General features: G+C 45.8%; 48 protein-coding genes and 1 tRNA gene (1 of these 49 running past the window's edge). 33 read left to right on the forward strand and 16 right to left on the reverse strand.

Annotated features, from left to right (window positions below; translation table 11 throughout):
- The 7 genes from ACPEPR_RS06820 to fahA form a co-directional block, all read right to left on the reverse strand.
- Nucleotides 1-104: the start of an OmpP1/FadL family transporter gene (locus ACPEPR_RS06820; RefSeq protein WP_423562198.1), read on the reverse strand. The gene continues 1,060 nt to the left of window position 1, outside the view; only the first 104 of its 1,164 coding nucleotides appear in the window; the start codon lies at nucleotides 102-104; its stop codon lies off the left edge, out of view.
- A gap of 310 nt (nucleotides 105-414) precedes the next feature.
- Nucleotides 415-1,653: an OmpP1/FadL family transporter gene (locus tag ACPEPR_RS06825; RefSeq protein ID WP_423562199.1), complete on the reverse strand. Its 1,239-nt coding sequence runs from the start codon at nucleotides 1,651-1,653 to the stop codon at nucleotides 415-417.
- A 451-nt stretch (nucleotides 1,654-2,104) separates the two neighbouring features.
- Nucleotides 2,105-2,752, reverse strand: coding sequence for a 3-oxoacid CoA-transferase subunit B (locus ACPEPR_RS06830; protein ID WP_368559555.1), 648 nt, complete (start codon nucleotides 2,750-2,752; stop codon nucleotides 2,105-2,107).
- A gap of 3 nt (nucleotides 2,753-2,755) precedes the next feature.
- Nucleotides 2,756-3,457 (reverse strand): CoA transferase subunit A, encoded by a 702-nt coding sequence (locus tag ACPEPR_RS06835; RefSeq protein WP_104489353.1) that lies wholly within the window; start codon nucleotides 3,455-3,457, stop codon nucleotides 2,756-2,758.
- 18 nt (nucleotides 3,458-3,475) lie between these two features.
- Nucleotides 3,476-4,051, reverse strand: coding sequence for a VOC family protein (locus ACPEPR_RS06840; protein WP_005179677.1), 576 nt, complete (start codon nucleotides 4,049-4,051; stop codon nucleotides 3,476-3,478).
- Between the two features lie 25 nt (nucleotides 4,052-4,076).
- The gene (gene maiA, locus ACPEPR_RS06845; protein WP_104472661.1) at nucleotides 4,077-4,715 is read right to left on the reverse strand and encodes a maleylacetoacetate isomerase; all 639 of its coding nucleotides are present in this window, start codon (nucleotides 4,713-4,715) and stop codon (nucleotides 4,077-4,079) included.
- A complete protein-coding gene (fahA, locus tag ACPEPR_RS06850) occupies nucleotides 4,702-6,012 on the reverse strand; it encodes a fumarylacetoacetase (protein ID WP_104511580.1) in 1,311 nt (436 codons plus the stop codon). The genes maiA and fahA overlap by 14 nt, the downstream gene beginning before the upstream one ends.
- A 234-nt stretch (nucleotides 6,013-6,246) precedes the next feature.
- Between fahA and ACPEPR_RS06855 the strand changes: the two genes are divergently transcribed.
- The gene (locus ACPEPR_RS06855) at nucleotides 6,247-7,023 is read left to right on the forward strand and encodes an IclR family transcriptional regulator (protein WP_163145531.1); all 777 of its coding nucleotides are present in this window, start codon (nucleotides 6,247-6,249) and stop codon (nucleotides 7,021-7,023) included.
- 105 nt (nucleotides 7,024-7,128) lie between these two features.
- Here the strand turns inward: ACPEPR_RS06855 and ACPEPR_RS06860 are convergent.
- Nucleotides 7,129-7,204: transfer RNA gene (locus tag ACPEPR_RS06860), tRNA-Arg, on the reverse strand.
- A gap of 85 nt (nucleotides 7,205-7,289) precedes the next feature.
- Complete coding sequence (locus ACPEPR_RS06865) at nucleotides 7,290-8,645, reverse strand: amino acid permease (RefSeq protein ID WP_034597873.1); 1,356 nt, start codon at nucleotides 8,643-8,645, stop codon at nucleotides 7,290-7,292.
- Nucleotides 8,646-8,973: 328 nt separating this feature from the next.
- Here ACPEPR_RS06865 and prpF point away from each other — a divergent pair, with 328 nt between their 5' ends.
- Together prpF and ACPEPR_RS06875 are read left to right on the forward strand one after the other, a co-directional pair.
- A complete protein-coding gene (gene prpF, locus ACPEPR_RS06870) occupies nucleotides 8,974-10,164 on the forward strand; it encodes a 2-methylaconitate cis-trans isomerase PrpF (RefSeq protein WP_423562200.1) in 1,191 nt (396 codons plus the stop codon).
- A 207-nt stretch (nucleotides 10,165-10,371) separates the two neighbouring features.
- A complete protein-coding gene (locus tag ACPEPR_RS06875) occupies nucleotides 10,372-11,280 on the forward strand; it encodes a farnesyl diphosphate synthase (RefSeq protein ID WP_005179661.1) in 909 nt (302 codons plus the stop codon).
- A 36-nt stretch (nucleotides 11,281-11,316) separates the two neighbouring features.
- Here the strand turns inward: ACPEPR_RS06875 and ACPEPR_RS06880 are convergent, their stop codons facing one another.
- On the reverse strand, nucleotides 11,317-11,673 hold the full coding sequence (locus tag ACPEPR_RS06880; RefSeq protein ID WP_005179658.1) for a hypothetical protein: 357 nt from the start codon (nucleotides 11,671-11,673) through the stop codon (nucleotides 11,317-11,319).
- Nucleotides 11,674-12,143: 470 nt separating this feature from the next.
- Between ACPEPR_RS06880 and ndhC the strand changes: the two genes are divergently transcribed.
- The 16 genes from ndhC (at nucleotide 12,144) to ACPEPR_RS06960 (ending at nucleotide 29,138) form a co-directional block, all read left to right on the forward strand.
- Complete coding sequence (ndhC, locus tag ACPEPR_RS06885; protein WP_005179655.1) at nucleotides 12,144-12,689, forward strand: NADH-quinone oxidoreductase subunit A; 546 nt, start codon at nucleotides 12,144-12,146, stop codon at nucleotides 12,687-12,689.
- Between the two features lie 6 nt (nucleotides 12,690-12,695).
- The gene (locus ACPEPR_RS06890) at nucleotides 12,696-13,373 is read left to right on the forward strand and encodes a NuoB/complex I 20 kDa subunit family protein (RefSeq protein WP_005179652.1); all 678 of its coding nucleotides are present in this window, start codon (nucleotides 12,696-12,698) and stop codon (nucleotides 13,371-13,373) included.
- 87 nt (nucleotides 13,374-13,460) lie between these two features.
- Nucleotides 13,461-15,248 carry an NADH-quinone oxidoreductase subunit C/D gene (gene nuoC, locus ACPEPR_RS06895; protein ID WP_005179647.1) on the forward strand — a complete coding sequence of 596 codons (1,788 nt, stop codon included), beginning with the start codon at nucleotides 13,461-13,463 and terminating at the stop codon, nucleotides 15,246-15,248.
- A 14-nt stretch (nucleotides 15,249-15,262) separates the two neighbouring features.
- On the forward strand, nucleotides 15,263-15,772 hold the full coding sequence (gene nuoE, locus ACPEPR_RS06900) for an NADH-quinone oxidoreductase subunit NuoE (protein ID WP_005179645.1): 510 nt from the start codon (nucleotides 15,263-15,265) through the stop codon (nucleotides 15,770-15,772).
- Complete coding sequence (gene nuoF / locus ACPEPR_RS06905) at nucleotides 15,769-17,100, forward strand: NADH-quinone oxidoreductase subunit NuoF (protein ID WP_005179643.1); 1,332 nt, start codon at nucleotides 15,769-15,771, stop codon at nucleotides 17,098-17,100. The genes nuoE and nuoF overlap by 4 nt, the downstream gene beginning before the upstream one ends.
- 11 nt (nucleotides 17,101-17,111) lie before the next feature.
- Nucleotides 17,112-19,790, forward strand: a complete 2,679-nt coding sequence (nuoG, locus tag ACPEPR_RS06910) for an NADH-quinone oxidoreductase subunit NuoG (RefSeq protein WP_005179641.1) — start codon at nucleotides 17,112-17,114, stop codon at nucleotides 19,788-19,790.
- Between the two features lie 3 nt (nucleotides 19,791-19,793).
- On the forward strand, nucleotides 19,794-20,795 hold the full coding sequence (gene nuoH, locus ACPEPR_RS06915; RefSeq protein ID WP_005179637.1) for an NADH-quinone oxidoreductase subunit NuoH: 1,002 nt from the start codon (nucleotides 19,794-19,796) through the stop codon (nucleotides 20,793-20,795).
- A gap of 16 nt (nucleotides 20,796-20,811) precedes the next feature.
- Nucleotides 20,812-21,354, forward strand: coding sequence for an NADH-quinone oxidoreductase subunit NuoI (gene nuoI / locus ACPEPR_RS06920; RefSeq protein WP_005179629.1), 543 nt, complete (start codon nucleotides 20,812-20,814; stop codon nucleotides 21,352-21,354).
- Complete coding sequence (nuoJ, locus tag ACPEPR_RS06925; protein ID WP_171065113.1) at nucleotides 21,354-21,872, forward strand: NADH-quinone oxidoreductase subunit J; 519 nt, start codon at nucleotides 21,354-21,356, stop codon at nucleotides 21,870-21,872. Before nuoI ends, nuoJ begins: the two co-directional genes overlap by 1 nt.
- Complete coding sequence (gene nuoK, locus ACPEPR_RS06930; RefSeq protein ID WP_005179622.1) at nucleotides 21,872-22,180, forward strand: NADH-quinone oxidoreductase subunit NuoK; 309 nt, start codon at nucleotides 21,872-21,874, stop codon at nucleotides 22,178-22,180. The genes nuoJ and nuoK overlap by 1 nt, the downstream gene beginning before the upstream one ends.
- Nucleotides 22,177-24,072 (forward strand): NADH-quinone oxidoreductase subunit L, encoded by a 1,896-nt coding sequence (nuoL, locus tag ACPEPR_RS06935; protein WP_005179621.1) that lies wholly within the window; start codon nucleotides 22,177-22,179, stop codon nucleotides 24,070-24,072. Before nuoK ends, nuoL begins: the two co-directional genes overlap by 4 nt.
- A 1-nt stretch (nucleotide 24,073) precedes the next feature.
- Entirely contained in the window at nucleotides 24,074-25,687 is a 1,614-nt protein-coding gene (gene nuoM, locus ACPEPR_RS06940; RefSeq protein ID WP_104491474.1) for an NADH-quinone oxidoreductase subunit M, read from the forward strand.
- A gap of 3 nt (nucleotides 25,688-25,690) precedes the next feature.
- Nucleotides 25,691-27,184: an NADH-quinone oxidoreductase subunit NuoN gene (nuoN, locus tag ACPEPR_RS06945; RefSeq protein ID WP_005179615.1), complete on the forward strand. Its 1,494-nt coding sequence runs from the start codon at nucleotides 25,691-25,693 to the stop codon at nucleotides 27,182-27,184.
- A gap of 122 nt (nucleotides 27,185-27,306) precedes the next feature.
- The gene (gene upp, locus ACPEPR_RS06950) at nucleotides 27,307-27,942 is read left to right on the forward strand and encodes a uracil phosphoribosyltransferase (RefSeq protein ID WP_045796291.1); all 636 of its coding nucleotides are present in this window, start codon (nucleotides 27,307-27,309) and stop codon (nucleotides 27,940-27,942) included.
- A gap of 80 nt (nucleotides 27,943-28,022) precedes the next feature.
- Nucleotides 28,023-28,316, forward strand: coding sequence for a cold-shock protein (locus ACPEPR_RS06955; protein ID WP_005179613.1), 294 nt, complete (start codon nucleotides 28,023-28,025; stop codon nucleotides 28,314-28,316).
- A 120-nt stretch (nucleotides 28,317-28,436) separates the two neighbouring features.
- Nucleotides 28,437-29,138 (forward strand): cold shock domain-containing protein, encoded by a 702-nt coding sequence (locus tag ACPEPR_RS06960; RefSeq protein WP_423562202.1) that lies wholly within the window; start codon nucleotides 28,437-28,439, stop codon nucleotides 29,136-29,138.
- Nucleotides 29,139-29,187: 49 nt separating this feature from the next.
- On the opposite strand, the gene gigC is transcribed toward ACPEPR_RS06960, so the two are convergent.
- Nucleotides 29,188-30,069, reverse strand: coding sequence for a LysR family transcriptional regulator GigC (gigC, locus tag ACPEPR_RS06965; RefSeq protein WP_005179612.1), 882 nt, complete (start codon nucleotides 30,067-30,069; stop codon nucleotides 29,188-29,190).
- Nucleotides 30,070-30,154: 85 nt separating this feature from the next.
- On the opposite strand from gigC, the gene ACPEPR_RS06970 reads away from it, so the two are divergent.
- The 3 genes from ACPEPR_RS06970 (at nucleotide 30,155) to ACPEPR_RS06980 (ending at nucleotide 31,657) form a co-directional block, all read left to right on the forward strand.
- Nucleotides 30,155-30,916: a ferredoxin--NADP reductase gene (locus tag ACPEPR_RS06970; RefSeq protein WP_423562203.1), complete on the forward strand. Its 762-nt coding sequence runs from the start codon at nucleotides 30,155-30,157 to the stop codon at nucleotides 30,914-30,916.
- 78 nt (nucleotides 30,917-30,994) lie between these two features.
- The gene (locus ACPEPR_RS06975; protein ID WP_168408407.1) at nucleotides 30,995-31,378 is read left to right on the forward strand and encodes a hypothetical protein; all 384 of its coding nucleotides are present in this window, start codon (nucleotides 30,995-30,997) and stop codon (nucleotides 31,376-31,378) included.
- A gap of 3 nt (nucleotides 31,379-31,381) precedes the next feature.
- Nucleotides 31,382-31,657, forward strand: coding sequence for a hypothetical protein (locus ACPEPR_RS06980; protein WP_104505627.1), 276 nt, complete (start codon nucleotides 31,382-31,384; stop codon nucleotides 31,655-31,657).
- A 94-nt stretch (nucleotides 31,658-31,751) separates the two neighbouring features.
- Here the strand turns inward: ACPEPR_RS06980 and ACPEPR_RS06985 are convergent, their stop codons facing one another.
- Nucleotides 31,752-32,174 carry a hypothetical protein gene (locus ACPEPR_RS06985; protein ID WP_034598216.1) on the reverse strand — a complete coding sequence of 141 codons (423 nt, stop codon included), beginning with the start codon at nucleotides 32,172-32,174 and terminating at the stop codon, nucleotides 31,752-31,754.
- A 442-nt stretch (nucleotides 32,175-32,616) separates the two neighbouring features.
- On the opposite strand from ACPEPR_RS06985, the gene ACPEPR_RS06990 reads away from it, so the two are divergent.
- The 4 genes from ACPEPR_RS06990 (at nucleotide 32,617) to ACPEPR_RS07005 (ending at nucleotide 35,489) form a co-directional block, all read left to right on the forward strand.
- Nucleotides 32,617-32,949, forward strand: coding sequence for a hypothetical protein (locus tag ACPEPR_RS06990; protein WP_005179600.1), 333 nt, complete (start codon nucleotides 32,617-32,619; stop codon nucleotides 32,947-32,949).
- A 198-nt stretch (nucleotides 32,950-33,147) separates the two neighbouring features.
- A complete protein-coding gene (locus ACPEPR_RS06995; protein ID WP_423562204.1) occupies nucleotides 33,148-34,938 on the forward strand; it encodes a mechanosensitive ion channel in 1,791 nt (596 codons plus the stop codon).
- Between the two features lie 79 nt (nucleotides 34,939-35,017).
- Complete coding sequence (locus ACPEPR_RS07000) at nucleotides 35,018-35,209, forward strand: hypothetical protein (RefSeq protein WP_104470037.1); 192 nt, start codon at nucleotides 35,018-35,020, stop codon at nucleotides 35,207-35,209.
- A 133-nt stretch (nucleotides 35,210-35,342) separates the two neighbouring features.
- Nucleotides 35,343-35,489: a hypothetical protein gene (locus ACPEPR_RS07005; RefSeq protein WP_005179593.1), complete on the forward strand. Its 147-nt coding sequence runs from the start codon at nucleotides 35,343-35,345 to the stop codon at nucleotides 35,487-35,489.
- A 24-nt stretch (nucleotides 35,490-35,513) separates the two neighbouring features.
- Here the strand turns inward: ACPEPR_RS07005 and ACPEPR_RS07010 are convergent, their stop codons facing one another.
- A complete protein-coding gene (locus tag ACPEPR_RS07010) occupies nucleotides 35,514-36,716 on the reverse strand; it encodes an NAD(P)/FAD-dependent oxidoreductase (RefSeq protein ID WP_075167132.1) in 1,203 nt (400 codons plus the stop codon).
- A 330-nt stretch (nucleotides 36,717-37,046) separates the two neighbouring features.
- Between ACPEPR_RS07010 and ACPEPR_RS07015 the strand changes: the two genes are divergently transcribed.
- The 3 genes from ACPEPR_RS07015 to ACPEPR_RS07025 all read left to right on the forward strand — a co-directional run bounded on the left by ACPEPR_RS07015 (nucleotide 37,047) and on the right by ACPEPR_RS07025 (nucleotide 39,519).
- A complete protein-coding gene (locus ACPEPR_RS07015) occupies nucleotides 37,047-38,345 on the forward strand; it encodes a YncE family protein (RefSeq protein ID WP_423562205.1) in 1,299 nt (432 codons plus the stop codon).
- 10 nt (nucleotides 38,346-38,355) lie between these two features.
- Nucleotides 38,356-38,925, forward strand: coding sequence for a hypothetical protein (locus ACPEPR_RS07020; RefSeq protein WP_423562206.1), 570 nt, complete (start codon nucleotides 38,356-38,358; stop codon nucleotides 38,923-38,925).
- A gap of 264 nt (nucleotides 38,926-39,189) precedes the next feature.
- On the forward strand, nucleotides 39,190-39,519 hold the full coding sequence (locus tag ACPEPR_RS07025) for a DUF4870 family protein (protein ID WP_045796299.1): 330 nt from the start codon (nucleotides 39,190-39,192) through the stop codon (nucleotides 39,517-39,519).
- Nucleotides 39,520-39,544: 25 nt separating this feature from the next.
- Here the strand turns inward: ACPEPR_RS07025 and ACPEPR_RS07030 are convergent, their stop codons facing one another.
- Nucleotides 39,545-40,405, reverse strand: coding sequence for a 1-aminocyclopropane-1-carboxylate deaminase/D-cysteine desulfhydrase (locus ACPEPR_RS07030; protein ID WP_423562208.1), 861 nt, complete (start codon nucleotides 40,403-40,405; stop codon nucleotides 39,545-39,547).
- Between the two features lie 160 nt (nucleotides 40,406-40,565).
- Between ACPEPR_RS07030 and ACPEPR_RS07035 the strand changes: the two genes are divergently transcribed.
- Together ACPEPR_RS07035 and ACPEPR_RS07040 are read left to right on the forward strand one after the other, a co-directional pair.
- Complete coding sequence (locus ACPEPR_RS07035; protein ID WP_104470039.1) at nucleotides 40,566-40,772, forward strand: NF038215 family lipoprotein; 207 nt, start codon at nucleotides 40,566-40,568, stop codon at nucleotides 40,770-40,772.
- A 235-nt stretch (nucleotides 40,773-41,007) separates the two neighbouring features.
- On the forward strand, nucleotides 41,008-41,631 hold the full coding sequence (locus ACPEPR_RS07040; protein WP_168395409.1) for a LysE family translocator: 624 nt from the start codon (nucleotides 41,008-41,010) through the stop codon (nucleotides 41,629-41,631).
- Nucleotides 41,632-41,704: 73 nt separating this feature from the next.
- Here ACPEPR_RS07040 and ACPEPR_RS07045 read toward each other — a convergent pair whose 3' ends face one another.
- Together ACPEPR_RS07045 and ACPEPR_RS07050 are read right to left on the reverse strand one after the other, a co-directional pair.
- Nucleotides 41,705-42,892 carry an ammonium transporter gene (locus tag ACPEPR_RS07045; RefSeq protein WP_423562209.1) on the reverse strand — a complete coding sequence of 396 codons (1,188 nt, stop codon included), beginning with the start codon at nucleotides 42,890-42,892 and terminating at the stop codon, nucleotides 41,705-41,707.
- Between the two features lie 449 nt (nucleotides 42,893-43,341).
- On the reverse strand, nucleotides 43,342-44,313 hold the full coding sequence (locus ACPEPR_RS07050; RefSeq protein ID WP_317306319.1) for an MBL fold metallo-hydrolase: 972 nt from the start codon (nucleotides 44,311-44,313) through the stop codon (nucleotides 43,342-43,344).
- Between the two features lie 324 nt (nucleotides 44,314-44,637).
- Here ACPEPR_RS07050 and ACPEPR_RS07055 point away from each other — a divergent pair, with 324 nt between their 5' ends.
- Both ACPEPR_RS07055 and ACPEPR_RS07060 read left to right on the forward strand, forming a co-directional pair.
- Nucleotides 44,638-45,147 carry a DUF5677 domain-containing protein gene (locus tag ACPEPR_RS07055; protein WP_423562210.1) on the forward strand — a complete coding sequence of 170 codons (510 nt, stop codon included), beginning with the start codon at nucleotides 44,638-44,640 and terminating at the stop codon, nucleotides 45,145-45,147.
- A 74-nt stretch (nucleotides 45,148-45,221) separates the two neighbouring features.
- The coding region (locus ACPEPR_RS07060) for a hypothetical protein (RefSeq protein WP_423562211.1) at nucleotides 45,222-45,679 on the forward strand (458 nt) is incomplete at its 3' end.

Consider the following 45,679-nt stretch of genomic DNA (forward strand, 5'->3'; position numbering starts at 1 on the left):
AATGCAGCAATAGATTGACCAGAACGGTCTAAACCAGCAGCAAGCGCAGGTGTAAGTGGGAGAGTGCTAAGTAAAATAGCCGAATAAATTTTATTGAGCTTCATGGTCGTTCCCTGATGCTTTATGTAACAAAAAGTGCAGGAAAAGTAACATATTTGAAAAAAGAGTAAATGCTCAACTTCGCAGAATAAATGAACTGAATAAGTTATAAATAGCAGTTGATTAGAGTAAAAGTACTATTTTTAGATCTTAAGTAATTGAATTTTATTAAATAATTTTTTTAGGGTAATGTTTGGGTAAATACGAGTTTAATTGCTTTAAATTTAAACATTTGGTTAACACTTGTATAAAAACTAGAGGTTTTTAGTGCAAAAAAACCACCCCGAAGGGTGGCTCTATTGAAAAATATTGAAATTAGAAGCGGTAACCGATTTTTAAGCCGTAGCCCCAAGCATCGTTATCTTCAAACTCGCCTACATTCGGGTTAGCTACAGTGAGGGCTGTTGCATCACCTAACCAGAAGTATTTAACACCACCCGCAATGAAGTAGTTTGGAGCCGGTGAATATTGAACACCTAGACCTACGTTCCAGTAGCCTTCAGTTGGACCAAGAGTAGTTACAGGATTGTCTACACCAGAGTCCCAACCTACAGAGACATTGCCTGCCCACTTGTCGGTAAGTTTACGGCCTACACCAACCGTAGCTGACCATTGCTCTTCATTATATTCAACGAGGTTGCCACCTTTTAAACTTGCTAGTGCAGGTTGTAATGCAGGTGGAGCCATTGATGCATTATCAGCTAAACCATCTAGAGTTTTACCAAAAGCGGGTGGGCGAATACTGAAGTCAGACCAATCGACCCAACGGACATTTGCGAAAGCAACGGTATCTGCCATAATACCTGTTTGAAAATCTAAATTAACAGACTGTGGAGTTGTTACTTTGGTATTTCCTGTTGGTGTAAGTGGCATTGCAGGAGCAAGCACCGTTGTTGGATCAAGGCCAATTTGAGGTGTTGCTTCTGTAGTTGCTAACTCATGCTTAACTTCAGAGCGATAGGTCAAAGAGGCTTTAAGTGCAATTTCTGGAATTTGGAAAGCTAGACCTGCTAACCAACCAATTTCGCTGTCTTTTTTCATGGTTACATCGTAACCATGTAATAGACTATATGCTGCACCACGTAATGCAGCATTACCTTTAGCTGTTTGATAAACTGGACCCGCATAAATATTCCAGTTTTCAGTTGGTTGGAAACCAAATAAGAAGCTTAGATTTTCAGTCGTTACTTCCGCACGAGTACCGTCACTTCCTGTCGGATTAAATGCTGCTGATTGAGCGGTATATTCAGCTTCTGCACCGAATGGCTGGTCATAAATAACACCAAAAGAGAAGTTATCTGTGAGCTGAAGTTTTAATGCAGCTGATGGGAAATAATAGTCACTTGCCATATCACCAGTGGCTTGCCCACCTAATTCTGCAGAAGTGGTACCAGATACATCCGGATCTAATACAGATAGTCCTGCTTCAAAATAGTTGCCTGGTTGCAAAAAAGCTGCAATAGATTGGCCAGAACGATCCATTGCTGCGGCAAAAGCACCCGTCATTGGTACTGTCGCCAAAATCATTGCTGCGCTAAGCGTTTTTAATTTCATTCTTCATTTTCCCTTGATGCACAAAGTTTTAACAAAATTTTCTGATGCTTGTTTGTTTGTTGACTCTGGAGAGATCAGTGTTTTATCACTGAAATCCTTTGTTACTCCATGTGACAAAAATAGCACAATTAAAATAAGAGTAAATGCTCTACATGAACTATTGAGTATAAAATCCAACCTCATTAGAGCTTAAACTCTAAATTAATCTTATTTTTTTATTGTTATTTATTGATAAATAATAAAAAAATTATAAAAAGAGATGTTTTTTTAATATTTTCAACTGATTGAAATTTGATCAATTTTAATGGCTGAAAATTTGATGCTTATTTCTTTGAAACTATAATTTTTGAGATTTAATTCAAAATTTTAGAAACCGGCGTGCTCTTAAAAATCAGGTGATTAGTGGGTTAAAAACAGAAGCAGCTATGTGGCTGCTCCTGATCGGTGGAATTTAAGCTGCATCTAGTCCTGTTGTGATTAGCTTAGCCCCTGTAGCAGCCTGAATTTGTGCAACAGTCACATCTTTGGCCAGTTCTACGAGCTTTAAGCCCTGTTCAGTCACATCAATCACGCCGAGATCACTAATAATCCGGTTGACGACACCTTGACCGGTCAGAGGGAGGCTACATTCGGAAAGCAGTTTTGGACTGCCATCTTTGGCACAGTGTTCCATGAGCACCACGACTTTCTGTACCCCAACCACCAGATCCATGGCGCCGCCCATGCCTTTGACTTTTTTACCTGGAATCATCCAGTTAGCCAAATCGCCATGTTCCGACACTTCCATGGCACCTAAAATGGCAATGTTGACATGTCCGCCACGAATCATGGCGAAGGACTCTGCGCTCGAGAAAAATGATGCACCCGCTTGTGCGGTTACAGTCTGTTTCCCGGCATTAATTAGATCGGGATCAACCGTGTCCTGAGTCGGAAACTCACCAATGCCCAGCAGGCCATTTTCAGACTGTAGCCAGACGTTGATATGTTCTGGAATATAGTTAGCAACCAGGGTGGGCAGGCCAATCCCTAAATTAACATAAAAGCCATCTTGCAGCTCAAGCGCAGCACGCTGGGCCATTTCATTTCGCGTCCATGCCATGGTTTAAGCCTCCGCCTTTAAGGTCATCTGTTCAATCCGTTTTTCGGGTGTGCTGTTCAGTACCACACGGTTGATATAAATTCCAGGCAGATGGATCTCGTCCGGATCCAGCTCGCCGATTTCCACAATCTGCTCGACTTCCGCAATGGTAAATTTGCCGGCCATGGCACATTCAGGATTAAAGTTACGGGCAGTTTTGCGGAATATTAAATTTCCGGCTTTATCTGCCTTGTAAGCTTTAATTAATGCAACATCGGCAGTTAAGGCGTGTTCCAGAATATAGGATTTTCCTTCAAATTCACGAACTTCTTTGCCTTCGGCAATCAGTGTGCCGACCCCGGTTTGTGTATAAAATGCCGGAATCCCTGCGCCGCCAGCACGTAATTTTTCTGCCAGTGTGCCTTGAGGGGTTAGTTCCACTTCCAGTTCACCACTTAAATACTGGCGTTCAAATTCCTTATTTTCACCAACATAGGAGGAGACCATCTTTTTAATCTGTTTGGTCTGTAGCAGTTTGCCCAAACCAAAATCATCGACCCCAGCATTGTTGGAAATACAGGTCAGTCCAGTCACTCCGGTATTTTTTAGCGCTTCAATTAAGGCTTCAGGAATGCCACAGAGGCCAAAACCACCTACCGCGAGCGTTTGATGATCGGCCACCACATCGGCCAACGCCAGCTCAGCAGTTGCTACTACTTTATTCATCTGTTTTAACCTGCTTGTTTAGCTGTCGACTTTGGCACTGCCAGCGTTGTTGTCTAACTCGGAGGCATGCAGGAAATGGGTATGATGCGGCGCGCGTTTGGTTTTGCTCCATTGCTCCAGCATTTCATGCTTCATGTCTTCGGTAATCAGGGCGATTTTTTCTGGCGCAGCTTCATCATCGTAGGCCAGTTCCAGACGATGGCCATTCGGATCAAAAAAGTAAATTGAATGGAAAATGCCATGATTGGTCACGCCTAAAACCTCGACACCATTGGCTTCCAGATGCGCTTTGGCTTCGAGCAGTGCAGCGCGGTCTTTGACTTTCAGGGCAATATGCTGCACCCATTTCGGGGTGTTTTCATCACGGCCCATTTCTGGCTGGGTCGGCAGTTCAAAAAAGGCCAGTACATTGCCATTGCCGGCATCCAGGAATAAATGCATGTATGGGTCAAAGGCTTTGGTCGACGGTACATAGTCTTCGGCAAAAGCCAGAATAAAGTCCATATTCAGGTTTTTTTTGTACCACTCGACGGTTTCTTTGGCATCTTTACAGCGATAGGCAACGTGGTGAATTTTTTCAATTTGAATGGTCATGGTTCAATATCCTTATTGATGAATCTTAAGCGGCATCTGCCTGTGCTTCGGGTGCGGCCTGTTGAAATGAAGGCAGAGTGAAACAATGGCTATAAATCGCGGCAATTTTTGGAAAGTCGGTTAAATCGACATGAAAGCGCTGGGCGTTATAGACCTGTGGAATCAGGCAGCAGTCTGCAAAAGTGGGCTGATCGCCAAAACAGAAACGGCCATTGGAATCGGTCAATTGTGCTTCCAGACTCTGAAAGCCCAAAGTCACCCAATGCTGATACCATGCCGTTTTCTGTTCATCGCTGAGTTGTAGCGTTCCGCTTAAATATTGCAGCACGCGCAGGTTATTAATCGGATGAATATCGCAGGCAATGCTCTGGCAAAAGGCGCGGATTTTGGCGCGTTGCTGTAGATCGGCCGGTAACAGGGCTGGCTGCGGATATTTTTCTTGCAGATATTCCAGAATGCTCAGCGACTGGCTCAGCTGAAAATCATCCTCCACCCAGGCTGGAATCAGGCCGCTTGGGTTGATTTGACGATAGGCAGGCTGATGCTGTTCGCCGCCATTGTTTAGCAAATGTACCGGAATAATCTCAGCTTTTAAGCCCTTCAGGTTCAGCGCAATCCGCACCCGGTAAGCAGCTGAACTGCGAAAATAACTATACAGTTTCATGGGCAGCATCCTGCGCTTCATCTGTGGCAAAGTTAAATTGCACTGCAGGCAAGACGGTGCCGCTGACTTCACCAAAGCCAATGCGCAGGCCATCTTTTTCACAGTAGCCTTTCATGATTAGCGTGTCGCCATCTTCTAGGAAACCACGCTGTTGACCGTTGGCCAAAGTTAACGGTTTGCTGGTGTTCCAGGTCAGTTCCAGCAAGGAGCCATAAGAATCCGGCGTTGGACCAGAAATGGTGCCGGAACCCATTAAATCGCCAACCTGAACATTACAGCCTGAAACAGTGTGATGGGTCAGTTGCTGTGCCATCGACCAGTACATATATTTAAAGTTAGTCTGGCAGATCACATCGCTCTGTTCCGATTGTGCGGCTTTGAGCTCAACCGACAAATGGATGTCATAGCTGTTATCGACCTGTTCTTCACGTAAATAGGCCAGGGGACGTGGCTCTTGCACCGGGGTACGGGTTTTAAACGGTTCCAGCGCCTCCATGGTCACAATCCATGGTGAAATGGATGAAGCAAAGGTCTTGGCATTAAACGGCCCTAAAGGCACATATTCCCATTGCTGGATATCACGTGCTGACCAGTCATTGAACAGCACCATGCCAAAAATATGCTCCCAAGCATTCTCAATTGAGATTGGTTCACCCAGTTTGTTGGGTTTGCCAACAATAAAGCCGGTTTCCAGTTCAAAATCGAGTTTACGGCAAGCCGAGAAAATTGGACGTTCGGCATTTGGTAACTTGATCTGGCCAGATGGGCGTACCACCGGTGTACCACTCACCACCACAGAACTGGCGCGGCCATTATAACCGACCGGTAATTCTGACCAGTTCGGTAATAGCGCATTTTTTGGATCGCGGAACATGCAGCCGACATTGGTGGCATGTTCTTTAGATGAATAGAAATCGGTATAGCCCGGAATATGTACCGGCAGATGCATATGCACTTCTGCCTGAGCGAAGAAAGCCTGCGCACGTAAACTGTCATTGTCACGTAATGTCGGGTTGTCAGCAGACAACAGGCTTTGTAATTCCTGACGGATTTTGCGCCAGTTGTGTTGACCTGATTCAATAAATTTATTCAGGGTTGGCTGATTAAAATAACTTTCGCCGGCCTGAATGCTGAGAAAACCGTTCGCTTCCAGCACAGCCAAATCCACCACCCATTCACCTAAGGCCACCCCAATACGGCGATGGCCCGTTGGGCTTTCGCTAAATACGCCATACGGCAGGTTCTGAATCGGGAAATCTGAATGTGCTGCAACGTCTACAAATGCTTGCTGAGTCATATGGGGTTCCTGCATATCTCGATGAAAACGGTCCAGTGTTTTCGATCTGGGGGAGTGATCTGGATCACTTGATTTTTGTCATAAATCTCATCATACTCATTTTTATTAATTACGCAATAGTTAATTAAATTACGAATATCGTAAAAATGTAAATAAAAGAATTCTGCAGAGATGCATTTATAAATCAGAACAGCACGCTAAAATGCTCGGTGTTTACAGGAGAGTAAAATTCTTATGTCAGAAAAGAATCAGGTGGGCGTGCAATCTTTAGAGGTGGGTTTAACCGTGCTGGATGCGCTGATGACCTATCGTCATCCGGTCATGCTCAAAGATTTATCTGAAAAACTGGCCATGCATCCGGCCAAGGTGCACCGTTATATGGTCAGTCTGGTACGTATGAATTATGCCAAGCAGCTGGAAGATGGTCGTTATGCACTGGGCGATCAGGCTTATCGTTTTGGTCTGAGCTGTATCCAGCGCAGTGACAGTCTGCAGGCGGCACAGGCACAGATTAATGAACTGCACCGGCATTTGGATTGTGGATTGCAGATTAGCAAATGGACGACGCAAGGCCCACTGATTGTACAGTGGCTGGAGCCGAATCAGCCAGTTTCGGTAATTACCCGTGTCGGTTCGATCATGCCGATGCTGAACTCGGCCACCGGCCGGGCTTATGCTGCGTTTATGCCGGAAGCGCTGGTGCGACCTTTGCTGGAAAAAGAATGGCAACAGCATCAGGCACAGCAAAAACGGGTCTATCCACAGAACTGGGATGAATTTTTAACTTTAAAACAGCAGATTCTAAGTGAAGGTGTGGCCACGGTCGCAGGCGATTTGCTGGCCGGAATTCATGCGATTTGTGTGCCGGTATTAAATCAGCACCATGAAATTGAATATGCGATTTCGGTGTTGGGCACTGCTTCGGATTTGCCGCTGGATATGCAGCATCCAAAAATCCAGTATTTAAGAGAGATGGCAGCACGTTTAAGCGCACAGTTACAGCCGATTTAAAATGGTAGGGGAATTCGCCAAGGCAGCTACGCGAGTTGCTTCATCTCGGTGAAGTGCTGAAGATAAAAAAGGAAGGAGATGCGCCTTCCTTTTTTATAGAGACGATGGTGTGCCCTGCGGGACTCGAACCCACGCCGGTCGCTTAGGAGGCAACTGCTCTATCCAGTTAAGCTAAGGGCACAAAACGCCCTTAATTTAGCTGAAAAAAAGCTGAAAAAAAAGTTATTACCGAAGTAATAACTTTTTCTTTTGTCAGTAAAAATAACTTAGCTGTTTTTTTGTTTTAGCAATTTAAACAGACCCCACATCAGCACAATCCAGACCGGAATCATATACACCGATTCGCTAAAGCCTTGGGTCCACATAATGTACAGGATGGTGGCAATAAACAGCAGCACAATCACGTTACCCACAGGTGACCACAGTGCAGGGAAAGACGTGGTTTGACCTGAGTTTTTCATGGCCTGAATAAACTTCAGGTGAGTCAGGGTAATCATGGCCCAGTTCAGTACCAAGGCACCGACCACAATATAAATCAGGTGGCTTAAAGCATCTTCCGGTACAAAGTAGTTCAACAATACACAGCCAAAAATCAGCAGGGCAGAGAACAGCACCGCAGGAATTGGCACGCCTTGCTTGTTCACTTTCAGGAATACTTTTGGCGCATTGCCTTGTTGGGCCAGACCGAACAGCATCCGGCTATTGGCATACATACCACTGTTATAAACCGACAGCGCCGCCGTTAAAATAATAAAGTTCAGCAGATGTGCCGCCCAGCCAATGCCTAACTGGCTAAAGATCATCACGAATGGGCTTTTATCCAGACCGCCCAGTTCCAGCTGATTCCATGGCACTAACGACAGTAAAATCGTCAATGAACCAACATAGAAAATCAGGATACGGAACACCACCTGATTGATGGCTTTGGGAATAGTCTTTTTCGGATCCTGCGCTTCTGCTGCTGCCATACCAATTAGCTCGATCCCGCCAAAGGCAAACATCAGGAAGGCCAGCATGAAGAATAAGCCTTCAAAGCCGTGCGGGAAGAATCCGCCATGGCTCCAGAGGTTGCTAAATGAAGCAGTCGAGTTGGCATCTGCGGTCAACAGGAGGTACAGACCAAAAATGATCATCGATACTACTGCGGCCACTTTAATAATTGCCAGCCAGAATTCTGATTCCCCATAAAATTTTACATTGCCGAGGTTGATCAGGGTAATGACAATAAAGAAAAACAGGACCGAGGACCAGGCCGGAATATGCGGCCACCAGTAGTTAATATATTTGGCGACAGCGGTGAGTTCGGTCATGGCGACCAGAATATATAAAATCCAGTAATTCCAGCCGGCCAGGAAGCCAGGGAATTTCCCCCAATAGCGATAAGCAAAATGGCTGAAAGAACCTGCAACCGGTTCATGAACAATCATTTCGCCCAGTTGGCGCATAATTAAAAATGCAATCAAACCCCCAATCGCATAGCCTAAAATAATAGAGGGACCTGCGGATTGGATGACTTGAGCGGAACCTAAGAATAAGCCAGTACCAATCGCGCCGCCCATGGCGATGAGTTGGATATGACGGTTCTTTAAGCCACGCTGAAGTTGAGAAGACTCGTTGTTCAAAGTGTTCAGCCCGACAATGTATAATAAGTGGCTCGATTGTAATAGATAGTTGCAAATTAGCCTAGTAGATCACCAGTCGCTTCAGAACAGCTCATAAAATCGAAAAATGGTCATTTTGTTGAAACAATAATTGAATCAAGATATTAATTTTATTGGCTATATTTTTTTAGGCTTGAAAATTTCAAGTCTGCAGCCAAAGATTTGGGTAAATTTTATACTTAAGTCCAGTTCACCTGATTTTTTAAGCAAAAGACGTTATCATTTAAAGCAAGCAAAAACCTTGCTTTGGATTATGTAATACAACGAAAAATCAAAGGATTAGATAAGAATGCGCTGCGCTCCACAAATTAAAATTGCAGCCACCTATATGCGTGGCGGTACCAGTAAAGGTGTCTTTTTCAAATTGGATGACTTACCAGTCGAAGCGCAAGTGCCTGGAAAAATTCGTGATCAGCTACTGCTACGGGTCATTGGCAGCCCGGACCCTTATGGCAAGCAGATTGATGGCATGGGCGGCGCCACTTCCAGTACCAGTAAAACCGTGATTCTGGCCAAAAGCAGCCAGCCGGAGCATGATGTCGATTATCTATTTGGTCAGGTGGCAATTGATCAGCCTTTTGTGGACTGGAGCGGTAACTGTGGCAACCTGACTGCTGCGGTGGGTGCCTTTGCCATCAGTCAGGGCTTGGTGGATGCCGATAAAATTCCAGAAAACGGTCTGTGCACTGTGCGTATCTGGCAGAAAAATATTCAGAAAACCATTATCGCGCATGTGCCAATCACCAATGGTCAGGTGCAGGAAACCGGTGATTTTGAGCTGGATGGTGTGACTTTTCCGGCAGCAGAAGTACAAATTGAATTTTTAGATCCGGCCGATGATGGCGAAGAGGGCGGGGCCATGTTTCCGACCGGCAATGTGGTGGACACCTTTGTGGTGCCGGATGTTGGTACTTTTCAGGCGACCTTTATTAATGCTGGTATTCCGACCATCTTTTTAAATGCCGATGAAATTGGCTATAGCGGTACCGAATTGCAGGATGACATTAATAGTAATCCGGAGGTGCTGGCGCGTTTTGAAAAAATCCGGGCTTATGGTGCCAAGCAGATGGGGCTAATTGATGATGTAGCGGAAGCAGCAAAACGTCAGCATACTCCAAAAATTGCTTTTGTCGCGCGTCCACAGAACTATACTGCATCAAGTGGTAAAAATATTCAGGCTGAAGATGTCGATTTGCTGGTGCGTGCCTTGTCGATGGGTAAACTGCATCATGCCATGATGGGCACTGCTGCGGTGGCCATTGGGACAGCTGCTGCCGTGCCGGGGACCTTGGTGAATCTGGCTGCTGGTGGTGGCGAGCGTGAAGCGGTGCGTTTTGGCCATCCTTCCGGGACTTTACGCGTCGGCGCGCAAGCGGTACAGGAAAACGGTCAGTGGCAGGTGAAAAAAGCGGTGATGAGCCGTAGTGCGCGGGTGCTGATGGAAGGCTGGGTACGTGTACCGGCCGAGGTGCTGGAATAACGCTGACTTTATCTTGCCTGAATTAATGAATTCGCCTCTATGTTCAATAGGGGCGTTTTTTTATGGGTTGAGATTGAAAGCTGAAAAATTGAAATATCCGCTTGTCTGTAGTTAAGGCTTAAAAAAACTTAAATTAGAGGTACAATGCGGACAGGGGTTGGCCAGTGACGGCTAACAATCTTATAGAACAACCAATTCGAGGCAAATGTGTCATCTCTCACTGACGTCCCTGTAACAGTGTTGACTGAAGCGCAACAACGTATCCAACAAGATTTATTGACAGCCTTAGACGCTTTTGCCATTCCTGAGCCTTTAAAAGGGGCGGTCTATCACGCGGTGATGCTGGGTGGAAAACGCGTGCGTCCGGCCTTGTGTTATGCCACAGCAGCCTTAAAACCGAATACCAATATGGCGGCAGTGCGCCGTGCGGCGGTGGCGATTGAGCTGATTCACTGCTATTCGCTGGCGCATGATGATTTGCCTTGTATGGACAATGATTTGCTGCGCCGTGGCCAGCCGACCTGTCATGCCGCCTTTGGTGAAGATACTGCACTGTTGGCGGGTGATATTTTGCAGTCAATGGCCTTTGAGGTATTGGGCAGCCGTTTGTTTGATCAGGGTGCGGCAGTGGATGCGACAATTGTGCTAAAGCAGATGCAGATTCTGGCGACCGCGTCTTCCAAGATGGTATGCGGACAGGTGCTGGATTTACAGGCCGAAGGCAAGCAGGTCGATCAGGCTGCGTTAGAAACGATTCATCGCAATAAAACCGGTGCTTTAATTTCTGCGGCGATTATGATGGCTGCAGTAGCGATTTTTGAGGGTACCGATCGCGCGATTCCACAACTGCGTGAATATGGGCAGGTGATTGGTCTGGCCTTCCAGGTCCAGGACGATATTCTGGATATTATTTCTGATACTGAGGTGTTAGGAAAAACTGCCGGTAAGGATGAGCAGGTGGAGAAATCGACCTATCCGGCATTGATGGGGCTGGAGCAGGCACAGGCTTATGCCACAGATTTGCATGATCAGGCTTTGCAGGCGCTAGACTATTTTGCTGAAGATGCCGCCGCATTAAGAGCCATTTCACAATTTTTATGGCAACGTAAAAGTTAATTAAAAAAGCGTGTTGTCAAAACACGCTTTTTTGTTTTATTCCTGGATTTTGGCATCCGGAGCAATCAGGGCTTTGCCTTTCTTAAGGCCTTCCAGTGCAGCCTGATTAAAGTCAAACAGCAGCTTATTGTCTTTGGCATCAATACTGTAGCGGCTAATCAGTTTCTGGTCACCGTCCAGGGTATCCACCGTGTACTCATCAGCAATATTTAAAATACCATCGAGGTTAATACTGGCTGAGGCTTTGTCCTGACGGAACAGCTCGTAAATATCACGTAAATCGAAAATGGCATTGTTCGCGTCTGGATGTTTCTCAATATAATTTTCAATATGACGCATAATTAGCTGGGCAAAGAGAAAGTACTCAGGATGATGGGTAAATTTTAAGCTCATGTATGTACTCCTTATTATTGAAATTTATAGTTCTTCTTAGGAATACCATAAGCCTTCAGATTGATGAAGCCTTAAGCGCTTTAAATTGCAAAAATATACAAATCACGCCGGCATTCAGGCGCAGAATAAGATCATCATTTTAATTCGGTGTAAATGAAGCCGAATACGGCTGGCAGGATTGGCCATTGCAAATTTAGTGATCAATAGCAGCGACTCACGCAAAATTTTGGAAAAATTAATAAATAAACATATCTTGATTTAGTAAAGCGATTATGGCCTGTAGGGGCCAACAGAATGGTGCTCTGGCATTTGTTTCGCGGAAAAATCATCCGAAAGACTAAGGCTTATAAGCTAGCAAGTGAAATCATAAATCAGGTACAATTGGCGGGATTAATTTTGTGTTTGGTGTATTTGAAGGCCAATACATACATTCTTTGTTAATAAATAGGCCTGCCAGGAGTTATCCCCGCATGAGTGCCATTACTCCATACGAATGGGCAATTATTGCCTTCGTGATCGGCGTTACATTTTTATGCGTCTTTATGCTCACTGTCCCGTTACTCCTAGGGGGTAAATCATGGGGCCGTGCCAAGCAGGAGCAGTTTGAGTCAGGTGTTGTGAGTGCAGGTGGTGCACGCATTCGCTTGTCTGCCAAGTTCTATTTAGTTGCGATTTTCTTCGTTGTGTTCGACTTAGAAGCCCTCTATCTCTACGCATGGGCAGCTTCTGTTCGTGAAGTAGGCTGGGTTGGTTTTGCAACTGCTGCTGTATTTATTTTAGTTTTACTCGTTGGTTTGATTTACGAACTGTCAACCGGTGCACTGAACTGGGCTCCATCTGACAAACGTAAAGCTGCAGGGATTAAACCTAAAATCGGTTCACCAAATATGGATCTTGCAGAAATTACCCGCTTTAACTCAATTGAAGAGCTGGTAATCGACCCTACTGGTCAAATTCCTGCTCAATCTGCTGGTCATGTGAAAAAATCACAGGCTATATCATCTGATAAGGAGTAACTCGGGATGAAATATACCTTAACCCGTGCGAATCCGGATGCTGATCAATATCCACTTCAGGAGCGCCAGATCGTTACAGATCCGCTTGAAGAAGAAGTGAATAAAAATGTGTTCATGACTCGTTTAGAAGACTTGGCACATACAGCAGTAAACTGGGGGCGTAAGAACTCAGTTTGGCCGTTTAACTTTGGTACATCTTGCTGCTACGTAGAGTATGCAACGACTTTAACCGGCGTGCATGACTTGTCACGTTTTGGTGCCGAGGTTATTCGTGCTTCACCTCGTCAGGCCGACCTCATGATTGTCGCCGGTACCTGTTTCGTGAAAATGGCCCCAGTAATCCAGCGTTTGTACGAGCAAATGCTTGAGCCAAAATGGGTCATCTCAATGGGTGCATGTGCAAACTCAGGCGGTATGTACGATATTTATTCGGTTGTACAAGGTGTGGATAAAATCATTCCTGTCGATGTGTATATCCCAGGTTGCCCACCACGTCCTGAAGCCTTAATTCAGGCATTAATGTTGTTGCAAGACCAAATTCAATTAGAGCGCCGTCCGCTGTCTGCGGTGATTGGTGATGATCTTAAGCCAGTGTATAAGCCAAAGATGATGCCAGAACGTGACCGTAAGCAAGCACAGCGTATTGCGGTGAAAAACCTGCGCTCTATGGATGAAATTAAATAATTTAAGCGACAAAATCGTGGTGCACCCGTTATGGGTGTAGTTGTCGTTTAGGTTGACTGAATTTGTATTAAATAGGAAGCCAAGCCAATGGCTGAAACTGACATTGCTATGCCAGAATCAACAGCAGTTGATTCCCGCCCAGCATTTGCAATTGTAGAAGAGCTCAAAACCAAATTTGGTGAGAACTTCTATGTGCAAACGACTTTTGAAGATTTTCCAACGGTCTGGGTTGAGCGCGCACGCGTACAAGAAGTCTTGATGTTCTTGCGTACAGTGTCACGTCCATACGTGATGCTGTTTGACCTGTCTGCGGTAGATGAGCGTTTACGTACGCACCGCGACGGATTGCCTGCATCTGACTTTACCGTGTTCTATCACCTGTTGTCGTTAGAACGTAACAGCGATATCCGTGTCAAAGTTGCGCTAAATGAGAACGATCTGAATATTCCGACTGCGACCAATATCTGGCCAAATGCCAACTGGTACGAGCGTGAAGCTTACGATATGTTCGGCATTAACTTCGAAGGGCATCCAATGCTCCGTCGTATCTTGCTGCCAACCTATTGGGAAGGTCACCCGCTGCGCAAGGAATATTCTGCACGTGCCACTGAATATACCCCGTATATGCAGAACCAGGCCAAGCAGGATTTTGAACAGGAACACTTGCGTTTTGTACCGGAAGACTGGGGTCTGACCCGCGGTAACGAAGACGAAGACTTCATGTTCCTGAACTTGGGTCCTAACCACCCATCTGCGCACGGTGCGTTCCGTGTCATCTTGCAGCTGGATGGTGAAGAAGTAAAAGACTGTGTACCCGACATCGGCTATCACCACCGTGGTGTAGAGAAAATGGCTGAGCGTCAAACCTGGCATTCATTCATTCCGTATACCGACCGTGTCGACTACCTCGGTGGTTGTGCGCAAAACATGCCGTATGTGATGGGTGTGGAGCAGCTGGCCGGTATTCAGGTGCCAGAGCGTGCACAATGTATCCGTGTGATGATGTCGGAACTGTTCCGTATCAATAACCACTTGCTTTATATCGGTACAGCAATTCAGGATGCCGGCGGTATGACTCCAGTATTCTATATGTTCGCCGACCGTCAGAAGATTTATGATGCGATTGAAGCGATCACCGGTTACCGTATGCACCCAGCCTGGTTCCGTATTGGTGGTACCGCGCATGACCTTCCAAACAACTGGCAGCACCTGATCCGCGAGATTCTGGAGTGGATGCCAAAACGTCTGAAGGAATACCACACTGCAGCGCTGAAAAACTCGGTGTTTGAAGGCCGTACCCGCAATGTAGCGCAGTACGATGCAAAATCTGCATTGGCCTGGGGTGTGACAGGTACCGGTTTACGTGCAACAGGTATCGACTTTGACGTACGTAAATACCGTCCATACAGCGGCTATGAAAACTATGACTTCGAAGTGCCGGTGGAGTACGAAGGTGATGCCTATGCGCGTGTCATCGTTCACTACCGCGAAATCGAACAGTCTTTAAAAATCATCAAGCAGTGCTTGGATAACATGCCATCTGGTCCATATAAAGCGGATCATCCTCTGGCTGTTCCACCACCAAAAGACAAGACATTACAAGATATTGAAACCCTGATTACGCACTTCTTGAGCGTGTCTTGGGGTCCTGTCATGCCGGCAGGTGAAGCATCTGTAATGGCAGAAGTGGTGAAAGGGGCGTCGAACTACTACTTGACTTCAGACAAGTCAACCATGAGTTATCGTACCCGTATCCGTACACCAACCTTCACGCACTTACAGCAAATTCCTTCGGTGATTAACGGCAGTCTGGTCTCTGACTTGATCATTTATTTAGCGACAATTGATGTCGTAATGGCTGACGTGGATCGCTAAGGGGTAAACGCATTATGATGATTTTGACTGATAAAAAGCCACGTGTGAATGTTGAAGGGATTTTAACTGCAGATGAAATCCACGAAATCGAACATCACATTGGTCACTATCCGTACCCACGTGCGGCATCTCTAGATGCGCTGAAGTGTGTACAACGCCGTAATGGCTGGATTGATGACGCACAGCTCAATGCGATTGCTCAACTGCTTTCAATCAGTGTTGCTGATTTAGAAGGGGTAGCAACGTTCTATAACCGTATTTACCGTCAACCGGTAGGTCGTCACGTTATTCTTCTGTGTGACTCTATCGCGTGCTTCTTGATGGGGGCGGAAACTTTGGCAGAAGCGTTCCAGCGCGAGCTTGGCATTCAGTTTGGTCAAACGACTGCAGATGGTCGTTTCACTTTGCTGCCAATCTGCTGTCTGGGCAACTGTGACAAAGGTCCAACGTTAATGATTGATGAAGATACTCACGGTCTGGTTGAAGTGACATCAATTAAACAGTTATTGGAGAAGTATGTATGAATACCGAACCAAAACCAATTTATGGCGACGGTAACCCAGAAACTCATCCATTAACTTGGCGTTTGAGTAAACAAGAGCATGTTCGTAATGCAGATGATTACGAAGCGCTTGATGGTTATGCCGGCTTCAAAAAAGCCATTAGCATGACACCGGCTGAAGTGCTGGATGTGGTGAAAGCTGCAACCGTTAAAGGTCGTGGTGGTGCAGGCTTCCCGGCAGGCATCAAATGGTCGCTGATGGCGCCAAATGACAATTCAGGTCCACGTTACCTGATCTGTAATGCCGACGAAATGGAACCGGGTACCTTCAAAGACCGTTTGTTGATGGAAAAACTTCCACATCAATTGATTGAAGGCATGCTGATTGCAGCTTATACACTGGAAGCGACTCACGGCTATATCTTTATCCGTGGCGAGTACATCGAAGCTGCACAATACTTAAATGAAGCAATTGAGCAGATTCGTGCCAAAGGTTACTTGGGTGATAACATCCTGGGTTCTGGTTGGAACTTCGAGCTGTATGTGCACACCGGCGCGGGTCGTTATATCTGTGGTGAAGAAACCGCACTGATTAACTCGCTGGAAGGTCGCCGTGCCAATCCGCGTACCAAACCGCCATTTCCGCAAGTTGCAGGGGCGTGGGGTCGTCCTACGATTGTCAACAACGTAGAAACCTACAACAACTTGCCAGCTATTTTGTTACGTGGTCCTGAGTGGTACATCAACCTGTCTGCGGGTAAATCGAAAGATCCAGGTACGAAAATTTACGGTGCATCAGGTAAGGTGAAATTCCCGGGTCTTTGGGAACTGCCTTTTGGTACCACTGCACGTGAAGTGATTGAAGAACATGCCGGTGGTATGCGTGACGGCCTGAAGCTGAAAGCATGGTTACCAGGTGGTGCATCAACAGACTTCCTGGCTGCTGAGCACATTGACCTGCCGATGGATGCAGAAAGCATCATGAAAGCGGGTTCACGTTTAGGTACCTGTCTGCTGATGGTGGTCGATGAAACCCAATGTATGGTTTCAGCAACCCGTAACTTAGAAGAATTCTTTGCGCGTGAATCATGTGGCTGGTGTACACCTTGCCGTGATGGTTTACCGTGGGCGGTGAAGGCACTGAAAGCACTCGAAGATGGTACGGGTACGAAAGAAGACATCGATCACTTACAGGAACTGACCCGTAAGCTTTGGATTGGTAAAACTTTCTGTGCACACGCACCAGGTGCGATGGAACCGTTAATGGGCGCACTCAAATATTTCCGTGGCGAGTTTGAAGCGAAAGTGGTGAATGCCGCAGCTCAGACCAGCAACGTAGAACAAGCTTAAGGAATTCGACTATGGCTACAATTCATGTCGATGGAAAATCGTATGAAGTCAACGGCTCAGAAAACTTGCTGCAAGCTTGTTTAAGTCTTGGCATCGACATCCCATATTTTTGTTGGCATCCATCCTTAGGTTCTGTCGGTTCTTGCCGTCAATGTGCTGTGACGCAATACGCGAATCCTGAAGATACGCGTGGTCGTCTGGTCATGTCATGTATGACGCCTGCTGCTGACAATACCTACATCTCGATTGAAGACAAAGAAGCAAAAGATTTCCGAGCTTCTGTTGTTGAATTCTTGATGACCAACCACCCGCACGACTGTCCGGTCTGTGAAGAAGGTGGTCATTGTCATTTACAGGATATGACTGTAATGACGCAACACGACCGTCGTCGTTACCGTTTCACCAAGCGTACGCATTACAACCAGGAACTGGGTTCGTTTATTGCGCACGAGATGAACCGCTGTATCGCCTGTTACCGTTGTGTGCGTTACTACAAAGACTATGCTGGCGGTACCGACTTTGGCGTGTATGCCAACGCATCACGTGTGTACTTCGGTCGTCCAGAATCAGGGACTTTAGAATCTGAATTCTCGGGTAACCTGACTGAAGTCTGCCCAACAGGTGTATTCACCGACAAAACTCACTCTGCGCGCTACAACCGTAAGTGGGACATGCAGTATGCGCCTAGCGTATGCCAAGGCTGTTCTTCAGGCTGTAACATTTCTCCAGGTGAGCGTTATGGTGAACTGCGTCGTGTAGAAAACCGTTTCAACGGTGAAGTGAACCAGTACTTCCTGTGTGACAAAGGCCGTTTCGGTACCGGTTATGTGAACCGTGAAGATCGTCCGCGTCAGCCACAATTCCGTGATGGTCAAAATGTCACGACTGTGTCTGTCGATCAGGCATTAGACACCGTGATCGAGAATCTTCAAGGCAAAAAAGTGCTGGGTATTGGCTCACCACGTGCCTCGCTTGAATCGAACTTTGCACTGCGCGAACTGGTTGGTCAGGACAACTACTCAACCGGTATGTCGCAAAAAGAGCAAAGCCTAGTAGAACTGGCGGCATCAATCATGCAAACCGAAGGTGTTTACAACCCGGGCATGCGTGAAATTGAAAGCTATGACGCCGTGTTAATTCTGGGTGAAGATCTGACACAAACTGCACCACGTATGGCTTTATCTGTTCGTCAAGCAGCGAAAAACAAAGCCAAAGAAATGGCGGCAGAGCGTCGTACTCAAGAATGGCTGGCTGAACCGGTACAACGTATTGCGCAAGATGCAAAATCTCCGATTTACATTCTGGCTGCAACTCAAACCCGTCTTGCTGACGTGGCAACTGGTGAAGTGGTTGCATCTCCAAATGACATCGCGCGTTTAGGCTTTGCCATTGCCGCTGGCGTAAAAGGCGAAGTGATTACCGGTTTAGATGACGATGCCAAAGCATTTGCGCAAACCATCGCAGATACCTTAAAAGCGGCGAAGAAGCCTTTAATCATCTCTGGTACAAGCTTACAAGACGCTGCCATCATGGAAGCTGCTGCACAAGTGGCGCAGAATCTGGGTAATGCAGGCTTAACATTGACTGTTCCTGAAGTGAACTCAATGGGCTTGGCGATCTTTGGTGGTCAAAGCTTGGAGCAAGCCTTTGCACAAGACTATGACACTGTGATTGTGGTGGAAAATGACCTTTACCGTCGTTTACCAGCGGCTCAGGTCGATGCTGCACTTGCAGGTAAAGACATTATTGTGCTGGACCACTCTGAAACTGCGACTGTGGCGAAAGCAGACATCGTACTTTCAGCAGCAAGCTTCGCTGAAGGTGATGGTACTGTGGTATCGCAAGAAGGCCGTGCACAGCGTTTCTATCAAGTGTATGACCCAAGCTACTACAAGCCGGAACTGGCGATTAAAGAATCTTGGCGCTGGTTACATGCCCTTGAAACTGGCATGAAAGGTAAAGCGATTTCATGGACCTTGCTGGATGATGTGATCGAGTCTGTAGCGAAAAACGTACCGGCATTAGAAGGTATTTTAGACGTTGCACCAGATGCGGGCTTCCGTGTCCATGGTCTGAAAGTGGCACGTGAACCACGTCGTTACTCAGGCCGTACTGCCATTCGTGCACCGCTTTCGATTCACGAACCAAAACAGCCGACCGATGTCGATTCTGCATTAACTTTCTCGATGGAAGGTTATGTCGGTAATCAGACGCCATCTGCACTGGTGCCATTTGCGTGGTCTGCAGGCTGGAACTCGCCACAGGCCTGGAACAAATTCCAGGACAACGTGGGCGGTCACTTAAAAGGTGGTGATTCAGGCGTACGTTTATTCGACCGTTTACCAAAACGTCCAGCACGTAGCTTCGTAGCACCAAGCCCTGTATTGGCCAATCCGGACAGCTTCCGTTTGGTGCCAATGCATCATATTTTTGCGTCAGGTGAATTCACCATTAAAACACCAGCGATGGAATCACGTATTCCTGAAGCCATGTTTGCCGTGGGTGAACAGGATGCAAGCCGTTTGAACCTGAAAGATGGTCAGAAGATCACTGTGAAAGCAGGCGAGACTTCAATTGTTCTTCCAGTTCAAGTGATTGAATATTTACCTACAGGTTATATTGGTTACCCAATTGGTCTAGCACCGACGGTATCTCTTGCTGAGCCTGTGTCAGTCGCGGTAGGAGTATAATTCATGGAACAAGAATTAATGCGTCAAACACCGCTTTGGGCTGAGAACTGGCCAATTGCCTATTCAGTCATTCAAGCGATTGTGATCTTGCTGGTTGTGGTACTGGTTGCAGCATTAATGTCATTTATCGAGCGTCGTCTGCTCGGTTTATGGCAAGACCGTTATGGTCCGAACCGTGTAGGTCCGGGCGGTATGTTCCAGATTGTCGCCGACATGCTGAAAATCATGTTCAAAGAAGACTGGACACCAAAATTCGCTGACAAGCTGACTTTCCGTATGGCACCTGCAGTTGCAATGGCAACTGCGGTACTGTCGTTCATGGTTATTCCTGTATCACCGTATTTAGGTGTGGCGGACATGAGCATCGGCCTGCTGTTCTTTATGGCAATGGCGGGTATTGCAGTCTATGCGGTTCTGTTTGGTGGCTGGTCATCAAATAACAAATATGCATTGCTGGGTGGTCTACGTTCTGCAGCGCAAACCATTTCTTATGAAGTGTTCCTGGGTATTTCCCTGATGGGTGTGGTGGCAATTGCCGGCTCATTCAACATGCGTGAAATTGTAGAAGCACAGCAAGACGTCTGGTTTGTAATTCCGCAGTTCTTGGGCTTCCTGATTTTCGTGGTTGCAGGTGTTGCGGTAACGCACCGTCACCCGTTTGACCAACCAGAAGCAGAACAGGAATTGGCAGAAGGTTATCACGTCGAATACGGCGGTATGAAATGGGGGATGTTCTTCGTTGCGGAATACGTCAACGTGGTGCTGATCTCTGCGCTGATCGTGACGTTATTCTTCGGTGGCTGGTTAGCGCCATTCGGTCTTGATTTCTTACCTCCAGCATTCTGGTTCATTATCAAAACAGCATTCTTTGTAATGATGTTCGTTCTGGCACGTGGTTCTTTAATGCGTCCACGTTATGACCAGGTAATGAACTTTGGCTGGAAAATTTGCTTGCCATTAGCGTTGGTGAACCTGCTGGTTACTGGCGCGGTTATCTTGTGGTAAGGGCAGGGAGAACAAAATGTATAAGTTTCTAGCTGGATTTGGGTCAATCGTGCGCTCGTTGTGGATGGTGTTCAGCCACGCAACCCGCAAACGTGACACCATTTTATATCCGGAAGTGCCAGCCGAAGAAATCGTACCACCGCGTTTCCGTGGTCGTATCGTGCTTACACGTGACCCAGATGGCGAAGAGCGCTGCGTTGCCTGTAACCTGTGTGCCGTTGCATGTCCAGTGGGTTGTATTTCACTGCAAAAAGCAGAGCAGGAAGATGGTCGTTGGTATCCGGAATTTTTCCGTATCAACTTCTCTCGCTGTATCTTCTGCGGTATGTGTGAAGAAGCCTGCCCGACAACTGCAATTCAGCTGACACCAGACTTTGAATTGGGTGAATATGTTCGTCAGGACCTGGTCTATGAAAAAGAACACTTGCTGATTTCAGGTCCGGGTAAATATCCTGACTATAACTTCTACCGTGTAACCGGTATGGCAGTTACAGGTAAAGACAAAGGTCAAGCACAAAAAGAAAGTGCACCTGTTGATGTACGGAGTCTATTACCATGATGTGGCCGTTTTATTTGATGGCACTCGTGGCCATTATCTCTACTGTTCGTGTTGTCACCAACACGAACCCAGTACATGCGTTACTGAGCTTGATCGTGTCATTACTTGCTGTTGCAGGGATGTTCATGATTGTGGGTGCACCGTTTGCCGGTGCCCTGGAAATTATTGTGTATGCCGGCGCGATCATGGTGTTATTCGTGTTCGTGGTGATGATGTTGAACTTGGGTCAGCAAACTGTTGAACAAGAGAGCAAATGGCTCAACTCATCTGCATGGGCATATCCAGCATTAATGAGCTTCTTGATGGGTCTGGTTCTGGTATGGATGCTTGCATCTGATTACTCCAGCACGCCAGCTGTCATGGGAACCGAAATTGTTGGTCCTAAAGAAGTCGGTCAAGCACTCTTTACTCACTATTTATTATTGGTTGAAGTTGCCGCGATGTTATTGCTAGCAGCCCTGGTTGCAGCATTCCACTTAGGTAAACGTGAACCAGGTGCAGAAGAGGAAAAACAATAATGGGCAACATCCCTTTAGAACATGGTTTGATCGTTGCAACCATTCTTTTTGCACTGGGTTTTTACGGTGTAATGGTGCGACGCAACCTGTTATTCATTTTAATGAGCCTTGAAATCATGATGAACGCAGCAGCACTTGCGTTCGTTCTGGCGGGTAGTGCCTGGGTACAACCAGATGGCCAGATCATGTTCATCTTGATTCTGACGCTGGCTGCGGCAGAGGCGTGTATCGGTCTTGCGATCGTCCTTCAGTTCTATCATCGCTTCCATCACCTGGATGTGGATGCTGCTAGTGAGATGCGCGGATGAGTTATTTATATTTAACAATTTTGTTCCCGCTAATCGGTTTTATTTTATTAGCGGCAGGGCGTCACAATCTTCCTGAGAAAGTTGCGGCGATTATCGGGGTAGGGGCAGTTGGTCTATCGGCATTATTTGCCCTGATTGCTGGCCTTGACTTTGTCAATAACGGTAAAGAACTTTACGTTCAGCATTTGTGGACGTGGTTTAGCGTGGGTGATTTTGCCCCAGGCATCAGCTTGCAGCTTGACGGCTTATCGTTGCTGATGATGGGCATGATTACCGGTGTTGGTTTCCTGATTCACATCTTCGCATCTTGGTATATGCGTGGTGAGGAAGACTTTGCACGTTTCTTCTCTTACTTCAACCTGTTCGTAGCCAGCATGTTACTGCTGGTACTGGGCGATAACCTGGCGTTATTGTTCTTGGGTTGGGAAGGTGTAGGTCTGTGTTCTTACCTGTTAATCGGTTATTACTACCAGAACCCGGCCAACGGTTTTGCTGCCATTAAAGCATTTACCGTAACGCGTGTTGGTGATGTATTCCTGCTGATTGCACTGTTCTTACTGTACCAACAGTTCGGTACCCTGAATACACAGTACATCGTTGAGAATGCTGCTGCGGTTATGACCCAAAGCTCATCAATTACCATCTGGACAGCCTTAATGTTGTTCCTGGGTGCTGCCGGTAAATCTGCGCAAATCCCGTTACAAACCTGGTTGGCAGATGCGATGGCAGGTCCGACGCCAGTATCTGCGTTAATCCACGCGGCAACCATGGTGACTGCGGGTGTTTATCTATGCTGCCGTATGTTCAGCGTATTTGAACTTGCACCAGAAGTGATGATCTTCATTTCTATTACCGGTGCAGTAACCTTGCTGGTGGCTGGTTTTGCAGCGCTGGTTCAAACCGACATCAAACGTATTCTGGCTTACTCAACCATGAGTCAGCTCGGTTATATGTTTATGGCCGTGGGTGCTGAAGCGTACCAGGCAGGTCTGTTCCACATGCTGACTCACGCATTCTTCAAGGCATTATTATTCTTGTCTTCAGGTGCAGTGATTCTGGCTTACCATCACGAACAAAACATCTTCAAGATGGGCGGTCTGTTCTACAAGAACAAATTCCTGTTTGCATGTTTCGCGATTGGTGGCGGTGCCTTGGCAGCCATTCCATTCCTGACCATCGGCTTCTTCTCTAAAGATGCGATTCTGGCCGCGGTGTGGACACAAAGTCACTTAGCTGGCGTACCAGTCTTCAATACACTGTATTGGGTGGGTGTTGCAGGTGCGTTCTTAACGTCTATTTATACTTTCCGTTTAATCTGGGTAGTATTCTTCGGCAAAGAAAACACGCCTTATCATGAAATCAAAGGCATTACTTACTGGGCTCCACTGGCAATTCTGGCAGTGCTTTCAACGGGTCTGGCGATTGTGCTGAAAGCACCAGTGATGAGCATTCTGGATGCTGCACAAATTCCAGCCTTCATTATTCCTGAAGCGCTTGAAGCCGGTGCACATGGTGCTGAATACATCGCGATTGGGGTTGCTTTGGCAGGTCTTGCTGTTGGCGTGGTGCTGTTTGCGTTTGCTTACAATGCCGTAAAAGGCTTTGCTCAGACTTCTCTGGGTTCAGGTCTGGCCAATATCTGCCGTAATGCACTTGGTTTCGATGCGTTGTATGACATCGTATTCGTGAAGCCTTACCTGCTTATCGCTAAAATTTTAGGTCGCGATCCGATTGATGGCTTGTGGCTGGTGCTTCCTGCAATTGTTAAAGCAGGCAACAGCTTTACCAGTTCACGTCAAACCGGTTCATTGCGCGAATACGCCTCTAGTATGGCCCTCGGTGTTGTTGTTTTACTGCTGGTCGTGGTCGTGACTCAGGTCGTGGGGAAATAAGATGGAAGCTCCAAACAATATCATTTTACCCGCACTGATCCTCGTTCCGTTCATTGCAGGTTTTATTTGTTGGATCGTCGACAAGCTCGACGACAAACTGCCGCGCTATATTGCGCTGGTGGGTATGCTGGTAACGCTGGGTCTGACCCTGGCGTTATGGCAATCAGGTACGTATCAATATGAATTGGGTGCACAGGTTCCAAGCTGGGCTGCCCAATTCCAGTTGCCTTGGATTCAAACCCTGGGCATTAACATTCACCTGGCGGTAGATGGCTTATCATTACTCATGGTTGGCCTGACAGCGCTGCTGGGTATTTTGGCCGTCGGCTGTTCTTGGGGTGAAATCCAGAAGAACGTGGGCTTCTTCCACCTGAATCTGTTATGGTCTTTAGGTGGCGTAATTGGTGTATTCCTGGCGATTGACCTGTTCCTGTTCTTCTTCTTCTGGGAGATGATGCTGGTTCCAATCTACTTCCTGATTGCGCTTTGGGGACATAAAGGGGCAGATGGTAAATCGCGTGTTTACGCAGCAACCAAGTTCTTCATCTATACACAGGTTGCAGGTCTGATCATGCTGATCGGTATCCTGGGGCTGGTGATTTACGGTTACATGCTGTCAGGTACCATCTCGTTCAACTACCACTATCTGTTAGCGGTGGCGAATACGCTTGATGCACAGTTACCGGCAGTGGCTTATGCCTTCATGATCTGTATGTTCATCGGCTTTGCGGTAAAACTTCCAGTTTTCCCGTTACACGGCTGGTTACCAGATGCCCACGCACAGGCACCAACAGCAGGTTCTGTTGACCTTGCAGGTATCTTGATTAAGACTGCAGCGTACGGTTTACTCCGTTTTGTGATTCCATTCTTCCCGGCGGCTTCTGCACAGTTTGCAGACATCGCGATTATTTTCGGTTTAATTGGTATTTTCTACGGCGCTTGGTGTGCTTTCCAGCAAACCGATATGAAACGCCTGTTGGCTTATACCTCTATTTCGCACATGGGCTTTGTGTTACTGGCGATTTACGCAGGTAATATCCTGACTTACCAAGGCTTAATGATCATGATGCTGGCACATGGCTTGTCATCTGCTGCATTGTTCATTATGTGTGGTCAGGTCTATGAACGTGTGCATACCCGTGACATGCGTCTGATGGGTGGTATTCGTGGTCAATTCCCGTATCTGGCCTTCTTCCTGATGTTCTTCGTGGCAGCATTGGTCGGTATCCCGGGTCTGGGTAACTTTATTGGTGAATTCCTGATTCTGATGGGTTCATTCAACCAGTTCCCTGTATTTACAATCATTGCTGCAGTGAGTCTGGTGTTTGCAGGTCTTTATGGTCTGATCCTGATTCACAAAGCATTATTTGGTACACCAAACGAAGAGCAAAAACAGCATTACAGCAATCCGTTAAAAGATCTGGATGCGCGTGAAATTGTGATTCTGTTAATTTGTGCCGTTGGTCTGTTATGGCTTGGTCTGTATCCACAAAGCTTCCTTGATATTTCCAATTCAAGCATGGCGTGGTTAGCAAACAGCTACATTCCAGTTCAAGAGCTAGTTGAAGTGACCGAACAGGTAAGCACTCAACTCGAAAATGTGGAGATCCAATAAGTCATGAACTTCACAATGTCATTTTCCGAGCTTATGCCATTAGCTCCTGTGATGATCGTGGCTTTAACTGCGATCGTCGTGATGATTCTCACCGCAATCAAGCGTAACCATAACCTGATTGCGACAGCATCTGTAGTGGGCTTAAACCTTGCTGCAGCGTATATTCTGCTCTCATTATTCGGTGGTGCTTTTGCACCAGCGAATGTCATGGGCATGTTTATGATTGATCAGTTCACACTGGTTTATCAGTTACTGATCCTGGTTGCTGCACTGGCTTGCTGTACCTTGTCACATGCTTATATTGAAAGCTATAAAGACAATCGTGAAGAGCTGTACATCCTGATGTTGTCCTCAGTTGCAGGCGCAATGCTCATGGTGGCAAGCTCGCACTATGCTTCATTCTTCATCAGCCTGGAATTGATGTCGATTCCGGTATATGGCTTGTTGGCCTATACACATCAGCGTTCGAAGTCTTTAGAAGCAGGGGTGAAATACCTGGTACTTTCAGCAACCGCATCTGCGATGTTGCTGATGGGTATGGCGTATATTTATGCCTACACTGGTTCACTGTCATTCTATGACTCTGTACAGGCGCTTATGCAGAACCTGCACCAGCCACTGGTCATTTTAGGTATTGCCTTAATTATCTTTGCGGTTGCATTCAAACTGTCTTTGGCACCATTCCACAAATGGACACCAGACGTGTATGCGGGTGCACCAGCACCAATCGCGACCTTCCTGGCAACGGCTGCCAAAGTGGCGACCATTGGTCTGTTCGTACGTTACTTGCTGACTTCAGGTGCCATCCTGCAAGAATCAGTTATTACACTGCTGACCATTATTGCCGTACTGTCGATTGTGGTCGGTAACTTCCTGGCGGTACGCCAAGTGAACTTGAAGCGTGTCCTGGCATACTCTTCAATCGCACACTTCGGTTATCTGCTGATTGGTCTGATCAGTCTGACTTATGCCAGCTTGGGTAATGTGACTGTTTATGTGATTACCTATGTATTAACCACGATTGGTGCTTTCGGTGCCGTAGCGTTAATGTCGAGTCCATATAACAATACTTCAGAAGCAGAAAGTCTGGCTGAATACCGTGGTCTGTTCTGGCGTCGTCCAGTGCTGACTGCTGTATTAACCGTGATGATGCTGTCTCTGGCCGGTATTCCACTGACTGCAGGCTTTATTGGTAAGTTCCTGATTGTCATGGCTGCGGTAACAACCCAGCACTGGTTCCTGGCAGCGATGATTATTGTCGGTTCGGGTATTGGTCTGTATTACTATTTACGTGTGATGGTGGTGATGTATATGACTCCGCCAGAAACACCAAAAATGGATGCAGTCGATCACTGGGGTCAACGTGTTGGCGGGATCATGGTTCTGCTGGCTGCACTGGCGGTATTGGTGATTGGTGTTTATCCGGATCCAATTATCCAGATGGCGCTTGAAGCCGAGATTTTATCTCCAATTCACTTCATGCTGTCTCAGCAATAATCTTGAAAAAGAGAATTGTCTAGCAAAAAGCCCTCAATATTTGAGGGCTTTTTTGTTTTTATCAGGGTCAAAAAATGATTATAATAGACGGAATTTTATCTTAACCTTTTAGGTGTTCTCCCGTGGCTATCCATGAAATTCGTCATCCGCTCATTCGTCATAAACTCGGTTTACTGCGTCGTGCAGATATCAGCACTAAAAACTTCCGCGAGCTGGCGCAAGAAGTGACCATGCTGTTGACCTATGAGGCGACCAAAGATTTGCCAATGGTCGAGCATGAAATTGACGGCTGGAATGGTGCGGTCACGGTAGACCGTATTGCCGGTAAAAAAATTACGGTGGTACCAATTTTACGTGCCGGTATTGGCATGCTGGATGGTTTCCTGAACCTGATTCCAAGCGCCAAAGTGTCTGTACTGGGCTTAGAGCGTGATGAAGAAACGCTGGAAGCACGTACCTACTACAAAAAACTGGTACCGGATGTACAAAACCGTATTGCCATGATCATTGACCCAATGTTGGCCACCGGTTCATCTTTAGTGGCGGCGATTGATGTGTTAAAAGCCAGCGGCTGTAAAGATATTCGCGTGATGGTGCTGGTGGCTGCGCCAGAAGGCATTCAGCGTGTAGAAGCAGCGCATCCGGATGTGGTAATTTTCACTGCCTCTGTGGATCAGGGCCTGAATGAAAATGGCTATATCGTACCGGGCCTGGGTGATGCCGGTGACAAAATTTTCGGTTCCGTGCAAAAAGACTGATTTTGCTAGTGAACAGAGAAGGGGCTTTTATAGCCTCTTTTTTATATACTAAGCTTGAAGCGCAAAAGGGGGACAGGTCGATGAGCAACGAACAATATCAGGGTAAAGTTAAGCAATACAACGCAGACAAGGGTTACGGCTTTATTGCCTGTCCGGAAGGCGAAGTGTTTTTTCATATTTCCGATTTCCCGGCCGATGGGATAGAACCGAAGCGAAATGACCGGGTGAAATTTAATGTGGTCAAAAACGGCAACAAGTTTAAAGCAGTGAAAATTGAGAGGGTTGAAGACCAGTCGGCCAAAGCCAAAAAATCCAAAGTGGCCGCCCATAACCAGTCGATTACTTCTTCCCTGCTGTCCAATTTCCGACGTTAGTACTGAGGTAGTGAGGTAGAATTTATATATTCTGCTTAAGTCGAGTATAAGAATAGAAAAGAGGCTTTTTAGCTTCTTTTTTATTACAATTATTAAAAATATCAAAGATAAGAGCGCATTATGTTTCAAGAGGGGAAAATCAAAAGCTATCATGAAGATCGTGGTTTTGGTTTTATTCAGATAGAGAAAGAGTCAAAAGATTTATTTTTCCACATCAAAGATTTTCCCAATAAGAATGTTCCACCTAAAATCGGTGAAAATCTAAAATTTATAATTGTTGAAGGTGCAGGAAAATTTAAAGCCGCGAATATTGTGCGCTTAGACCTAAAAGTATCAGAGCCTGCTGAACAGAACAATCTACGATACAGAAATATCGAGGGTAAAGTTTCGTCAAGAGATAAAAAGAAGTCTTCATGGCTTAACTCAAAGATCATTACTGTATTAGGCTTAATCATTATTTTAGGATTAAGTATTTTTGTATATAAGAAATATCAAGAATATCAAGCTCAGAAACAGCAAAAACTTGAAGAACTGATGATTGCTCAGCAACAGATCGTAGCTAAGCAAAGAGCGGTACATGGCGAATTACCGGAACTTGGACTTAGTGAAAAAGGGAAAAAGAATTTAGAAAATGTCCAAGAGAATGTAGAGCAAGCGCTGCCGGTAAGTAGCAGCTCATCTGAACAATTTAAATGTGATGGCCGCGAGCATTGTAGTCAGATGAAGTCTTATGAGGAGGCTTTATTCTTTATTCGTAATTGTCCAAATACCAAAATGGATGGTGATGGCGACGGGATTCCATGTGAAAGCCAATTTCGATAAGGTATGAAAAAAGCGCCTGCAGGCGCTTTTTTATGGATTAAATACAGTCTTATTTGCTGTCACAGAACTTCATAAAGGCTTTCAGACCTGGACCCTGGTATTTCTGACGATGCACCAGCATAAATAAAGGCCGCGCCAGTTGCCAGAATGGAGTGTCTAAAATCACCAGCTGGCCTTTTTCACGTAAAGGCTCAATCGCCAGTTTTGAAATACAGGACATGCCTAAGCCGCCGGCCACAATTTTCAGAATGGCTTCATTATGACCCAGGGTTAAACGGATTTTGGCATCTGGCACATCTTTTAAAATGGCGTTATCAAATACTTCACGCGTGCCTGAACCTTCTTCACGTAAAATCCATTCCACCTGTTTAAAGTCTTCTGCGGTTAAGGCACGGTCTAGCTGCGCCAGCGGATGATTCGGTGAACAGCAGACCGCCAGTTCATCATCACGCCAGTGGATACATTGCAGCTGCGGTAAATGACAGGAACCTTCAATCAGGGCTAAATCGAGCTGGAACTGGTTGACTGCTTCAATCATTTGACGGGTATTACCGACTTGCAGCTGTAAATGCGCCTGTGGCTGAATTTGCAGGAAGTTGGCCATTAAATCCGGCATCAGATAATCGGAAATGGTCAGGGTCGCGCCCAGGCGCAAATCAATGCTTTGCAGCTCGCCTTTGGCGGCCTGTTCAAAGGCTTCACAGCGGCCTAGAATTTCAAGCGCCTGCGGGAGTAAAAAACGGCCCAGATCATTCAATTGCAGGCGTTTACCTAAACGGTCAAACAATGGTGCGCCTAAACCATCTTCCAGATCTGCTAAAGCCATACTCGCCGCACTTTGCGTCAGTTTGACGGCATCACTGGCCTTGGTTACTGTGCCTTCTTGAGCGACTGCTACAAAAACAGCCAATTGGCGTAAAGTCATGCGCATGAATATAGCCTTAACATTTAAAAAATATTAATAAATTATGCTGCCATGCTACCATGAGCGCAGTCTTTCATGCCACGTACAAATTATGTCAATTGAAAAATTTAGCCTAGAAACGGTGTTATCTGTACATCGCTGGACCGATACTTTGTTCAGCTTTACCATGACGCGTCCAGCCCACTTTAAATTTACTGCCGGGCAATTTGCGCGTATTGGCCTTAAAGTCGGCGATGAACTGGTGGTGCGGGCCTATTCAGTGGTGTCCTCACCTTTTGATGAAAACCTGGAATTCTTTTCAATTGTCGTACCCGATGGGGCCTTTACCTCCAATCTGCAACATCTACAGGTTGGCGATGAGCTGTATCTGGAAAAAGTCCCCTATGGCTTTTTAACCTTGGCGCGCTATCAGTTGCCTTTGCCACAAGACTTATGGCTTTTGGGTACCGGCACCGGACTGGCGCCATTCCTGTCGATGCTGCAAGATTTTGACACCTGGAATAAATACCAGCATATCCATCTGGTCTATAGTGTCCGGACTGCAGCGGAACTGGCCTATGTCGAGCGGATTGAAGAAATTGCAGCGACTTTTGGCGAAGGACATACAGGTTTTAAATTTGTGCCAATTATTACCCGTGATCCGAACGCACCTTTGCATGACCGTCTGCCGGTGTTAATCGCCAATGGCGAGCTGGAAAAAGCTGTGGGCCTGTCTTTTAATCCGGACAGCAGTCATGTGATGCTATGTGGTAACCCGCAAATGGTGGAAGATACCAAAGAAGCCCTAAAAGCGCGTGGCCTGAGCATGAATCGCCGTGGAGAAGGCAATATTGCAGTAGAGAATTACTGGTAAGCTTGAATTCTACAGGCTTACTTTGATGATTTGCTATTTTCAGCCCGGTTTATTGCTCTCTTGTTCTGTGAGGATGTGATGCAAGTGTTCCAATCCATGCTTATGGCCAGCGTCGCGCTGGTGGCGGCAACTACGCTACAGGCGAATACTACAGGCACGGAAACAGAAGTGATGGTACATGAAGATGTGCTGATCTATGCTGGCCCGCTCAGCCCAGATGCCAATACCCGTGCAGCTGCCTTGTTAAAGCAGTTCCCGCAAGTACAGACCCTGAAAATCACCAGTCAAGGGGGTGAAATTGGTCTGGGAATGGATTTGGGTGATCAGGTCTATGCGCATCAACTGAATGTAGAAGTCGGGCAATACTGTTTTTCCTCCTGCGCCAATTATGTGTTTCCGGCCGGAAAGGTCAAATATCTGAACTGGCGCAGTCAGCTGGGCTGGCATGGCGGCGCCATGTAACCAATGCAGTTTGATGATGCAGACATGGAGCAGGCCTATCAGCAGTATATTGGCCCGATGCGCGCCAGAGAAACCGCGTTTTTCCAGAAAATTCAGGTCCAGCAGGCATCGACTACAGCAGGGCAAGCGCCTGAATATGCGCGCTATCAAGATTGTATTGGCTGGCGCTATACACGCCAGAAAATGCAAAGTTTTGGAATAGATCAGGTGCGCTATAAACAGCTGATCTGGCTACCCAAATCCAGTTTTAAGCAGCAGTGTATTTTTACCATTCGCTAGCGGATTAAATGAAACGTATATTCTATTAAAAAACCTCATCTGTATGATTCAGATGAGGTTTTTTTGATGAAGTGTCAGCACCACTTGAATATGCTTAATGCACAAACATATCCATAAAATGACGGATTTCCTGAATCGCTGTTTCTGTATCAGTAGTCAGCCAGGTCGGTTCAAAAAAGCCGGCATAGTGTTCGACACGGTCTGCAGGGACCACCAGACGCACTGGACATTCTTCTTCCAGTAAGCGCCATGGAATAATCGGCACTTCATTATCGAGCCAGGCCGCGACATTACGCACATCAATCACCATGGCATTAATGCAGTCTGGAAACGGCATCACTGAAAACTCTTCAGTACGACGGCGGAAATATTCCAGATCACCCCATTTCAGAAGAAAGCTCGGTTTACTGAACTCAATAATCCCGATTAAATGCTGATCACGCGTGTAGTGCAAAGCACATTGATGTGTGACGTCAGTGTCAAGATCAAGCGTTACACTTTGTTGACGATACGCCATAAAATTCTGGAGCATGAAAAAAAGAGTGACATATTATAGCGCATTTGTATGCGTTAAGGCAGCGCTTGTGGTGGGCGAGCTGAAGCAAATTGTTACCTGGCATTTTGCTGTATCAAGCAAGGAGGGGCTGATCAGCACTGGAGAATGCTCAGGCTGCTGAATTTTTTCTCTCATCTAGGCGATTCTATATTCCTTTTCATGTGCTTATTCTTCTAATTTTGCATCAGTTATTCATCTGCTTATTGCGACTAAAAAGTATACAAGTCCTGTCAGCTGCTAAATCCAGTTTACGTCAAAATTTTGAATAAAATGAAAGCAGTAAAAAACTTCATTTTTTGTAATTACATTTTTCACCATCTCACAATGCTTTGTCACACAACACAACAATGCTTCTTGTTAGTATAAAAATTCGACAAGCGAATAGAAAAGAAGTGAGGGAAACATGAGCCATGATTTTAACAAGCCACCTCATGTCACAAGCGCAGAAGAAGTACAAAAGAAAAAACGTATGCCAGTTTTTATCTTGATTGCTGTGGGTGTTTTTCTGCTGGCACTGGTGGTGTATATGTTTGCGGATCGTGATCCTAAACCGAGTGAGGCACCACCTGGGCATCCGAATGCCAATGTAGAACAGGCTACACCCAATAACAGTACGCCTGCAATGGCTGAAGAAGGTGTGGCGACCACAGGTGTGGATGGCGATATTGGCACCGCTGTAGATGGTGATTCAGCCACTGCCACTGATGGCGATACCGCTACGGCCACTGCTCAATAAGTCTGAAGATTGCTAAACCCTGACCATCAGTTCAGGGTTTTTTGCGATAGCCGTGCATTTTTACACGCTTGGTACTTCATAAAAACACGGTACTTAAAAACACAAAGTACTTAAACCTTTCATTTTTACCATGATCAAGATGCGCATCTTTTGCCATGAACAACGAATGTAGAAAGTCATAACAAGAGGGCAAGACATATGAATGATTATTTTGATGGAAACCCGAGAGGTGCAGGCTTCGATGCCATGTACTACTGGGAACAGTTTCATCCCATTTTATCGGCGATTGCCATACTTATTATTGGTTGGATTATTGCATTAATTGTCGGTGCAGCCATTAAAAAAGGCTTAGAAAAGCTGGGCACCAACCAGAAGCTGTCGCATGCCACCGGGCACCGTCCCAATGTAGAAAGTATTCTGTCCAGAGTTGCCTTCTGGATCATCATGATTATCGCGATTATCGCGGCGCTGAATGTGCTGAATCTGACCAGTGTCAGTGGGCCGTTTAGCAATATGATTCAAAGCTTCCTGGTCTTTATTCCCCAGTTGTTGGCAGCCATTGCGGTCGGTTTTATTGCCTGGATTGTCGCAACGCTGGTCAAAATGGGCCTGCAGCGCGTACTGAATCGTACCCAGCTGGATGAAAAGCTCAGTGCCGATGTCGGGGTTAGCCCGATTAGCCGCAATATCAGTGATATTGTGTACTGGTTAATCCTGTTACTGTTCTTGCCAATTGTGCTGTCGATTCTGGGCTTAAACGGCCTGTTGTATCCAGTACAAAACATGGTGACTGAAGCCATTTCTTATCTGCCGAATATCTTTATTGCCGGCGTGATTATTTTTGTCGGTTATATTCTGGCTAAAATTGTCCGTGGTATTGTCGAAGGTTTAATTGGCAGTCTGAATCTGCAACAGCAGGCGCAAAAAATTGGCCTGTTCAAGAACTCTAACTTGCCGAAGCTGGTCGGTTCTTTTGTTTTTGCCCTGATCATCATTACTGCATTAATCATTGCATTTGAAGCCTTGGGTATTGAGGCGATTTCTCAGCCGGCAACCGCTATGCTGCATGAAATCATGTATGCAATTCCGCATATTATTGCCGCCGGTTTAATTCTGATCATTGCCTATGTGGTGTCACGTTTCGTGGCCAATCTGGTGGTTGAAATTATTTCAGGTACGGGTGTCGATGAAATTCCGGCCAAACTGGGCGTACAACGTTTCCTCGGTACCACCAAAGTATCGACCATGGTTGGTTGTCTGATCGTGTTCTTTACCATGCTGTTTGCTGTGTCTGAAGCGGCTAACCGTCTTGGTTTCGAGCAGGTGAGTGGTCTGATTTCCATGTTCATTTACTTCGGTGCCAATATCCTGCTGGGTGCGGTCATTCTGGTGGTCGGTTTCTGGCTGGCGAATGTGGTGGCCAAAGTGGTCGAGCGTGGTGAATACAACAGTTCACGCTGGTTAGCGACGCTGGTACGCGTACTGATTATGGGTCTGGTCGTAGCAATGGGCTTACGTGCCATGGGCATTGCCGATTCTATTGTGAACCTGGCCTTCGGTTTAACCTTGGGTGCAGTTGCGGTGGCCTTTGCTCTGGCCTTTGGTCTGGGTGGCCGTCAACCGGCAGAACGTGTTTTAACCGATCTGATTGATAAAGCCAAACGCGAAGCCAAGCAGCCGAATCCGTTGAAACAGGAGCAGGACAGTGCGGCCAATAGTGGCTTTACGACCCCAGGAGTAAATCCAATGAACAAACAGGACCCGTCACAAGGGACAAATGCCCCAATGACCACGGATTTGTCGAATACCACACCGGCAACGCTGACCACTGCACCGCAGGAAGATGAAGCATCCGGTGCAGATCAGGTTACACCTGATACGCTGAAGGTGGATCCGGCGCATCCGGCCAGCAATAATCCGTTTGGTTCAACTGGTGAAAAAGAACCGGATGTCGATACACATCAACCACAAAAAGATGACCCGAAATAACCTGTCATCTATCTACAAGGTCGATCAAACTGAGTGTTGATCGACCTCGTTTTTTGTTGAAAACTGGAGAAGCAGAATGATGAAAAAGAAAGCGCCTTCCAATCTTTTTGCACCCGTAGTGATTGCAGGGATTACCCTTGGCTTTTTGGCCAGCGCCTATAAATTTATTTTTGCCAAAACTCAAAACCAAAATCAAAACCAACCCGGCCAGAGCGCTGATGATTCGGGCGATACCGGGCAAGCTGCGACCAAAGTCGATGATGTTGTATAAATGAACAATTTTTTGTTATAGTAAAGCTTCATAAAAAAGGAATAAATATTTCATATATTTTAGATGCTTATATTTAATCTGTATGAAATATTCAGGGAATAAAATCGACGAAAGTCTATTTGGGGAAGACCTTATGTTAAAAATTAGCTTAAAACAATCAGAACAGCCGGCAGTACTACCAAAGCATGTTCAGTGCGCCGTGGTGAAAATGCAGCAGACTATTTTACGTGTACAACGCCAGAATCATCTGTGCTTATTGCGCACAGATTATCTGGAATAATTCATCCACCAGTTTTATAAACCATCAGACATATTGGGCGGCGGCATGCGCTGACGCCCAGGCCCACTGGAAGTTATAACCACCTAAATGGCCCGTCACATCCAGCACCTCACCGACAAAATACAAGCCTTTCTGCTTTTTACTTTCCATGGTTTTGGAAGAAACTTCAGTGGTATCGACGCCACCTAAAGTCACCTCTGCGGTACGGTAGCCTTCGGTCCCTGACGGTTTGACTTCAAAGCTGTGCAGGCGCGCTGCAATCTGCTCCAGTTTTTCATCACTCAGCTGTCCGATGGCGCTTTCCGCCTGTTCCGGCCAGATCAGCTGTTGCAGCTCTGCCACCACACTTTTCGGTAAATGTTCGGCCAGTAAGGTACGTAACAGCACTTTCGGCTGGCTGGATTTTTTGGCTTTAAAAAACTCGGCTAAATCCACGGCCGGCAGGAAGTCGATATGAAAACTTTGGCCGACATCCCAGTAATTGGACAGCTGCAGCGAACTTGGTCCGCTTAAACCGCGGTGAGTAAACAGCAAGGCTTCGGTAAAGCTGTTTAGCGCATTGGAAAGTGTCGCTTCTACAGCATTACCACTGAGGCGGGTGGTGACTTCTTTAAAACTGTCGGAAAAGGTAAACGGCACCAAGCCGGCACGGGTCGGATAGACATGATGGCCAAACTGCTTGGCAATTTCATAACCGATTCCGGACCCTCCCAGCGTCGGAATGGACAGGCCGCCACTGGCGACGACCACAGATTCTGCCTGAAAATAACCTAAAGTGGTTGCGACCTGAAAACCCAAATCATCTATGGCGGTCATGGCTTTGACTTCACAGCTGGTTTTAATCTCGACCAGACCGGTTTTGTCACACTCGGCCAGCAGCATATTCAGAATGTCTTTGGCGCCATTTAAGGTAAACAGCTGCCCATGTTTACGTTCTTCATAGTCAATGCCATATTCGCAGACCAGCCCGATAAAATCCCAATTGGTATAGCGGCTGAGCGCGGAAATCACAAAATGCGGATTATGTGAAATATAGTTGCTTGGCTCGACATAGAGGTTGGTGAAATTGCATTTACCACCGCCCGACATCAGGATTTTCTTGCCAACTTTATTGGCTTTTTCCAGCACCAATACTTTGCGTCCGCGCTGGGCAGCCATATAGGCGGTCATTAAACCAGACGCACCGGCACCCAAAACTAGAACATCGTATTGATTTGCTGTTGCCATGTTGCACCGAGAGAAAATGAAAGCGGACTATTATAGACTTTATCGTTTGATGATGCCGCATTTTCCAGATTGAAATGTGCGCAGAATATTTACTTTTCCTATAAAGCAGGAATGGTCTATCAATAAACCAAATCATCGTTAGCAAGGCCACATTTTACTGTTTCAAGGTGATTTTTTACGCGGCAAAGTCGTGTTTATTTGATCTGGTTTTATTTTAAAGTTGTTTTAAATCAATAGTTTGGTATTTATTAAAGGGGCATTGTTGTTCAGAATAAATAGCAATTTTTAGACATATTTTTTATGTCATGACTTTGTCTCTTGGGGAACACAATGAATAAAACATTATTAAGCCTGGCGGTAATTTTGAGTATGGCTCTCACTGGCTGCGGTGGCGGCGGTGGCAGTGACAGCAATACGGCAGCATCTTCAAATCCATCTGCACCGGCTCCTGTGACGCCAACTTCACCTGGTTCAACACCTGATACCACGCCTGTCACTGCCAGCTTGATCAATGACGTTCGCTTTGCAGATCTGGCCACCGAATTTAGTGCCCAGACTTTTGGTCTGGACAGCTGGAATCCGAAAGCGATGGTGGTGCATCAGGATATTTTGTATGTGGCCAATGACAGCGCCGAGGCAAGCATTTTGCGTTATGACCTGAAAGCCAAGCGAGTCTTGAGTTCGATCCATGCCCAGAATATTTCCGGCATTGGTCGGCCGTGGAATCGGTTGTTTGATTTAAGTGTACATAACGACCGCTTATATGCGGCTTCTTATTCGTCTAACCGGGTCGATGTCTTTGATTTAGGCTCAGGCGAACCACAATTTCTGATGTCGTTGGGAACCGGCAGTTGGTCGGGTGATCAGCACAATACCGTGGTGGTGCATCCCATGTCGGTGGCAGCGAATGATCAATATGTATTTGCCACAGATACGCATAGCCGGATTAATGTCTGGAAGCAAAGTGAGATCAGTAGCACCAATCATTTAAAAGCCAAAAAATATGCACGTTTGTCCTTGCCGAACTGTGGTTATAACTGTAGTGCGCGTTTGGAAGCTGTCTGTAATTTGCTGTATGCCAGTTTTAATAATGGCATGAGCTATGTATATGGCCTGACTCATCTTGAAGAAGGCGCAACAAACGTGGCGGCGACACGACAGGAAAATGTGGGAACACGGGTATTTCATGCCGCGGATGACCAGCGTTTTTATGCAGCCCATACTTCAGGCCGGATCGACAGTTCAGCTTTACCAAATACGCAAAATCTACAGAATATTTTTCCAGCCGCAGAAGAAAGTTCTTATAAATATCGTACGGCAGGGGCGAGTACCGATCAGCAACTGGCCGGTGCCTTAGATATTCAGGTTAGTCAGGAACATTTATTCAGCCTGTTTAACGGCAAAATTGTCATGATGCCGCTTAAGCGATTGCAGCAGTTCCACTCCAATACTGCTGCCACAGTCACGGCACTCAAGCAGCAGCAGGCCCAAAGCCGCAGTTATGTGCTGCAAGATGGGGAAAGCTGGGAAACCCTGACCAATGCAAACCTGCGCCATTTTTATATGGATAATATTTTATCGGCAAATTTACAGCATCTGGGGCAAAATTACTCCAGCCTATGCGCGTGAATGGGTGATTATGATTACCAATTTTGCCTATCTGGTGAATAGCCCTGAGTTTAAACACATCTGGTTTAACCATAAAGCGGTCATGGGGCATGACTTCTTTGGCAACAAGGGCCAAGTGGTCGGAGATGGCGGTTACTTTACCGCAGCGGAGTATCAAAAACATTATGATGAGATTATGAACCGTGGCAAAGTGACGCTCGGGGTGACCACCGTGGGCGGCGGTTTAGGCGGACGAAATGTGTTGGGAGTCTATACCTGGCTGTTCTATGCGCATTATTTCAATACCAGTATTGGCATTGTGGGCCATGAGTTCGGCCATCACTGGGGCAGCCACGACAGCGCCTGGGCCAAAGGGGGCTACGGTTTACAGGAAATTAATCAGCAATTGCATCAATATTTACAGCGTAAACAACGCTTGCCGTATATGGACCCAGAGCTGAATAAATTCCACTTAACGCCACGGGCTGAGCTCTATAACGGGGTCGCAGAAAATATGCGCCGACCACGTCCGGATTCAAATGTGAATCATCTGGAGCGTTATTTTGCGGCCAATCCATTGCCAGAAACCAAGCAGCCTTAAGTTCTGATTTTTTCTTCCATCCAGTTGAAACTGTATCCGCTGGATGGAAGCCCGATTGAGGACGTCACAACAGATGAACTTTGAATTTCACAGCACATACAGATCATCAACAAAACTTTCATCAGACTTTTTTTATGATCTGTTTATATTAAGGTGTCGAGCTTCAACTTGACGCAGTTACACTTTGATTTGCTTAACAATAAACAGAAATGTCGGCTAGGCATCTACATCTGGTATCGGACTTTATAAAAAAGGAAAAAATCAATGAATCAAACCGCGGGGCTGGATCAGCTCAAACAATACAACCTGATCACCTATATTCTGTATATCGCCGGCTTTTTTGTCGGTGTTACGCCAATTATTGCCATTATCATGAATTATTTAAAACGTGCAGAAATGCGTGGCACCTGGCTGGAAAGTCATGTGAACTGGCAAATCAAAACTTTTTGGGTGACGCTGATTGCCTATCTGGTCGGTGCGGTTCTGACCACCATTCTGATTGGTTTTATCGTGCTGTTGCTGGCCTTTATCTGGCATATCTACCGTTTGGTGAAAGGCCTGATGGCACTGAACAGTAACCAGCCAGTGTCATAAATAGACTGGACTTGAAGTTGATGCTTTAAAACGCACGTCCCTGTAGCCCGCCAGTATGGATCAGTAAAATTTTCTGGTCCGGCCCAATTTTATCTTGGTCAATCAGATCAAAGATGCCGCGCAGCATTTTGCCGGTATAAGCCTGCTCCAGCGGAATGTTATAACGCTGCTCAAACGTCTGAATAAACTGGATTAATTCGGGTGTGGTTTTGGCATAACCGCCACAGCAATAATTATCCAGAATACGCCAGTTGCGTTTGGTCGTGAGCTGCGCGACCTCATGAGTTAAAAAATCACCTTTTAAGGCCGAAAATCCCAGCAATTGCTGATGTTGCTGGCTGGCCTCAATCAACCCGGCAAACGTGCCACCCGTACCGACGGCACAGCAGATTAGATCGAATTGCGCATCTTCCGCTGTCAGAATTTCCCGACAGCCTTGAACCGCCAGCGCATTGGTGCCACCTTCCGGAATCAGATAAAAATCGGGATATTGCTGTTGCAGGTGCTGCAAAAAATCGGGCTGATCTTTCTGGCGATAGGCATTGCGGGAGATAAACTCCAGCTGCATGCCAAATTGCTGCGCCGTAGCCAAGGTTGGGTTTAGAGGACGCTGCGCCAGTTCTTCACCGCGAATCATGCCTAGACTCTGAAAACCAAACTGGTGTGCGGCAAAAGCGGTTGCAGCAATATGATTGGAATAGGCTCCGCCAAAGGTCAGTACTTTTTCAAACCCCTGTTGCCGGGCGGCCAGCAGGTTGTATTTCAGTTTAAAAAACTTGTTGCCCGAAATCTGCGGATGAATCAGATCCAGCCGCTTGATGCTGATGCGCTGGTGGCGATATTCAATGTGCTGATAAGGCACCTGCTGGGCAATAGAATCAAACATAGACAGAACGGAACGTTTTTGACAATTCTAACTGAAAACGGGGCGCGGTCAGTAAAGACATTTAAATAATCTCTCACGATAAAAGCCGGATCGGGCTTGCATAAAAATAGTAACTGTGTAAAAAATAAACATATAGACCTTGCAGAAAGGGAGAATAATGATGAAAAGAATCATCTTCCTGCTTATTTTAATCCAGGGTGCTTTACTGGCGGCTTGTGACCCGACCAGAGATTTAAACCAGCCCAAAACGGAAGAAACACGCAGCATGATTATTGGTGGTGTGCCGGTGCATGATCAGGATTATCTGCTGCCCAAACAAGAATCGAGTGTGAGGCCAGAACAGACCGATCCATCACAGATTTATTAATATTGTATTTAATTGATGATCTTGAAAAGCGCTCAGGCCATGCTGGTATCTGGGTGCTTTTTTATGGCAAGCAAATTTCAGCGGATTGATTAAAATACGGAGTGAATTTTATAAGGTCAATGCAAATATTTGTAGTGAAAAATATCGTGAAAATCAAAACAACTGGTAAAAAATAGGAAGATATTCAAAGCACTTGCTTGTAAAATGCCGGCAGATCATTGTATTGGATAGGACTGTGGAATCCGTTTTTATTTTGGGATCAATTGCGCTGGCATTGATGTTGGGGGCCATGAGTCCGGGGCCAACATCAATTTATGTGGCGAAAAACTCGATTGCGATTTCACGTCAGCATGGTCTGTTTACCGCGCTGGGCACCGGTTTGGGCGCAGCCATCTTTGGTTTGCTTGCGGTGCTGGGCTTACAGGCCTTTTTACTGGCTGTGCCATCGGCTTATCTGGCCTTAAAAATTTGTGGCGGTTTATACTTGCTGTGGCTGGCATTTAAAATTATTAAACATGCCAAAGACCCGATTCAGGCCGATCATGCTGCCGGCACGCAAATGTCCTTACACCGTGCTTTTATGACCGGTCTGATTACCCAATTGTCGAATCCTAAAATTGCTATTGTGCTGGCCAGTATTTTTACCGCGCTATTACCCAAAGAGATTCCGCTGTATTTTTATTTTGTCCTGCCTATTCTGTGTTTCTTTATTGATGCCGGCTGGTGTTCCTTGCTGGCGGTGGCACTATCGGCGGAAAAACCGCGCGCAGTCTATTTAAAGTTTAAAAAAGTGTTTGATCGTGCGGCCGGTGTGGTGATGACGGTGCTGGGTCTAAAGCTGATTTTTGGTATGAAATAGATGGCTTAAATTGTGTTGATCGTTGATCAACATATCTCAAAAAAACCTCCGTTTTGTCGGAGGCTTTTTTATCTTAGAATATATTTTCTTCAGAATTGGCGGAAATCCGGTGAATGGATAAATCTGCGCCATTAAATTCTTCTTCCTGACTTAAACGGATGCCCATCAGCAGTTTTAGCACGCCATAAATCAGGAAACCGCCGGCCAGTGCAATCAGAATTGCCAGCGCTGTGCCGAACAGCTGGGAGATCAGGGATACGCCCCCCATACCACCGAGCCATTGCTGCCCAAAGATGCCAACTGCCAGCCCACCAAAAGCACCACATACGCCATGCAATGGCCAGACACCAAGCACATCATCAATCTTGAGTTTATTCTGGGTATAGGTGAAGAGTTTGACAAACATAATCCCGGCGATGCCGCCAATCACAAAGGCACCGAGTGGATGTACCACATCGGAGCCGGCGCAGATGGCCACTAGACCGGCAAGTGGACCATTATGTAAAAAGCCCGGGTCATCTTTGCCCGCAATTTTAGCGGCTATTGTGCCCCCGACCATCGCCATTAAAGAATTGATTGCCACCAGTCCGGAAATGGCATCCAGACGCTGGGCACTCATCACATTAAAGCCAAACCAGCCGACAATTAAAATCCAGGAACCCAAAGCCAGAAAAGGAATCGACGAAGGCGGATGCGCACTGATACGACCATCTTTTTTATAGCGACCATAACGCGCGCCCAGCAGAATCACCGCGGCCAGTGCAATCCAGCCCCCCATGGCATGCACCACCACCGAACCGGCAAAATCATGGAAACTGGCACCAAAGCTGTGTGCCAGCCAGCGTTGCAGACCAAAGTTGCCATTCCAGATCATCCCTTCAAACAATGGATAAATCAGCACCACCAGAAATAAGGTCGCCAAGGCCTGCGAACGCATTTTGGCACGTTCGGCAATCCCACCAGAAATAATGGCCGGAATCGCCGCTGCAAAGGTCAGCAGGAAAAAACAGCGCATCAGGTTATAGCCATGATCGGCCGCCAGAGTGGTCGAGCTATGGAAAAAATGCTGGCCATAGGCAATATAATAGCCCACCAGAAAATAGGCCACCGCAGAAATGGCAAAGTCCGTGAGAATCTTGCTTAGGGCATTGACCTGATTTTTATGCTGAACGGTGCCGAGCTCTAAAAATGCAAATCCGGCATGCATGGCCAGTACCAGCACTGCACCAAGAAGGAGAAATAATAAGTCGATATTTGGCATTGTGCGTTCCAATTGAGTGCACGGGATCAGGAAAAGAAACTCAGTATATCGAGGCGAATAGATTGTAAAAGAGGGGCAGACTGCGGAAATTTTGATGAAGAATTTCGTGAAATGAATAAGACTCGATATAAAGCACAGTGCGGTTTTTTGCACCAAATCAAGTCTTTTTTAAACGCTGTAAAACTCAATATTTTGGGCTATTTTTGAAGGATTTAAATTGATTGATACAAAGATGTGCAGCAGTTTGTATGTTTACGGTGCATTTTGAAACAGGCTGGACTGTTTAGAAAATTTTAAAAATTAAGGCGAAAATTGCTGCGAGGGCTAATGTGGTTGCGTGTAGGAACAGAAAAAACGAAAAAAATGGCAAAAGAGTACTGGGTTTAAAACAAAAGAACCCCATTAGCGGGGTTCTGTTTATAAAAGTGACTTAGCTCAAGAGAACTGAGTTAATCGGTAAAATGTACTGGAATCCATTGATAGCTTTTACCATCTTTTGAATAAATATGGCCGATGCCCGGGAACGGTAAATGCGCGGCCGCAATAGTCTGACCGTCTTTGGCATATTCAGCAAAATGCTTTAAGCGAGTTTCGACTGCTGCTTTCGGGTCAATATCGAATTCAATGGCGGTTTCAGGTTTATCAAACTGAATGGTATGCGAATGCACAATATCGCCAATAAACACCAGTTCCTGCTGCTCATGCTTTAATTTAAAACTGTAATGTCCCGGTGTATGCCCGAATGATGGCTTAAATTGAATATCACCAAATGCTAAAGATTTGTCTGAAAAGACTTTAATATTTTTCGCTTTTTCATAAGGTGCTAAAGCCGCTTTGATTTTTTCCACCGTACCCAAAAAGCCAGCCTGTTTATCTTTAGGCAGTTTTTTTACAGTATTGGGGTTGAGCCAGAAATCATATTCAGTTTTGGCAATATGCAAGGTCGCATTTGGATAATTGGCTACACCATTATTTGAGATGCCACAGACATGGTCAGGGTGTAAATGTGTCAGGAAAACGCCATTCACTTGTTCAGGCTGATGGCCTGAGGCTTTTAAATTGTTATAGATTGAACCTAAGTGATCGCCAAAACAGCTGGCTGCACCGCTATCAACCAGATAAAGCTGGCTGCCGGTATTCACCAGAAAAGCATTGACGGAGGTCTGGATGCCTTTGGCTTGATCGGCATAGTATTTTTGCAGAATCTCGCTAACTTCCTGATCTGCCGCACCTTTAAATTGTGAGCGGTTGAGATAGTTGGTGCCATCGAGCAGGGCGGTAATCTGATAAGGCCCAAACTGATGCTGATAATAGCCCGCGACCTGTTTTTGTTGGGGGATGGTTGGTTCAACGGCTTGGACTGTGGTGATAGTTGTGGTGCTTAGGGTTAGAGCGAGAAGGATTGGTTTTAAAGTTTTCATAGAGTTCTTATAAGTTTTAAAGTGATACATCTTTTTATCATATTTATTGGTGAAATTTACAACTAGTTGAAAGCTTCTTCTCTTGCGCCATAGATGACTCAGGGAGAAGGTTGGGATGAGGGTTATAGCTTTTCGCCTTACTTTTGTCGGGGCAAAAGTAATAAAACCCCTTTGTTCGTTAGAGGGCACGTCCGTGTGCCCCTAACGAACGGGCGACATCCATGTCGCAAGTCATGTAATCAAATTTCTTGGAAAAATATCAAAGATGAAGTTACATTATTAAAATTAAAGGACATAAAAATTATGTTTAAGGGATAATTAGAAATGTTTGAAGATTATTTGGATCAATTAAGAAATAGATTTATAAAAAATAATGAAGAAATAAATTTGGATAAATTAATTGATGTAGCAGTATCTGATTTGATTGAAAATTTTGCGCTAAAAGACGAAGATAATTATAAAAATATAATTGCTAGCAATGATGCTTTTATAAAAAGAAACAGGGAGAAGTGGTCTAAAGGCTTTATTAAATTACATGCTTTGAGAGAAATTTGTTTAGAAGCAGGAATTAATTTCCAAAAACAATTTTTGAAAAACGCAAAATATCATAATGATGAATTAATTGGAGTATTTATGCGTCAGCATGCTCAAGCATGTCGTATAAGCGGTGAAATTATTTGTCTATTAGAAGGAGGATATCCAGATGTAGCATTAGCACGTTGGCGTACTTTATATGAAATGGTTATTCAGTGTTTGATTATTCAAAAACATGGACGAGAAGCTGCTATTGATTTTCTTAAATATGGATGGCTTTGTTGCACAAAGATTTCATAACTATATGATTTTAAAAGTTTTGATTATTTTTTGATCCAAAATTAAATTTATTTAAATCAGATGCTTACATATTTGTGCAACAAAGCCAATATGGATTAGTAAAAACAGTTGAAGGAGTCGAGGAACATCATAGAACAGCAGAAGAGATGGGTCATGAAACATTCACAGATGAAGAGTTAAATTTCTATTTTGAATTACGAGAAAATTTAGTTGGCAATGATGTAAATTGGCATTGGGCTAGAAAACATACAGGCTTAGCAAGAATTGATAAACTTCGTGAATATGTTGGTTTAGATAAATGGTCGTATAATTATAAATTAGCAAGTCGCAACATCCATGCTGACTATTATGAAATGGGTTCTTTATACGCAATGAAGGAATCAAAAGAAGATATGTTACTTGTAGGTCAGTCTAATTCTGGTTTGACTGATCCTGCACATTTTACTGCAATTAGTTTATCTCAAATTACTTCAATTTTTTTAACAGCATATTTAGAAGATAAAGAAAGTGAATTGAATTATACCGATTCACT

The sequence above is a fragment of the Acinetobacter sp. AND/436 genome (assembly GCF_049546925.1).
In the GTDB taxonomy this organism is placed as follows: Bacteria; Pseudomonadota; Gammaproteobacteria; order Pseudomonadales; family Moraxellaceae; genus Acinetobacter; species Acinetobacter indicus.

What these genes read in the sequence shown, in the direction of transcription:
- ACPEPR_RS07015 (WP_423562205.1), top strand. Translation starts at nt 37,047, where the DNA reads ATGAATAAAACATTATTAAGCCTGGCGGTAATTTTGAGTATGGCTCTC.
- nuoJ (WP_171065113.1), top strand. Translation starts at nt 21,354, where the DNA reads ATGTGGCCGTTTTATTTGATGGCACTCGTGGCCATTATCTCTACTGTT.
- ACPEPR_RS07005 (WP_005179593.1), top strand. Translation starts at nt 35,343, where the DNA reads ATGTTAAAAATTAGCTTAAAACAATCAGAACAGCCGGCAGTACTACCA.
- ACPEPR_RS07000 (WP_104470037.1), top strand. Translation starts at nt 35,018, where the DNA reads ATGAAAAAGAAAGCGCCTTCCAATCTTTTTGCACCCGTAGTGATTGCA.
- nuoE (WP_005179645.1), top strand. Translation starts at nt 15,263, where the DNA reads ATGATGATTTTGACTGATAAAAAGCCACGTGTGAATGTTGAAGGGATT.
- nuoC (WP_005179647.1), top strand. Translation starts at nt 13,461, where the DNA reads ATGGCTGAAACTGACATTGCTATGCCAGAATCAACAGCAGTTGATTCC.
- ACPEPR_RS06855 (WP_163145531.1), top strand. Translation starts at nt 6,247, where the DNA reads ATGTCAGAAAAGAATCAGGTGGGCGTGCAATCTTTAGAGGTGGGTTTA.
- ACPEPR_RS06980 (WP_104505627.1), top strand. Translation starts at nt 31,382, where the DNA reads ATGCAGTTTGATGATGCAGACATGGAGCAGGCCTATCAGCAGTATATT.
- ACPEPR_RS06880 (WP_005179658.1), bottom strand. Translation starts at nt 11,673, where the DNA reads ATGAGCTTAAAATTTACCCATCATCCTGAGTACTTTCTCTTTGCCCAG.
- ACPEPR_RS07055 (WP_423562210.1), top strand. Translation starts at nt 44,638, where the DNA reads ATGTTTGAAGATTATTTGGATCAATTAAGAAATAGATTTATAAAAAAT.
- ACPEPR_RS06890 (WP_005179652.1), top strand. Translation starts at nt 12,696, where the DNA reads ATGAAATATACCTTAACCCGTGCGAATCCGGATGCTGATCAATATCCA.
- nuoH (WP_005179637.1), top strand. Translation starts at nt 19,794, where the DNA reads ATGGAACAAGAATTAATGCGTCAAACACCGCTTTGGGCTGAGAACTGG.
- ACPEPR_RS07020 (WP_423562206.1), top strand. Translation starts at nt 38,356, where the DNA reads ATGATTACCAATTTTGCCTATCTGGTGAATAGCCCTGAGTTTAAACAC.
- ACPEPR_RS06990 (WP_005179600.1), top strand. Translation starts at nt 32,617, where the DNA reads ATGAGCCATGATTTTAACAAGCCACCTCATGTCACAAGCGCAGAAGAA.
- ACPEPR_RS06995 (WP_423562204.1), top strand. Translation starts at nt 33,148, where the DNA reads ATGAATGATTATTTTGATGGAAACCCGAGAGGTGCAGGCTTCGATGCC.
- ACPEPR_RS06985 (WP_034598216.1), bottom strand. Translation starts at nt 32,174, where the DNA reads ATGGCGTATCGTCAACAAAGTGTAACGCTTGATCTTGACACTGACGTC.
- ACPEPR_RS06835 (WP_104489353.1), bottom strand. Translation starts at nt 3,457, where the DNA reads ATGAATAAAGTAGTAGCAACTGCTGAGCTGGCGTTGGCCGATGTGGTG.
- nuoN (WP_005179615.1), top strand. Translation starts at nt 25,691, where the DNA reads ATGAACTTCACAATGTCATTTTCCGAGCTTATGCCATTAGCTCCTGTG.
- prpF (WP_423562200.1), top strand. Translation starts at nt 8,974, where the DNA reads ATGCGCTGCGCTCCACAAATTAAAATTGCAGCCACCTATATGCGTGGC.
- ACPEPR_RS07035 (WP_104470039.1), top strand. Translation starts at nt 40,566, where the DNA reads ATGAAAAGAATCATCTTCCTGCTTATTTTAATCCAGGGTGCTTTACTG.
- nuoG (WP_005179641.1), top strand. Translation starts at nt 17,112, where the DNA reads ATGGCTACAATTCATGTCGATGGAAAATCGTATGAAGTCAACGGCTCA.
- ACPEPR_RS06955 (WP_005179613.1), top strand. Translation starts at nt 28,023, where the DNA reads ATGAGCAACGAACAATATCAGGGTAAAGTTAAGCAATACAACGCAGAC.
- ACPEPR_RS07030 (WP_423562208.1), bottom strand. Translation starts at nt 40,405, where the DNA reads ATGTTTGATTCTATTGCCCAGCAGGTGCCTTATCAGCACATTGAATAT.
- ACPEPR_RS07050 (WP_317306319.1), bottom strand. Translation starts at nt 44,313, where the DNA reads ATGAAAACTTTAAAACCAATCCTTCTCGCTCTAACCCTAAGCACCACA.
- maiA (WP_104472661.1), bottom strand. Translation starts at nt 4,715, where the DNA reads ATGAAACTGTATAGTTATTTTCGCAGTTCAGCTGCTTACCGGGTGCGG.
- gigC (WP_005179612.1), bottom strand. Translation starts at nt 30,069, where the DNA reads ATGCGCATGACTTTACGCCAATTGGCTGTTTTTGTAGCAGTCGCTCAA.
- ACPEPR_RS07010 (WP_075167132.1), bottom strand. Translation starts at nt 36,716, where the DNA reads ATGGCAACAGCAAATCAATACGATGTTCTAGTTTTGGGTGCCGGTGCG.
- ACPEPR_RS06960 (WP_423562202.1), top strand. Translation starts at nt 28,437, where the DNA reads ATGTTTCAAGAGGGGAAAATCAAAAGCTATCATGAAGATCGTGGTTTT.
- ACPEPR_RS07045 (WP_423562209.1), bottom strand. Translation starts at nt 42,892, where the DNA reads ATGCCAAATATCGACTTATTATTTCTCCTTCTTGGTGCAGTGCTGGTA.
- ACPEPR_RS06840 (WP_005179677.1), bottom strand. Translation starts at nt 4,051, where the DNA reads ATGACCATTCAAATTGAAAAAATTCACCACGTTGCCTATCGCTGTAAA.
- nuoM (WP_104491474.1), top strand. Translation starts at nt 24,074, where the DNA reads ATGGAAGCTCCAAACAATATCATTTTACCCGCACTGATCCTCGTTCCG.
- ACPEPR_RS06830 (WP_368559555.1), bottom strand. Translation starts at nt 2,752, where the DNA reads ATGGCATGGACGCGAAATGAAATGGCCCAGCGTGCTGCGCTTGAGCTG.
- ACPEPR_RS06970 (WP_423562203.1), top strand. Translation starts at nt 30,155, where the DNA reads ATGTCAATTGAAAAATTTAGCCTAGAAACGGTGTTATCTGTACATCGC.
- fahA (WP_104511580.1), bottom strand. Translation starts at nt 6,012, where the DNA reads ATGACTCAGCAAGCATTTGTAGACGTTGCAGCACATTCAGATTTCCCG.
- ACPEPR_RS06825 (WP_423562199.1), bottom strand. Translation starts at nt 1,653, where the DNA reads ATGAAATTAAAAACGCTTAGCGCAGCAATGATTTTGGCGACAGTACCA.
- nuoI (WP_005179629.1), top strand. Translation starts at nt 20,812, where the DNA reads ATGTATAAGTTTCTAGCTGGATTTGGGTCAATCGTGCGCTCGTTGTGG.
- nuoF (WP_005179643.1), top strand. Translation starts at nt 15,769, where the DNA reads ATGAATACCGAACCAAAACCAATTTATGGCGACGGTAACCCAGAAACT.
- nuoL (WP_005179621.1), top strand. Translation starts at nt 22,177, where the DNA reads ATGAGTTATTTATATTTAACAATTTTGTTCCCGCTAATCGGTTTTATT.
- nuoK (WP_005179622.1), top strand. Translation starts at nt 21,872, where the DNA reads ATGGGCAACATCCCTTTAGAACATGGTTTGATCGTTGCAACCATTCTT.
- ndhC (WP_005179655.1), top strand. Translation starts at nt 12,144, where the DNA reads ATGAGTGCCATTACTCCATACGAATGGGCAATTATTGCCTTCGTGATC.
- ACPEPR_RS06975 (WP_168408407.1), top strand. Translation starts at nt 30,995, where the DNA reads ATGCAAGTGTTCCAATCCATGCTTATGGCCAGCGTCGCGCTGGTGGCG.
- ACPEPR_RS07025 (WP_045796299.1), top strand. Translation starts at nt 39,190, where the DNA reads ATGAATCAAACCGCGGGGCTGGATCAGCTCAAACAATACAACCTGATC.